This is a genomic window from Nonomuraea sp. NPDC003707 (assembly GCF_053587055.1).
Genome location: NZ_JBSFNK010000005.1, coordinates 54,780 through 111,262, shown reverse-complemented (window position 1 = coordinate 111,262; position 56,483 = coordinate 54,780). Strand labels below are relative to the sequence as shown.

Sequence of the window (56,483 nt, the reverse complement as noted above, 5' to 3'; positions counted from 1 at the left end):
GGCGCAGGTCAGGCGTGGTCACCTGCTGAGCACGCTGGCCGAGCACGACTGGAGCCTGCCCGCCGCCGCGGAGAGCCTGCGGGTGAGCGCCGCCGAGCTGGGGCTGCGGCTGGAGCGGGCCGGGTTCGGGCACCTGCTGCGGCAGGACGTCCTGGACGGCTACCGCAAGGCGCTCAGTGAGCGCAGCCGGCGTACTCGTCGAGGCGGCGCAGCATCGCCGCCAGCATGAGCGGGAACATCGCCACGTGCGCCGCCGTCATCATCGTCCCGGCGTCGATGGCGCCCAGCCAGAGCAAGGGGAACAACGGCACCACCGGGACGAACATCGCGGCGCACATCTCCAGCGTCGAGGCCCAGCCGTGCCCGCGGATCCGCATCCACGCGGCCATGCCGATCGACATGTCGACCGCCATGACCAGGTACGCGAGCTCGGGCTGCTGCTCGTGGGAGAAGCCGATCCCCACGGCGGACTGCAGCATGCCGAGCGCGAACATCCCGACGAACATGGCGACGATCATCTCGACATAGTGAAGGGCGAACCTGCCCCAGCGGCGGCCGGTGCCGGTGTTTGTCGTTGTCATGCCTCGACTGTTCCGGGAGGGTCGCCGCGTGCCAAGGGAGGTGGGCCGGGGAGGTCCGGAAACTTGGGCTCTCTGTCCTTCGGCCCTACAGTCATGGCCATGGAGGTACGACGGGTCGTCGTCGTGGCGTACGAGGCGGTGGGGTTACTCGACGTCGCCTGCGTCACCTCGACGCTGGAGGAGGCCAACTGGCACGGCGCGGCGCCCTGCTACGAGGTGCGCGTGGCCACGCCGGGCGGGCACCCCGTCACCTGCGGCACCGGGCTGACCGTCCAGGCCCAGCTGGCGCTGGAGCGGATCCACGGGCCGCTCGACACGCTGGTGGTGTCCGGCGGGGTCGGCCACGACGACGCCGCCGCCAGCCCGCTGATCGTCGGACACGTCCGCAGGCTGGCCCGCGAGAGCCGCCGCGTCGCCTCCGTCTGCACGGGCGCGTACGTGCTCGCCGCCGCGGGGCTGCTCGACGGGCGGCGCGCCACCACGCACTGGCAGTTGGCGCACGACCTGGCGGCCCGGCATCCCGCGGTGGCCGTGGACGCCGACCCGATCTTCATCCGCGACGGCAACGTCGCCACGTCCGCCGGCGTCACCGCCGCCCTCGACCTCACGCTCGCCTTCGTGGCGGAGGACAACGGCCCCGAGCTGGCCCGCACGGTGGCCCGCAACCTGGTCACCTACCTGCAGCGGCCCGGCGACCAGGCGCAGATGAGCATGTTCGTCAGTGCGCCCGTCCCCGCGAACAACCTGGTCAGGCGGACCATCGAGTACATCGCCGCGCACCTGCGCGACGACCTCACCACGGCCGCGCTGGCGAACGAGGCGGGGGTGAGCGAGCGGCACCTCACCCGGCTCTTCCTCCAGCACCTGCAGCTGACGCCCGGGCGATATGTCCGGCAGGCCCGCACCGAGGCCGCCGCGCACCTGCTGGCGTCCACGTCCCTGCCGATGGCGTCTGTGGCCGTGCGGTGCGGGTTCGGGACGGCGGAGACACTGCGGCAGGCGTTCGTCGACCGGTACGGGATCCCGCCGTCGCGCTACCGGCTGACCCAGGCGGCCGGGTGACCCGATCCAGGGAAATGTCGGGAGCTGGCTAGTCTGTCTGCGATGAACGAGGTCATTGGCGGGTACACGCTGCGGCGCCTGCTCGGGCGCGGCGGCATGGGCGAGGTGCATCTCGCCTCGACACCCACCGGCGGCCTGGCAGCGCTCAAGGTCATCCATCCGGCGCTGGCCCGCGATCCGGCGTTCAGGCGGCGCTTCGAGCGGGAGGTCGCGGCGGCCCGCCGGGTGGCCAGGTTCTGCACCGCGCCCGTGCTGGACGCGGGGATCGACGGCGACGTCGCCTACCTCGTCACCGAATACGTCAAGGGGCCCGACCTGGCGCAGGCCGTGAACGAGCAGGGGCCGCTGTCGGGCGGGAACCTGGAGGCGCTCGCGGTGGGCATCGCCACCGCGCTGAGCGCCATCCACGGGGCCGGGGTGATCCACCGCGACCTCAAGCCGTCGAACGTGCTCCTCTCGCCGCTCGGGCCCCGGGTGATCGACTTCGGCATCGCCCAGCTCGTGGAGCACGACAGCCTGGTCAGCCAGGCGATACTCGGGACGCCCGCGTTCATGGCGCCCGAGCAGGTGCGCGGGGAGCCGCTGACGCCCGCGGCCGACGTGTTCGCGTGGGGCGGGGTGATCGCGTTCGCGGGGACGGGGCGGCTGCCGTTCGGGGGCGGGGCGCCCGCGGAGGTGCTGTACCGGATCACGCAGGACGGGCCCAGGCTGGACGGGCTCGACGAGGGGATCAGGCAGGTCGTGGAGCGGGCGCTGGCCAAGGATCCGCGCCTGCGGCCGACGGCCCAGCGGCTGCTGGCGGACCTGGTCGGCGGCACCCGCCTGGCCACGGCCACGGAAAGGGTGGAGCGCACCTGGACGGGCACCACGACGACCGACGTGCGGCCCGGACCCGACCTGCGGCCCGCGTCCGGTATGTCACCCCCGCCCGCGTCTGTGTCTGTGTCTGTGTCTGCGGCGAAGCCGAAGCGGAGGCGGTGGCCGTGGGTCGCGGGGGCCGCCGGGCTCGTGCTCGCCGTCGTCGCCGCCGCCGTGACCGTGCCCGCGCTGTCACAGGAGAGCTGGCCGTACGAGGCCGATTTCGGCGACTCCTGGGCGATCGGCGCGTCGGAGGGCGGGAGCGCGCGTCAGGCGGGCTCCGGCTACGAGCTGACCGTCAAGCCGGGCTGGCGGCTGTGGAAGTCGGCCCCCAGGCAGGAGCCGGAGGGCGGCGTGGTCGTCAGCGCGAAGGCCACCCTTGAGGAGGGGAGCGGGGAGTACGGTGTGTGGTGCCACGGCTCGGCGCGCTCCGGCGATCGTTACGAGTTCGGGGTGAGCGGCTCGGGCAAGGTCACGATCGTCAAGCGCCGTACGGGCACTCGGGGCACGACCCTGTACGGCCCGGCGGACGCGCAGGGCGCGGCCGTCAACCGCGTCGTTGCGGAGTGCGGCGAGAGCGGGGGCAAGGTGACGCTGCGCATGTGGCTGAACGAACGCCTGGTCGCGCAGGCGACCGACTCCGACGCGCCCTACGGCCCCGGCGAGTCCGGCGTCCATGCCGCCTCCGGCGCCACCGGGTCCGCACGCGTCCGCTTCGACTCCTTCGCGCTCAGGCCGGCGGGCACGTGATGCTGAGAGGTGCGTGAGCGTGCGCTTCGGCGTGCTCGGTCCGTTGCGGATCGAGTCCGGTCAGGTGCCGGGACCGGCCAAGCACCGCACGTTGCTGGCCGCGCTGCTGCTGTCGGCCCGTGAGACGGTGCCGGTCGAGCGGCTGATGTCCGTGGTGTGGGACGACCGGCCGCCGGCCTCGGCGGGGTCGGTGCTCCGGGTGTACGTCAGCGCGCTGCGCAAGCTCGTGGACGGCATCCGTACGGTGCCGGGCGGCTACCTGATCGACGTCGAGCGGGACGACGTCGACTGCCATCGGTTCGAGCGGCTGGTCGGCGGGGCGCGGCAGGCCCGGGCGGCGGGCCGGGTGGCGGAGGCGGCCGACGGTTTCAGGGCGGCCTTGGCGCTGTGGCGGGGGCAGGCGCTGGCCGACGTCGAGTCGTCCCTGTTGCGCCGGACGCACGCCGTACCGCTGGAGGAGCTGCGCCTGACAGCGCTGGAGGAGCGGGTGGAGCTGGACCTGCGGCTGGGGCGGGGCGCGGAGGTGATCGGGGAGCTGCGGGCGCTGGTCGGGGCGCATCCGCTGCGCGAACGCGCCTGGGTGCGTCTCATCGAAGCCCTCCACCAGGCGGGACGCCGGTCGGAGGCGCTCGGGGCCTACCAGGACGCGCGCCGGACGCTGGTGGACGAGCTGGGTCTGGAACCGGGCACGGAGCTGGCCGACGCTCACCGGCGGGTCCTGGCCGGCGAGGACCGCCCCGCGGCACCGGCCGGTGGCGACCGCGGCCCGGTCGACGAGCTGCCACCCGACATTTCCGATTTTGTCGGCCGATCGCCCGTACTCGATTGGATCGTCCGGACGGCTCGCGAGCACGCGTCGGCCCCCGTGCACCTCGTCCTGCACGGCCCGCCCGGCTGCGGGAAGTCGGCCGTCGCGGTGCACGCCGCCACCGGCCTCGAACGCCCGGACGGCCGGCTCTACGCCTCGCTGGGCGCCCGGCCGCCCGGCGCCGTGCTGGAGGACCTGCTGCGTTCGCTGGGCTGCCCGGACGGCGCGGTCCCGCCGGCGCCGGACGAGCGGGTGCGGCTCTACCGGAGCATGACGGCCCGCAAGCGGCTGCTCGTCGTGCTGGACGACGCCGCCGACGAGGCCCAGGTGCGCCCGTTGCTGCCGACCGGGCCCGGCAGTCTCACCCTGGTGACGAGCCGGTCGCCGCTGGCCGGGCTGGAGGCGGCGCGGGCGTACGAGATGGGGGTCCTCGACGGGGACGAGGCGGTGGCGATGCTCGGCGAGGTGGCCGGGCACGAGCGGGTGCGGGCCGAGCCCGAGGCCGCACTGCGCATCGTACGGCTCTGCGGCCACCTGCCCCTGGCCCTGCGCATCGCCGGCTCCCGGCTGGCCAGGAAGCCGGGCTGGACGCTCGACCACCTGGCGGGCCGCCTGGGAGACGAGCGGCGCAGGCTCGACGAGCTCAGCGCGGGAGACCTCGCCGTGCGGGGCAGCCTCGCGCTCGGCTACCGGGGCCTGGCCGACCCGGAACGGCGGCTGCTGCGCGGGCTCGGCGCGCTGTCGGCGCCCGACTTCGCGTCGTGGGTGTTCGGCACGGACCTGGAGCCGCTGGCGGAGGCCGGGCTGCTGCAGTCGCGCGGCCTGGACGAGGCCGGTCAGGAGCGGTACGGCTGGCACGACCTGACCAGGCTCTACGCCGCCGAACGCCTTGCCGGGGAGGAAGGCGGCCCGGAACGCGTGCTGGCCGTCATCGCGGGCGCGATCCTCGAACGGACCCGGCAGGCCAGAGCCTCCCTCCTGCCCGCCGAGCCCGGCACCGGCCGCACCGAGGTCCACCTGCCCGGCGCGGAGCGGCTGGAGACCGGGTGGCTGCGGCACGAGGCGCGCTGGCTGAGCGCCGAGCGCCGCTTCCTGGTGGCGACCGTCGGGGACTTCTCCCGGGTGGGCCTGTACGAGGCCGCCTGGCGGCTGGCCTTCTACCTCACCCCGCTGTTCGAGCTGGGCGCGCACCACGACGACTGGCACGCCACCACGGCGACCGGGCTGGACGCGGCCAGGGCGGCGGGCCACCGGCACGGCGAGGCGCTCCTGCTGCGCGGCCTGGCCGACCTGCACCGGGCCGAAGGACGCACGGAGTCGGCGGCCGCGGCGCTGCGGGCGGCCCAGCCGCTGGTGGAAGGGCTGGAGCTGGCCAGGGTCACGCTCCGGCTCGGGCTGGTCCAGGCCCGTCCGGCGGAGGCCGAGCAGGCGTTCGTACGGGCCCTGCGGGTCTTCGAGGAGGCGGAGGACCGGCGCGGGCGGGCCGATGCCTTACGGGCGCTGGGCGCGTTGCGCCAGGACGAGGGCCGGCTCAACGAGAGCCTGAGCGCGTACCAGGACCTCGGCGACCCGCGTGGCGAGGCGGAGGCGCTGCTGGACCTGGGCAGGCTGCACCTGGGCGGGGGCAGGCTCGCCGAGGCCCGCGGGTGCGTGGAACGGCGGCTGCGGATCAACCGCCGCCTGGGCGACCGGCTGCCCGAGGCGGGGGCGCTGCTCGTACTGGCCGAGATCGCCAGGGCGGAAGGCACGCCAGGGGCCGCGGCCGGCTCCGCGAGGGAAGGGCTGGAGACGTTCGTCGCGTACGGGGACCGGCGGGGCGCCGCGCAGGCCCTGATGGCGCTCGCCCGGGCCGCGCTGGACCTCGACGACATTGACGGAGCGGTTGAGGCGCTTACGCGTGCTATGGGAGAGTTTGACCGCCTCAGTGACGAGCAGGGCAGAGCCGAGGCCGACCGGCTCGCGCAGGAGGCCCGTAGACGGCGTGGCCCGCGAATATAGCGGACTATGCGGATCCTGAACGCCGCCTCCCTACGGTGAGGGCCACATCCCCGACAACGAAGGTGATCTCAGAATGCGAAAGACGATCGCGCTGGCTGTCGCGGCTGTCGCGCTGGCCGGTTGCGGCGCGCTCCCGGGGCGGCAGGCCGGCGGCGGCGGCGAGGAGAAGCAGCCCCAGACCGTCGCGGAAACCACCACCGAACCCCCGGCCCCAGCGGAACAGGCGCCTCCGCAGGAGACGAGGGTGATCGCCAGCCATGAGGCCGAGGTGTACGGGGCCGGGAACCGCGGCAAGGCCCGCGTCGACATCACCGCGCTCAAGCGCCAGGGCAGGACCCTCAGCCTCAACTGGACGATCACCGCGCTCGACGGCAAGGTCAACGTCCACAACGGCCTTGGCACGGCCACCCTCGACTACACGGTCTCGGGCGTCTCCCTGATCGACCCGGTGAACGCCAAGCGCTACCGCGTGGCCCGCAACGGCACCGATGAGAACGCGAAGTGCGTCTGCTCCGGCACCCAGGGCCAGTTCCTGGACAAGGGGGACGCGTCCACGCTGTACGCGGTCTTCGCGGCGCCTCCGGCGGACGTCACGAAGATCAACATCGAGATGCCCATGATCGGCGTGCTCACCGATGTTCCGATCTCTTAGCGTCGCCCTGGCCCTCGTCCTGTCGCCCACCCCCGCGCCCAGCGCGCCGTCCGACGCCGTGGGGGCGGTGGAGGACCTGGTGCTGCCCGTCGAGGACATCATCGGCGAGGTCGAGTCGCTGGACGGCACCGAGACCGAGACCAAGCAGGGGCGCCAGGTGACGGTCTCGCTCACCAGCGACGTGCTGTTCGCGCTGGACAAGTGGCAGCTGACCGCGAAGGCGAGGCAGCGGCTGCAGGAGGTGGCCGCGAAGGTTAACGCCGACGGCGCGGGCGGGGCGGTCAGGATCGAGGGGCACACGGACGATCAGGGGAGCGACTCGTACAACCTCGCGCTGTCGCGGCGGCGGGCGCAGGCCGTGGAGACGGCCATGCGCGGGCTGCTCACGGGGGCGGGGGTGAATCTGGAGGCGCGGGGGTACGGCGAGAGCCGGCCGCGGCGGCCCAACGTGGTGGGCGGGAAGCCGGTCGAGAAGAACCGGGCGCAGAATCGGCGGGTCGAGATCGTCTTCACCGCCAAGCAGTGACCCCCGCCGGTGCCGTGAGCGGGGGGTCAGTCGGTTCGGAGTTGGCTCAGGGTGACGGTGACCGTGCTCGTGGTGCCGTCGGAGTGTTGCACCCCGACCTTGGCCTGGTCGCCGGGCCTGAGGGTGGCGAGGGCCTCCGCGAGGGACGCCATCGTCGGCGTGTTCCTGCCGTTGATCGAGACGATCACGTCACCGGCCGCGATCCCCGCCTTGTCCGCCCCGCTGCCCGGCTCGACCCGGATGACGCCCACGCCGATCTCCTGCCCGTCCGTGCTGATCACCGTGCTGCCCTGGATGCCGAGCGCGGCCCGGTGGCTGTTGGTGACCTTGCCGTACCTGACGATCTGGGTGGCGATGTCCCTGGCGGTGTTGCTCGGGATCGCGAACCCGATGCCCGGCGCCGCGCCCCCGCCCAGCTCGGGGTCGGTGGCCGCGAGCGTGGGGATGCCGATCACGCTGCCCGACAGGTCCACGAGCGCTCCGCCGCTGTTGCCCGGGTTGATGGCGGCCGAGGTCTGGATGGCGCCGGCGATCGTGGCCCCGGGGGAGCCCGCCTCCTGAGGCTCGGAGACGGTACGGCCGAGAGCCGAGACGATCCCGTTCGTCACGCTGCCCGACAGGCCCAGCGGGTTGCCCATGGCGAGCACGATCTGCCCGACCCGCAGCTTGGACGAGTCCCCGAACCGCGCGGGCCGCAGCCCGTTCGGGTTGTCCACCTTGATCACCGCCAGGTCCCCCGCGTTGAAGGACCTGACCAGTTTGGCCGAGCGCGGCGGGCCGCCGGTGGCGATCGTGACCTCCATCTTGCCGGCCTGGCCGACGACGTGAGCGTTGGTGATGATGTGTCCCGCGGTGTCGAGCACGATGCCGGACCCGAGCCCGACCTTGGTGGTGATCTGGACGATGGACGGCAGGACGTCGGCGATGACGTCCTCGTACGCCGACTCCAGCGAGTGCAGCGACGGCGGTGAGGGAGAGGCCGTCGGCGAGCTGTGCGGGGTCGCGGTCGACGGCGTCGCGCTGGACGTGGGGGGAGGAGCGCAGCCCGCGAGCAGCAGCACGAAAGCGGTGGCCAGTCCCGCGGCGATCCTCCTCATGGGAGGACTGTTCCCAGCTCAGCCCGAAAGATACGCTTCCCGCACGTTGTGCCTGCTCAGCTTGCCGGTCGGCGTGCGCGGCAGCGACTCCCGGTACTCGATCAGCCGGGGATGCTTGAGCCTGGCCAGCCGGGGCGCGCAGTGCCGCAGCAGCTCCGCCGTGAGCTCGTCCCCGGCCACCGCGCCGGCCGCCGGCTGCACGAGCGCGACGACCTTGTGCCCCCACTCCGGGTCCGGTACGCCGATCACGGCCACGTCCGCCACGGCGGGGTGTTCGAGCAGCGCCGCCTCGATCTCGGCCGGGTAGATGTTGACCCCGCCGGAGATGATCAGGTCGGTCCGCCGGTCCAGCAGGAACAGATAGCCGTCGTCGTCGAGGTAGCCGATGTCCCCGGGCGTGTACGCCTGGCCGCGCATCGCCGCCGCCGTCTTGTCCGGGTCGCGGTGGTACTCGAACCGGTTGATCCCGCCGATGTAGACCAGCCCCGGCGAGCCCGGCCTCACCTCCCGGCCGTCCTCCCCGACGATCGTGAACGACATCCCGTCCAGCGCCCTGCCGACCGTGCCCGGCCTGGCCAGCCACTCCTGCGAGGACACCATGGTCGCCACGGCCGCCTCGGTGGACCCGTAGTACTCCCACAGCACGGGCCCTAGCCAGTCGATCATCGCCTGCTTGGTGGCCGGCGGGCACGGGGCCGCCCCGTGGTAGAGGTGGGTGAGGGACGACAGGTCGTACGACTCCCGATCCGGCACCCCCAGCAGCCGGTGGAACATCGTGGGCACCATGAACGCGTTCGTCACCCGATGCCGCTCGATCAGCCGCAGCGCCTCGACGGCCTCGAACCGCTCCGGCGCCACGATCGCGTGCCCGAACTGCAGCGCCATCATGGCCTGCCCGTACGGCGCCGAGTGGTAGAGCTGCGAGCACACCAGGTGCACCCCGCCGAACGGCAGCCCGAAGTGGCGCCAGCTCTTGCGGACGAGGATCGGGTACAGCTCCTCCGGCGTCAGGTCCAGCAGCCGCCGACGCACCCCTTTGGGTCGTCCCGTCGTCCCGGAAGTGTAGAGCATCATGGACCCGGCCCGCCGGTGCGGCGGCGCGGTGGCGGGCTGCCCGTCGGCGAGCTCGGCGACCGAGCGGGCGTCCGGCGAGACCACCAGCCCGGCCCCGCAGTCGGCCACGATGTAGTCGATCTCCTCGGCGGTGAAATGCCAGTTGACGGGCACGAGGTAGGCGCCGGTCTGGTACGTCGCGAGCATCATGGTGAGGGCGTCGAGCCCGTTCTTCAGCACGGTGACGACGCGGTCGCCGGGGGCGACTCCACGTGCCGTCAGGCCGTTGGAGACCTGGTTCACCCGGGCGAGAAGTTCACCGTAGGTGGCGCCGGTGTCACCGAGGAGCGCGGGACGTTCAGGGTCATGGGCTGCGATCTCGTAAAAACCCCTCATGTTCGCAGACCTTACAGAATTAGATTCTGCAGGGGTATTGGAGGAATTATCCAGCTCTCTTGTGACGTAACCTCATGGCCATGGCGGACGTCGGCGACAAGAGACCTTCATACGATTCACCCACCACTCCGTTCCGCAAGGTCGTCCTGCCTGCCGAGGAGACGGTCCAGATCCCCCGCCCGCCGGCGGCGGGTCCATCCGTCCCTCTCAGGCCCCCGGCGGGCGGCCCGCCGGTGCAGCAGACCCCTCCCCAGCAGGCGCCTCTTCCGCAGCCTCCTGCCCAGCGAGGCGGTCCCGGCCCGCTTCCCGGCCCGCTGCCGCAGCCTCCGGTGCAGCAGCAGCCGCTGTATCCGCCCCCGTCCCCGCCCCTGCCCATCCCCAAGCCGCCGAGGCGCGGCATCGGCGACATTCCGATCAAGGTCGTCTATCTCCTCGGTGCGATCCTTGTCACCGTCCTCGCCGTGTTCCTGATCTTCGTGGTCTTCTCCGGCGACGTGCCCACCAACAAGTCGGCCGAGCAGGTGGCCTCCGTCGCCCCCGTGCCGAGCTCCGGCGCTCCTTCGGCGTCGGCCGCCCCGACCCCCACCGAGAGCCCGATCGTGCTGCCGCCGGTGCCGAAGAGCAAGGCGTACCCGACCCTGGCGGGCACCGCGGCCGTGGTCACCGGCATCATCAGCGACAAGAACGCCGGGATCAGCTACCCCAGGCTGGCCACACCGTGGAAGGCCAAGTCGTTCCCGCCGTTCTCCATCGCGCAGCGCATCGGCAAGGTGGCCGTCCCGCACACGGTGGTCGCCTCGGCCATGTTCCCGGGTGACTCGCCCACGACGAAGCCCTCCAAGGACGCCGACTACCGCGAGCTGGCCACCCAGGCCGCCCGCTGGTCGCTCCGCACGCAGTACCCCGCGGGCGCCACGCTCGCCTGGACCGCCTCCCAGAAGGTCCCGGTCGGCAAGGGCTGGACGCTCGGCTACCAGGTCACCTACACCTTCAACGGCAAGCAGCAGGTCGCCCAGGCCATGGTGACGATCGTCGAGGTGGGCAAGACCAAGCCCGCGATGCTCCTGGCCTCCATCCCCGAGCCGAACAAGAAGCGCTGGGCGGACATCAACACCCTCGTCCAACGGGTTCGACCGCTCTAGGCCAGAAGCATCCTCTAGAATATGGTTCTAGGTATGGGTCGGACCTGGCATGGAGGATGAGCATGGCGATCGGGTTGAGCGAGGAGCACGAGGCGCTCCGTGAGTCGGTGAGCGGCTGGGCCGAGCGGAACATCCCGTCCGAGCTGCTGCGCGCCGGGACGGAGGGGCGTCCGCCGTTCTGGGCGGGCCTCGCCGAGCAGGGGCTGCTCGGCCTGCACGTGCCCGAGGAGTACGGCGGCTCCGGCTACGGGCTGCTGGAGACGGCCGTGGCCGTCGAGGCGCTGGCCGAGCGCATGGCCCCGGGTCCCTACCTGCCGACCGTGCTGGCCAGTGCCGTGATCAACGCCTCCAAGCGCCCCGAGCACCTCGAGTCGTTCGCCGACGGCACCCTCACCGGCGCCGTCGCCCTGACCGGCTCGCTGACCGGCACCCGCACCGAGGACGGCTCCCTGGTCGTCTCCGGCACGGCCGACCCCGTGCTCGGCGGCTCGCTGGCCGATGCGCTCGTGCTGCCGGTCGCCACGGACGACGGCGAGGAGTGGATCCTCGTCGACGCCTCCGCCGTCACCGTCACCGAGGTCAAGTCGCTGGACCTGACCAGGCCGGTGGCCAAGGTGGAGCTGTCGGAGCTGGTGGTCCCCGCCGAGGGCATCCTGGGCGGCGTCCAGCGCCCCGACGTGCTGAACCTCGCCGCGATCCTGCTCGGCGCCGAGGCCGCGGGCCTGGCCTCGTGGTGCGTCACCGCCGCCGCCGAATACGCCAAGGTGCGCGTGCAGTTCGGCCGCCCGATCGGCCAGTTCCAGGGCATCAAGCACAAGCTCTCCCGCATGCTGGTCGCGCTGGAGCAGGCGCGCGCAACCGTTTGGGACGCCACCAGGGCGGACGGCAAGGAGCTGGAGTACGCCGCCGCCATCGCGGGCGTGATGGCCCCCGACGCCGCCGTCCAGTGCGCCAAGGACGCCATCCAGACCTTCGGCGGCATCGGCTACACCTTCGAGCACGACGCCCACCTCTACTACCGCCGCGCGCTCACCCTGCGCGCCCTGCTCGGCTCCTCGTCGGAGTGGGCGGCCAAGGTGACCGGGCTGGCCCTGGAGGGCGTCGCCCGCGAGATGCAGATCGACCTGCCCGAGGACGCCGAGGAGCTGCGCGAGTCGATCCGGGCCGAGATCGCGGAGATCGCCCGGCTGGAGGGCAAGGAGCAGAAGCGGGCCCTGGCCGACCGCGGCTTCGTCATGCCGCACCTGGCCCGGCCGTGGGGCCGCGACGCCAAGCCGCTGGAGCAGGTGCTGATCGCCCAGGAGCTCAAGGCCGCCAAGGTCAAGCTGCCCGCGATGATCATCGGCGCGTGGGTGGTGCCGTCCGTCGCCGCGTACGGGACCCGGGAGCAGCAGGAGCGCTTCCTGCCCAGGACGCTCAGCGGCGAGACGATCTGGTGCCAGCTGTTCTCCGAGCCCGGCGCCGGGTCCGACCTGGCCTCGCTGCAGATGAAGGCGGAGCAGGTCGAGGGCGGCTGGAAGCTGACCGGGCAGAAGATCTGGACCTCCGTCGCCCACGTGGCCGAGTGGGGCATCTGCATCGCCCGCAACTCCAGCGAGGGCTCCAAGCACCAGGGCATCACGTACTTCCTGGTGGACATGAAGGCCCCGGGCGTCACGGTCCGGCCGCTGACCGAGATGACCGGCGAGAACCTGTTCAACGAGGTCTTCCTCGACGACGTCTTCGTCCCCGACGACCTGGTCGTGGGCGAGGTCGGCGACGGCTGGAAGGTCGCCCGCAACACGCTCTCGAACGAGCGCGTCTCGCTGTCGTCCGGCTCCGGCGGCACCGGCGCGTCCGTACCCGACCTGCTGGGCCTGATCGGCCGCCTCGGCCGCGAGCTGACGCCGGCCGAGGCGCAGCAGGTGGCCGCGGTGGTCTGCGAGGGCCACTCGATCAACGCGCTGTCGCTGCGGGTCACGCTCAAGCAGCTCGCCGGGGCCGAGCCGGGCGCGGACGCGTCCGTACGCAAGCTGCTGTCCACCTCCCACGCCCAGCACGTCTCCGAGACGGCGGTGGACCTGCTGGGTGCGGCGGCGGTCGTGGGGGCCGACATGAAGCTCGGCGACGCGGGCTACTGGAACCGCGCGGTGCTCGCCACCAGGGCGATGACCATCTACGGCGGCACCACGGAGGTGCAGCTCAACATCATCGGCGAGCGCATGCTGGGCCTGCCCAGGGACCCCGAGCCCGGCAAGTGAGCGTCATCCCCCCACTGGCTGCGGGGGGACGGCGGTGGCGTTCACGGCCGGTCTGGGGATGCCGACCCTGATCTCGCCGACGCAGGCGGACCGGCCGTCCAGGGTGCGCAGGACCAGGTCGGTCCCGCCGCCCTCGACGGCCGCGTACGTCGAGCCCAGGTCCCTGCCCGCGGGCACCCGCGTCTCGGACCCGCCGAGCCGCACGGACAGCGTGGTCTCCACCGGGTTCAGGTAGCCGATCTGGGCCGTCCACGTGCCCTTGGGCAGGGACAGGGGAAGGCGGAAGCGGACCCCCGCGGGGCCCACCCGCGTGCAGGGGGACCGCCCGGGGACGACGGCGCCCTCGATGGACACCGGGCGCAGGCGGCCCTGGTCGTCGAACATGAGCGGGCCGCTGACCGGCCCGTTCAGCCGGCCGGTCCAGGTGACCGGGTGCGCGGCGATGGGGCCGAGCACCTTGGACGTCAGCGCGTACCGGTAGAAGAACGTGGCCACGACCACCTTCGGCGGCACGTACGCGTCCACGATGACGGAGCCGGGCGGCGTGCGCTTGAGCGCCACCCGTGCCGTCTCCACGTAGCTCTTGACGTGCTGCCCGAGGGGCAGGCGGCCGTAGGCCGTCACCGACCAGATCGAGCCCGCCGCGACGACGGCGGCCAGCGGCACCCACACCAGCCTCAGCCGGGGCGCGGGGCGCAGCCAGGGCCGCTCCTCGTCCCGCAGCGGGATGAACGCCATGCCGATCACCAGGGCCAGCACCATGGATGTTGAGGAGACGTAGCGCAGCTCGTAGCCGCCCAGGTCGGGGCCGAGCTGCTCGATGCGCCCGATCAGCACCGGCACCACGTCGGCGAGCAGCACGTAGCCGAGCAGGATCAGCCAGGCCAGCCAGGCGCGCCTGCGGTAGCGGATCGACACCGCCACGGCCACGACCGCCAGCCCGAGCGCGGCCCAGGCCAGAGCGGGCGGCGTGGCGGCGATGGCGTAGTCGTCCCCGATGGGCAGCCACTTCCACGGCCCGCCGAACGTGCCGGGCACCAGCGAGCCCCACAGCAGCGTCCAGGCGAACCTGGCCGCGACCGACAGGCTCGGCAGGCTCGGCTGCACGGTGTCGTCCGTGAGCTGCACGGAGGTGAAGAGCTGCCGGAAGAAGATCACCGCGTAGACCGCGACCACCCCGGCGTACAGCACCCAGGCCGGCCACTGCCGGGGCCGGCGCAGCCACCCCACGCTCAGCGCGAGCGCGAGCACCAGGATGAACGGCGCCTTCACGAAGAAGGCCATGCCGGCCGCCGTCCACGCCGCGGCGGCCAGCGCGTGCCTGAAGCGGCCGGTCCGCGCATAGTGCACGTGCGAGCTCAGCGCCATCGGCAGCGCGATCTGGAACGGCAGCGTCTCGATCAGCACCGCCCACCACGACAGCGACGAGATCGTCATCGGGGTCAGCAGGTAGAACGCGAGCGGCACCAGGATGGCCGGGCGCGGCCCGAACAGCAGCCGCAGCAGCCGCAGCAGCGCCAGCCCCGCGGCGCCGAGCAACGTCATCGCCACGGCGTGGGCCAGCACGTCGTTGTAGACCCCCAGCCGGCCCAGCGCCCACTGGATCGCGAACGGCCCCGGCACGAGGTGACCGTAGTCCACCCGCATGAGGTAGTCCCAGGTCAAGCCGTGCTCCAGGCCGCGGGCGATGAAGGTGAAGTCGTCCTGCCTGAAGTAGGAGCGCCGTACCAGGTCGAACTTCCAGACCAGCTGGACGGCCACCATGACCAGCCCGGCGGCCAGCACGGCGTCGCCGCGCGTCCACGGGCGACCCTCGGCGCCGCGCGTCCGCGGGCGGCTCTCGGCCGTCGTCTCGCTCGTCGTCACCGGTCCCTCTGGCCCCGTCGCTCGCGTGGATCGGTCCCGCGCCGCTCCCCTGCGCGGCGTCGTGTCACCGAGAGAGCACCTGGATCTGCGGAAAGACTAACAATCGAGGGACATGCCGGGAATGTCTGTAGCTGGGTTGTGATGTCATAGCGGGATGCCGCAGACCAGGAGGGCCGGAGCAGCCTGCGCGCTGCTCGGACTCGTCCTGGGAGCTCTCGCACTGGGGCCAGGGCTGGGGTGGGGGTTCGTCCTCGTCCAGGACATGGTGTTCGTGCCGGAGCCGCGTTTCTCGCGCTTCACCTTCGGGCTGGCCGGCGGGGCGCCGCGGGTCGTGCCGAGCGACGCCGTCGTGACCGCGGTGGCCTCGGTGGTTCCCGCGGAGCTGGTGCAGAAGGCGGTCCTGCTGGGGGTGTTCGCGCTGGGCTGCGCGGGGGCGGGGCTGCTGGTCCCGTCGGTCGTGCTGGGGCCCCGGCTGGTCGCGGGAGCGTTCTACGTCTGGAACCCGTACGTCGCCGAGCGGCTGCTGATGGGGCAGTGGGCGCTGCTCCTGGGGTACGCCGGCCTGCCGTGGGTGGTGCGGGCGGCGTGCGCGCGCCGCCGCGTGGCCGTGGCGATGGTGCCGGCCGCGGTGGGCGGGTTCGCCGCGATGGCCGTCACCGCGATCACCGTCATCCCCTCGGCCTGGTACGCCCGGAGCGCGACCGTCGAGCACAGACGCCGGGTGGCGGACACCGTGCTGGCGGCGAGCCTCGTCCTGGCGTTCAGCCTGCCCTGGCTGGTGCCCGCGCTGGCCCGGCCGGAGGCGCTGAACGGGGACGGCGTGGGCGTGGACGCGTTCGCCGCCCGGGCGGACGGCCCCTTCGGCTCGGTGGTGAGCCTGCTGTCGCTCGGCGGGATCTGGAACGCCGGCGCGGTGCCCGCCGGGTACGACGCACCGGTCGCCGCCCTGGCCAGGCTCGTGCTGGTGCTCGCCGGGATCGCGGCGGTGGCGCGCGCCCGGGACCTGTCCGGCCGGGCGGGGCTCGCCGTGGCGGCGGCCGCCGGGTTCGCGATCGCCTGCCTCGGCGTCACCGCCGCCGGCCGGGCGGCGCTCAGGTGGCTGGTGGAGCTGTGGGGCGGGTTCGGGGTGCTGCGTGACGCGCAGCAGTTCCTGGCGCCGCTCGCGCTGCTGGCCGCCGTGGGGCTCGGCCTGCTCGCCGCGCGGGCCGCCGCCGAGGGCGGGCGCCTGGTGCCGTACGGGGTGTCGCTCCTGGTGCTGGCGCCGGTGGCGGTGCTGCCGACGCTGGCTTGGGGGGCGTTCGGCCGGCTGGAGGCGGTGGAGTATCCGCGCGGCTGGTACGAGGCCAGGGCGGCGATCCTGGCGGACGGGGCACGGGGGGACGTCCTGGTGCTACCGTTCGAGTCTTATCGCCGGTTCCCCTGGAACGGCGGGCGGGCGGTGCTCGACCCGGCCCAGCGCTTCTTCGCCGCGCCGGGGCGCGACGTGGTGGCAAACGACTCCGTGCGGGTCGGCAGCATGGTCGTCGCGGCCGAGGACCGCCGGGTGCGCGAGGTGGAACGCGTACTAGATGGATCTTCACCAGACCTGGCCGCAGCGGGCTTCCGGTACGTCGTGGTGGACGCGGGGACGGTCGAGGAGCGTGCCGGGTTCGCCCGGTGGACCGAGGGGGCCACCCTGGTCGTCGATCGGCCTGAGCTGCGGTTGTACAGAATTCAAGCGCCTGCCGGGAACGATCACCCTACTTGATCGGCGACTTTGTGAAAATTCAGTCTAGCTACTAGCGAGTAAGGAGAATTGGTTCTAAGTTGGGTGCGCCCGGGTCATTGCCGCCTCAAAGGAGGAATTCCCGGTGATAAAGATCCTCTTAGCAGCGATCATTGGCGTCGCCCTGGCTGCGCTGGTGGCGACCGTCACGACCGTGTCACTCACCGGTGCCACGGCGACACCGGTCAACCGGCCGCTCTACAACTACGGCGACCGGTAACACGGGCCATGCCGCCCTCCCGTCGAGGGAACGAGAGGACGAGCCGACCGACACTGCTTGAGATCATCGTTCCCGCGTACAACGAGGAACGGCGACTTCCTGGGGGGCTCCTGCAGCTGTGCGCGAAGCTTGCCCGCCTTCCGTTCCCGACAGCCGTCATCGTCGTGGACAACGCCAGCACCGACCGCACCGCGGAGATCGTCAGTACCTGGCCGCAGGAGCCGGTCCCGGTACGCCTCGCGCAGTGCCCCACGCCCGGCAAGGGCGCGGCGGTGCGCGCCGGGCTGCTGGAGACCACCGCGCCCTTCGTCGGCTTCTGTGACGCCGACATGGCCACCGACCTGCGGGCCGTCGAGCGCGCCTTCGGGCTGCTGCTCTCCGGCGAGCGCATCGTCATCGGCTCGCGCGCGCATCCCCTGGCCGAGGTGGAGCACCGGCACAGCCCGATCCGGGAGCTGGGCGCGTTCGGATTCCGAGCGCTGGCCAGAGTGCTGGTGCCCGGGGTGAGCGACACGCAGTGCGGGTTCAAGTTCTTCGACGGGCTGCTCGCCCGCGAGATGGCGGCCCGGCTGCGGACCGACGGCTTCGCCTTCGACGTCGAGCTGCTCGCGCGCTGCGTCGCGGACGGCGCCTCCGTCCTGGAGATCCCCGTGACGTGGCATGACATGCCGGGCTCGCGGTTCTCCCCGGCCCGGCACAGCCTGGGCATAGTGCTGGAGCTCTGCCGGATCTGGGCGCGGCTGCGCGCGGAGTCGCGCGGCGCGCTCAGGGTGAAGCAACCGCTGGACTCCCTCGGATATCCGTGAACATCGCCATCGTCAACTGGCGCGACCCGTGGCATCCGGCCGCGGGGGGCGCCGAGGTCTACGCCTGGGAGCTGGCCCGGCGCTTCGCGGCCGACGGGGACCGGGTGTGGTTCGTCACGGCCCGCGCCCCCGGGCAGGCCCGCGAGGAGACCGTCGAAGGGGTGCGGCTGGTCCGCATGGGCGGGCCGTTCACGGTCTACCCCCTGGTGCTGCTCTGGATGTCGGTCCGGCGCAACCGCTTCGACGTGGTCCTCGACTGCCAGAACGGCATCCCGTTCTTCACGCCGCTGGTCGTGGGGCGGCGTACCCGGGTGTTGTGCGTCGTGCATCACGTGCACGACCGGCAGTTCGACGTGCACCTGCCGTGGTGGCTGGCCGCGCTCGGCCGGTTCCTGGAGGGGCCGGTGTCGCGGTGGGCGTACCGGGGGCGCGAGTGCGTGGCCGTCTCGCCGTCGACCGTGCGCGCCATGCGGGAGCGGCTCGGCTGGCGCGGGCCCATCCACCTCGTCCCGAACGGGGTGCCCGGCCGGCTGAGCGCGTCGCGCGCGAGCGCCGCGCGGAGTCGGCGGCCGCGGCTCGTGTGCGTCGGCAGGCTCGTCGCGCACAAGCGGGTGGAGCTGCTGCTGGAGGCCGTGCCCGAGCTCAGGAAGCGCTGGCCGGACCTGGTCGTGGACGTCGTCGGCAGGGGGCCGGAGGAGGCGCGGCTGCGCGCCGCGGCGCCCGAGGGCGTCGTCCTGCACGGCTATCTGACCGAGGAGGAGAAGGAGCGGCTGGTGTCCGCAGCCTGGCTGCAGGTCAACACCTCTCAAGGCGAGGGATGGGGGCTGTGCGTGCTGGAGGCGGCCGCGTCGGGGGTGCCGACGGTGGCGTACGACGTGGACGGGCTGCGGGACGCGGTGCGGCCCGGCGAGACCGGCTGGCTGCTGCCCGAGGGCGGGGACCTGGCCAAGGGCATCACCGCGGCCCTCGACGAGCTCACGGTGGCCTCCGACACCTATAGCGCGAAATGTCGGAAATGGGCGGCTCAGTTCTCCTGGGACCGCAGCGCCGAGCGGCTCTCCGCCCTCGTCCGCCGTCCCCCCGGCGCTCCCGCCACCCCTGTCGTCCTTGAGTGGGAGGAACGGTGACCGAGCGGGCCAGGCATCGGCTCTGGCTGGCGATCTGCTGCCTCGGCTTCGCCGTGCTGTCGTTCACCACCAAGCCCGGCAGCATCATCTCCGACACCAAGCTCGACCTCGCGCTCAACCCGATCGGCTGGCTGGAGCGCGTCGCCCACCTGTGGGACCTCCAGCACTTCGGGCAGCTCCAGAACCAGGCCGCCGGCTACGTGTTCCCGATGGGGCCGTTCTTCGCGCTCGGCGAGCTGGCCGGGCTGGACGCCTGGGTGACCCAGCGGCTCTGGCTGACGGCGCTGCTCTGCCTGGCGTTCCTGGGCGTGGAGCGGCTGGCCAGGCAGCTCGGCGTCGGCGGGCCCGGCGCCGCGATCGCCGCCGCGCTGGCGTACGCGCTGGCACCGCGCACCCTGTCGATCCTCGGCGAGATCTCCATCGAGTGGCTGCCCGCGGCGATGCTGCCGTGGATCCTGATCCCGCTGCTCACCGCCGCGGAGACGGGCCAGCGCGCCCGCGGCGCGATCAGGTCCGGGCTGGCCGTGGCGCTGTGCGGCGGCGTGAACGCGGTGGCGGTGCTGGCCGTGCTGGTCGCCCCCGTCGTCTACATCCTCACCCGGCCGCGCCCGGTGCCCCGCTGGCGGCTGCTCGCCTGGTGGACCGGCACCGTGTCGGTGGCCACGCTGTTCTGGTGGCTGCCGCTGCTCCTGGTGGGCCGCTACGCGTTCTCCTTCCTGCCGTACACCGAGACCGCCTCCACCACCACGCAGGTCACCTCGCTGACGAACGTGCTGCGCGGCGCCTCCGACTGGGTGCGCTACCTGACCGTCAACGGCGTCGCCACGCAGCCGCCCGGGTACGAGATCGCCACCGCGGCCGCCATGGTCCTGGTCACCGGCCTGCTCGCCGCGCTCGGCCTGGCCGGGCTGGCCCGGCGCGACCTGCCCGCCAAGGGGTTCGTCGTCACCCTGTTCCTGATCGGCACGGCGGCGCTGGTCGCCGGGCACATGAGCGCGCTGGAGCCGGTCGTCGCCGAGCCCGTGCGCTGGCTGCTCGACGGGCCGCTCGCGCCGCTGCGCAACCTGCGCAAGTTCGACCCCCTCGTCCGGCTGCCGCTGGCGCTCGGCCTGGCCCACCTGCTGGCCCACGTGACGGCCCGGGCGCGGCTGCCGATCCGGTCGGTGGCCGTGGCGACGCTCGCCGCGCTGGTGCTGCCGGTCTTCAACCAGGGCCTGGCCCCGCCCGGCGAGTTCAAGGAGGTGCCGCTCTACTGGCGGCAGGCCGCGACGTGGCTCAACCAGAACGCCGGTGACGACGGGGTGCTCGTCGTGCCCGGCTCCAAGTTCGGCGAGTACCTGTGGGGCCGGCCCATGGACGACCCCCTGCAGCCGCTGTCCGCCGTCCGCTGGACCGCCCGGCAGGTCACGGCGGCCGGCTCCGTGGGCATGACCAGGCTGCTCGACGTCATCGACCAGCGGCTCACCGCGGGCCACGGCTCGGCGGGGCTGACCGAGGTGCTGCGCAGGATGGGCGTGCACTACCTGCTCGTCAGGAACGACCTGATGCGGGCCAACCTGCAGGGAGCCTGGCCGTCACGCGTCTACGAGGCGCTGCGCGAGTCGCCCGGCATCACCAAGGTCACCTCGTTCGGCGGCGAGGTGGGCGACACCGGCACCGACGACGCCATCGAGTCGGTGGACTGGCCCTTCCCGGCGCTGGAGCTGTACAAGGTGTCGGAGAGCACCGACATGGTCAGCGTGGAGCCCGCCGCGGACGCGCTGGAGGTGCGCGGCGGCCCGGACTCGCTGCTGACGATGGGTGACCTCGGCCTGCTCGGCGAGGGCCCGGCGCTGGTGAACGGCGACGGGGCCGACTCCGGCCTGCCCACCGTGGTCAGCGACGGGCTGCGGCTGCGCGAGCGGCAGTTCGGCGAGATCAGGTCCAACTGGTCGCCCACCCTGACCGCGGACCGGCGCGACGACTTCACCGGCGTCAAGGAGCTCGACCTGCTGGAGGACGGCTGGCTGGAAGAGGCGGCCACCGCCGAGTACGACGGCATCGCCGACGTCACGGCCTCCTCCTCGGTCGCCGACGCCGACGCCGTGCCCGGCCTCAGCACCCCCGGCCGCGGCCCCTGGGCCGCGCTGGACGGCGACCTGGACACCGGCTGGGAGAGCGGCGGCTGGAAGCGGCCGGAGAACGAATGGCTCCGGATCGACCTCCGCCAGCCCCGGGAGATCCCCCGGCTGCGGGTGACCTTCACCAACAACCTGCTGATCAGCCAGTCGGTCAGGAAGGTGGCCGTGGAGACCGAGAGCGGCCGGCTGGTGCAGGACGTGGCCAAGACCAACGACGCTCAAACGCTCCGCGTCCCCGCCGGGCCGACGGGCTGGGTGCGGATCAGGGTGCTGGGCACGTACAACGCGGAGTGGAGCTTCGTGCAGCGGGTCGGCATCACCGAGGTCGCGATCCCCGGGGTCCTGCCCGGCCGCACCATCAGGATGCCGGGCCGGGACGGGGACGTCTTCGTCATGGACCGCGGGCTGGACGAGCGGCCGCGCTGCATGCGCAACTGGGCCCGCTGGGTGTGCAACCCGCTGCTGGTCAGGACGGGGGAGGAGGGTGCCGGGTTCGACCGGACGTTCACCTCGGACTCCGGCCGGAAGACCACCCTGCGGGGCTCGGCGGTGCTGCGGGACGTCGCGCTCGTCGACCGGTTCACCCGGCTGAGCGGCGACCTGACCACGGTGACCGGTTCGTCGGCGATGAGCAAGGACGCGGTGGTCGCGCCGAGGTCGGCGTTCGACGCCGACTCCGCCACCACGTGGGTGCCCTCGCCGGAGGACGCCGAGCCGACGCTCACGCTGGGCTGGAAGGGCCGGCGGACCGTCTCGCAGATCCAGGTCGCCCGCCCCGGCGGCGACCGGCAGGCGCTCGACGTGGTCGTGACCGGTGCCAAGGGCGAGGTCCGCGGCGGCCGGGTGGACGCCGGCGGGACGCTGCGGTTCAAGCCGCTCACCACGACGCGGCTGAAGCTGCGCTTCTACCCGGCCTCGCGCCGGCTCCAGGTCACCGAGCTGGTGATCCCCGGCCTCAGCCCGGCGAGCCGGCCGGCCGGGCCGGAGTTCCGGCTGGCCTGCGGGCTGGGCCCGACCCTCCAGGTGAACGGCGCGGCCGTGCAGACCAAGGTCACCGGCGTCTATGCCGACCTGCTGGAAGGGCGGCCCGTGCAGATCACCGCGTGCGGCCAGGTCACGCTGCGGGCGGGGGACAACCGGGTGCGGGCGGCCGGCTGGGAGCCGTTCGCGGTGGAGAACCTCGCGATCGGCGCGTTCCCGCCCCGGCGCAAGGCCGTGGAGAGCTCCGCCGCCCGCGGCGCCTGGTCCTCCGTCGAGCGCGAGGTACGGGTGAGCGCGCCGGAGGACTCCTTCCTCGTGGTCAACGAGAACTTCAACGCCGGCTGGCGGGCCGAACTGGACGGCCGGCAACTGCGCCCGATCCGGATCGACGGGTGGAAGCAGGGCTGGCAGCTGCCCGCGGGCACCGCGGGGACGGTGCGGCTGACGTACGAGCCCGACCAGCCCTATCGGCTCGCGCTCGGGCTGGGCCTGGCCGGGATCGCGCTGCTCGCGCTCCTCTCCCTGGTGATGCACGGACCCCGCCCCGAACACGTCAAGGAGACCGCCGCCGCGGCGGAGTCGCGGCTGTCGCGCTGGCGCGTGCCCTACGTCGTGGTGCTGGGCCTGGCGTTCGGCGGCTGGGTGGCGAACTGGCCCGGCATGCTCGTGGCGCTCGCCGCCGTCGTGGCCACCCTCTGGCTGCGGGTACACCGGCCGCACACACACTGGGCGACGGCGGGCCTGTTCGGCGCGGCGACGGTGGCGCTGGCCGCCGGGGTGTTCCTGCGCAACCGGGGCGTCGACGTCGATCCGCTGCTCGACCAGGTACCGCAGCTCCTGTCGTGCGCGGCGGTGGGGTCGCTGTTCGGCCAGCTCGTCACGGCGCCGGAGCCGACACCGGAGCCTGAGGTTCCGGCCGAGCAGGAGGTGCTGACCGCCACCGGCGGCTGAGCCGCAGCGCGTTCTCCTCGACGAGGTGGTAGCTCACGGCGCTCACCAGCAGCGAGCCGACGAGCGTGGGCACCGCCACGCCCACGAAGTCGCCGCTGAACACCGGGCGGCCGGTGAGCTTGTAGAAGAGCGTGATCACCGGCGCGTGCCACAGGAAGAAGCTGTACGAGATGCGCCCCAGATAGGCGGTCACCGGGTTGCCCAGCACCCGGTGCGGCAGCGTGTCGCGCCGGGAGGCCAGCGCGAACGGGGCCACCAGCAGCACCGCCACCGCCGTCTCCAGGACCATCCGCCACAGCGACTGCGACAGGCTGGGCAGCGTGAGGGTGCGCGGCCCGGCCAGTTCCGTGCTCAGCACCGCGAACGCCAGCAGCGCCAGCACCAGGAGCTGCGGCGCCAGCGCGTCCACCACCTCGCGCCGCTTGATCCACACCGACAGCACGGCCATCGCCATGCCGGCGGCGAAGAAGATCAGGTGGTTCGGCAGCCACAGCGCCAGCTCCGGCTGGTCGAGCACGTGCGAGACGACCACGCCGGCCAGCGAGATCACCGGGAGCACCGCGATGCCGCCGAGCAGCCGGAGAGGCCGGTTGCCGCCGCGCGCCCACCGGTGCAGGAGCCAGGCGAGCACCGGCAGGACCAGGTAGAAGGCCATCTCGATGGGCATCGTCCACATCTGGTAGAGCCCGTCGGGCGCCCGCCCCTGCTCGAAGGAGTTCTGCAGCAGGAACAGCCACTTGAGCCAGCCCGTCCAGTCGAGCTGCCCCCAGGCCCAGAGCGCCACCGCGGTGACCAGCCAGTAGGCGGGCAGCACGCGCATCGCCCGCCGCCACAGGTAGCGGCCCACCCGCGGCGACGGCGCGTCCTCCAGCACGGCACGGGCCCACGGCCGGTAGAGCAGCAGCCCGGACAGCAGGAAGAAGATCGGCACGGCGATGCCGAGCCGGGACGTCATCCAGGCGAACATGCCCTCCTGGTAGATCATCCCGGTGTTGCCGCCCACGTGCAGGACCCAGACGCCGAGCGCGGCCAGGGCCCGGATGCCGTCGAGCGCGGCGTCCCGCCCGGTGGCGGGGCCCTCTGCGGCGGCCATCACCCGAGTTTCCTGAGCACCAGGACGAGGTTCCACGTGACGAACTCCCGGACGACGGGGACCTTGACCAGCGGACGGCACCACCACGGCAGGTAGCGCGGGAAGGCGTCGACCAGCTCGACGTCCCGCGCGGACCGCGCCCAGCGCAGGCCGTGCGCGACGGAGACAGGGAAGAGCGAGCGCCCGTAGCGGTTCTTGGGCTGCCTGCCGTGCACCCGCGCGTACCGGCGGGCGGCGTGCTCGCCGCCCAGATAGTGCCAGGGCGAGGTCTCGTGCCCGCCCCACGGGGAGAGCCAGTTCGTGTACGCGAGGAAGATCACCCCGCCCTCGCGGGTGACCCGGGCCATCTCGGCCGCCATCCGCCACGGGTCCGGAACGTGCTCCAGCACGTTGGACGAGAAGCACACGTCGACCGACCCGTCGGCGAGCGGCAGCTCCAGGGCGCTGCCCAGCACGCCGGAGCCCGGTGCGCCCTGGCCGGTCAGCTCTCCCGCGTCGACGTCCACGCACGCGCACCGGGCGCCGGCCCGCCTGAAGGCGTCGGCGAAGTATCCGGGGCCGCCGCCCACGTCGAGCACGGTGGCGCCGGCCAGGGACACGCGGTCCGCGAGCTGGGCGGCGGTGTCGGTGGCGAGGGTGGTGTAGTACGCGTCCGGCTTGGCCTGCTCCGTCCTGAACGCGCGGAACAGCCGGATGGACCTGGCCAGATCGGCACGCATGCCCACGACTCCGTCCCGTCGAGAAGACACCCACAATAGAACGCGTTCCGATGCCTGGGTACAGGCAATCGCCGGGGGCGTCAAGAGAGCGGTCGGCGGACAGGGTATGTTCGGTGCACCGACGGCCATTCGTAGAACATGTTCCGATTTGTTACTCGGATGTGGCTGTGAAGACGTCTCGCCGGATGCTACTTTCCAGTAACGATCATGTTACGTACATCACACGCGCGACTTGAAGTCCGGGGGGCGGGGCGCTGAGTATGTAACCGGTTCTCGCACCTTCGACGCCCCAGGAGGATCTTGAATGCAGCGCACACCTGTACTCGTTCTCGTCGCCGTTGGTGCGTTTCTGGTGGTCCTCGCAGGAATGGTGAAATTCTGGGCGGCGGACCGGGTCATCTCCGCGCCGGCGGGCCAGTACAGCACCGTCGAGCTCGAGGCCCCGTCGTCCCAGTACTTCTCCGTCGCCGACGGGAAGGTGCTGACCGCGAACCTCAAGATGCTGGTCACCACCCGCGGCGACGTCTCGCAGGCCACCGACTCGCGCGTCGTCTGGGACGAGTTCACCGTGGTGGACGACGTCACCAACAACAAGCCGCAGATCAACATCTCCGAGCGGCGCAGCGCCTTCGACCGGCACACCGGCGTGGGCGTCAACTGCTGCGGGGTGAGCGTCAACAAGGAGCCCGTGACCCTGGAGGGGCAGATCTACCTGTTCCCCTTCGGCGTGGAGAAGAAGACGTACAAGTACTTCAACCAGACGGCCAAGCACGCCTTCGACGCGACGTTCGTCAGCGAGGACACCGTGGACGGGCTGCCCGTCTACAAGTTCCAGCTGAAGGTGCCGCCGACCAAGATCGCGACGTTGAGCGCCCCCGCCTCGATGATGGGGATGACGGGGACCGGTGACGTCCAGGTCGACCGCTGGTACGAAGGCGTGGACACGTACTGGGTGGAGCCCACCAGCGGCGCGCCGGTCAAGCAGGAAGTGAGCAGGAACGAGACGCTCAAGAGCCAGGACGGCGTCGAGCGGGCCAAGGCCCTGGTCGCCACCGCCTCCTTCACTCCGAAGACCATCTCCAACCTGGTGGCCACGGCCAGGGACGCCAAGAACCAGATCACCCTGGTGAAGACCACGATCCCCATCGCGCTGCTGGCGTCGGGCCTGCTCGCGTTCGGCGCCGCGCTGGTGGTCGCCCGCCGCCGCACGCCGCGCGCCGTCGTCAAGGAGCCGGTCGACGCCTAACTGCTGGAACAGGTTGCAGTTCGGCCCGGCTTGCGCGAGCAGCCGGGCCGAACTCGTGACTAGAGCAAAGGTTCTAGGGTAGAACGCGTTGCAGTTCGCTGGTTTCGCGGCTTATGGTCGGCTCATGCGGACACGTGTCACGGACATGTTCGGAATCGAGCTCCCGATCTTCGCCTTCAGCCACTGCAGGGACGTGGTCGCGGCCGTGAGCCGCGCCGGCGGCATGGGTGTGCTCGGTGCGCTCTACTTCACCCCCGAGGAGCTCGAGACCGAGCTCAAGTGGATCGACGACCACGTGGACGGCAAGCCGTACGGCGTGGACGTCGTCATGCCCGCCTCCTACGAGGGCGCCGACTTCGCGCCCGAGGAACTGGTGGGCCGCCTGCAGTCGATGATCCCCGACGGCCACCGGGGGTTCGTCGAGAACCTCCTGGCCAAGCACGGGGTCCCGCCGCTGTCGTCGGACGCCGACCCCGGCAAGGTGCTGCTCGGCTGGACGGACGCCACCGCGCGCCCCCAGGTCGAGGTCGCCCTGCGGCACCCCATCGCGCTGCTGGCCAACGCGCTCGGCCCGCCCCCCGCCGACGTGGTGGACCTCGCCCACGAGCACGGGGTCAAGGTCGCCGCCCTGGCCTCCACGCCCCGGCACGCGCTCAAGCAGGTGGAGGTCGGCGTGGACGTCGTGGTCGCCCAGGGCACCGAGGCCGGCGGCCACACGGGCGAGATCTCCACCATGGTGCTGATCCCGCAGGTGGTGGACGCGGTGGACGTGCCCGTCCTGGCCGCCGGCGGCATCGGCAACGGCCGCCAGATGGCGGCGGGGATGGCGCTGGGCGCCGAGGGCGTCTGGACCGGCTCGCTCTGGCTCACGGTCGAGGAGGCCGACACCCCGGAGATGGCCAAGCGCCGCATCCTGGAGGCCACCTCCCGCGACACGGTCCGCTCGCGCAGCTGGACCGGCAAGCCCGCGCGGCTGCTCAAGAACGCCTGGACGGAGGCTTGGGAGTCGGAGGAGTCGCCCGGCACGCTGCCGATGCCCCTGCAGTTCATGCTGGTGTCGGACGCCCTGCGGCGCATCGGCCGCTCCGACGTGTCGGACCTGGCCACCTTCCCGGCCGGCCAGGTCATCGGCATCACCAACCAGGTCCGCTCGACCAAGGACGTCATGTTCGGCCTGGTGGAGGAGTACGGTGAGGCGCTCGAACGCCTGGAGCGCCTCACCGGCGACTAGCGCGCGTGGTAGGTCGGGGGGCGCTTCTCGCGGAAGGCCCTGGTGCCTTCCTTGGCGTCCTCCGACCCGATCACCGGCCAGCCGATCTCGTCCGACACCTTCAGCGCCTCCGGTTCCGGCATGCCCAGGGTGTCCCGGTACGTACGCAGGATCGCCTGCACGGAGAGCGGCCCCGAGGAGGCGACGTCCTCGGCCAGTTCCCGGGCCGAGGCCAGCGCCTGGCCGTCGGGCACCACGCGGTTGACCAGCCCCATGGACAGCGCCTCCGCCGCCGTGATCGGTCGGCCGGTCAGGAGGAGGTCCATGGCGTGGCAGTACGGGATCTGCCGGGGCAGGCGTACGGCGCTGCCGCCCATGGGGAAGAGCGCCCGCTTGGCCTCGAACAGCCCCAGCGTGGACGACTCCGCCACCACCCGCAGGTCCGTCCCCACCAGCAGCTCCGTGCCGCCCGCCACCGCGTAGCCCTCGACCGCGCTGATGATCGGCTTGGTGGGCAGTTCCTCCCTGAGCAGGCCCTTCCAGTGGAAGTTGGGGATCTGCGCGGCCCTGGCCTGGACCTCCGGGTCCGTGGACGGCTGCCCCATGGCCTTGAGGTCGGCCCCCGCGCAGAACGTGCCCTCCGCGCCCGTCAGGATCGCCACCCTGATCCCGGCCTCGGCCGACGCGTACGCCCATGCCGAGGCCAGGCCGATCAGCATGTCCGAGGAGAGCGCGTTGCGCGCCTCCGGCCGGTTCATGGTGACGATCAGGACATGGCCGTCTCGTTCGATCCGGCAGTGGGGAGTGCTGATCGGCAGGAGCTCCACGTACGCCTCCGAAGTGTCTAATCAAGCGCTTGCTACGAACTTCGGCCCCAGGATACGCTCCCAGCAGCAAACGAGAACAGGTTCCTGTTTTTGCTCGCGCCACGAGGGAGTGCAGATGGGCACGCTCGGTTTCTGGAGGCTCGCGCAGGCGGATCCCGAGTGGATCGCGGCCGTGGACCCCGACGGCACGGAGCATCGCGCGGGCGATCTGCTCGCCCGGGCCAACCGCCTCGTCCACGGCTTACGCGGGCTCGGGCTCCAGCCCGGCGACGGCATCTGCGGCCTGGTGCCGAACGGTGCCGACGGGCTCGTGCTCTATCTCGCCGCCATGCAGGCCGGCTGGTACTACACCCCGGTCAACTGGCATCTGACCGGCCCCGAGATCGCGTACATCGTCTCCGACAGCGAGGCCAAGGCGTTCTTCGTGCACCCCCGCTACATCGAGGAGGGCGCCAGGGCGGCCGAGGCCATCGAGCCGCACCGCCGCTTCCTCGTCGGGGAGGGCAAGACGGATGGCTTCCGCCAGGTGAGCGAGCTGATCGACGGCCAGCCGGACACCGCGCCCGAGGACCGCACCGCGGGCGCCACCATGCACTACACCTCGGGCACGACCGGCAAGCCCAAAGGGGTCAAGCGCCGGCTGAACGGCCTCGATCCGGACGACTCCGCTGAGCTCATGACGTTCCTGCTCGGACTGTTCGGCATCACCCCGGGTCGCCCCAACGCCCACCTGGTCACCTCCCCGAATTACCACACCGCGGTCACCCAGTTCGGCGGCACCGCGCTGCACATGGGACACACCCTCGTCTACATGGACAAGTGGGACGCCGAAGAGCTGCTCCGGCTCTGCGAGCGCCACGGCGTCACGAACTCCCACCTCGTCCCGACCCACTTCAAGCGGCTGCTCGCGCTGCCGGAGGAGACCCGGACCAGGTACGACCTGTCCTCGCTCAAGTGGATGATCCACGCCGCCGCCCCCTGTCCGGTCCCGGTCAAGTGGGCGATGCTCGAGTGGTGGGGCGACTGCGTGTACGAGTACTACGCGGCCACCGAGGGCGGCGGCACCCTGGCCACGCCCGAGGACTGGAAGGCGCATCCGGGCACGGTCGGCAACGCCTGGCCCATCAGCGAGCTGCTGATCGCCGACGATCAGGGCGAGCCCGTGCCGACCGGCACCGCCGGGACGATCTACATGAAGATGATGGGCGTCCCGTTCGAGTACAAGGGCGACCCCGCCAAGACCGCCGCGAACCGGCTCAAGGAGTACTTCACCGTCGGGGACATCGGATACCTGGACGAGGACGGCTTCCTCTTCCTCTGCGACCGCAAGGCCGACATGATCATCTCCGGCGGGGCGAACATCTACCCCGCCGAGATCGAGAACGAGCTCATGATCCACCCGAAGGTGGCGGACGTGGCCGTGTTCGGCATCCCGGACGAGGAGTGGGGCGAGCAGATCAAGGCCGTGGTCGAGCCCGCGCCGGGCGTCGAGCCCGGCCCCGAGCTGGCCCGCGAGCTGCTGGCCTCGCTGGAGGGCCGCCTGTCCAGGATGAAGTGGCCCAAGAGCGTCGACTTCATCGCCGAGATGCCCCGAGAGCCCAACGGCAAACTGCTCAAACGCAAGCTCCGCGCCCCGTACTGGGAGGGACGAGACCGTGCCATCTGATCCGCTGGTCGCCCAGCACGTCCTGGAGTTCCCGGGCGGCTACACGAGAACCACAGGCCCCGTGATCGGCCGGTTCCTGAGCGAGTTGCGCGGCCGGCGCATCGTCGGGGTGCGGACGAACGAGGGCAAGGTGCTCGTGCCGCCCCTGGAGTACGACCCCGCGACCGGCGAGCCGGTGACCGCCGAGTACGTCGAGGTCGGTCCGGCCGGCACGGTCACCACCTGGGCGTGGGTGGACGAGCCGCTCGAAGGCCACCCGCTCGACCGCCCCTTCGCCTGGGCGCTGATCAAGCTGGACGGCGCCGACACCGCGCTGCTCCACGCCGTGGACGCGGGCAACGCCAAGGCGCTGGCCGTGGGCGCGCGCGTCTGGCCGGTCTGGAGCGACCGGCCCACCGGCCACATCCGCGACATCTCCCATTTCGCCCCCGAGGTCACGAAGATCGTCTCCAACGTGCGGGCCGAATACCGCCTCCAGGCGGGCGGCGCGCTCCGCGTCTTCCTGGAGGGCGTCCGGCGCGGCGTCTTCCTCGGCGGGCGGTGCGAGACCTGCGACAAGGTGTACGTGCCCTACCGCCAGTCCTGCCCCGAATGCGGAAGCGGCATCGCGGAGACGCTCGAAGTGCCCGACACCGGCACGATCACCACGTTCGCCATCAACAACCTGCCCGATCCCCGGGCCCCGCAGGTGCCGTTCGTGTCGGCGTACATCCTGCTCGACAACGCCGACATCCCCATGATCGCGCTCATCGGGGACGTACCCGCTCACGAGGTGCGCCAGGGCATGCGGGTCAGGGCGGTCTGGGTGCCGGAGAGCGAGCGTACGGCGTCAATGTCGAACATCCGCTGGTTCGCCCCCACCGGCGAGCCCGACGTGGAGCTGTCATGAGAGATGTCGCGATCGTCGCGTTCGCCCAGACTCGGCATACCGACCACGACGCCGGTCAGACCGAGCCCGAGCTGATCCTGCCCGTGATCGACGAGGTCAAGGAGCGCACCGGGCTCAAGAGGTTCGGCTTCACCTGCTCCGGCAGCTGCGACTACCTCGCGGGCGCCCCGTTCTCGTTCGTGTCGGCCCTCGACGCGCTGGGCGCCTGGCCGCCCATCTCGGAGAGCCACGTGGAGATGGACGGCGCCTGGGCCCTGTACGAGGCGTGGGTCCGGCTCCAGCACGGCGACATCGACTCGGCCCTGGTCTACGGGTTCGGCAAGTCGTCGCTCGGCGACCTGAACACGATCATGACGATCCAGCTCGACCCCTACTACCTGGCGCCGCTCGGCCTCGACCTGCTCTCCTACGCCGCGCTCCAGGCCGGCGCGGTCGGCGCGGACCGCAAGGAGCTCGACGAGATCGTCCGCAGGAGCCGGGCGGACGGGCGGGCCAACCCGTACGCGCTGGACCTGCCCGATCCGGACGGCGAGGACTTCGCGGTGCAACCGCTCAAGAAGACGGACGTGCCGCCCATCACGGACGGTGCGGCGGCGATCGTGCTCGCGGCCGGTGACCTGGCCGGGGAGCTGTGCCCGAACCCGGCCTACATCAGGGGCATCGCCCACCGCATCGAGCCCCACTACCTGGGCATGCGCGATCTCTCCGCGTCGGCCTCCGCGGCCGACGCCGCACGGGCGGCCGGGGTCGGCAAGGGACCCGTCGAGGTGGCCGAGCTGCACGCCCAGTTCCCGCACGAGGAGATCATCCTGCGCCGCGCGCTGGAGCTGCCCGGCGAAACGGTGATCAACCCGTCCGGCGGCCCGCTGGCCGCCAACCCCGTCATGGCGACGGGCCTCATCCGCATCGGCGAGGCCGCGCGGCGCATCCTCGACGGCGACGCGAGCCGCACCGTCGGGCACGCCGCGGGCGGGCCCTGCCTGCAGCACAACCTCGTCACCGTATTGGAGGCGTGACATGGGCAACCGCTGTGCGGTCATCGGTGTCGGGCAGACGCACTACACGACCAAGCGCAGGGACGTGTCGATCGCCGGGCTGGTGCGCGAGGCGGCGCTGCGGGCGCTGGAGGACGCCGGGCTGTCGTTCAAGGACATCGACGCCGTGGTCATCGGCAAGGCGCCGGACCTGTTCGAGGGCGTGATGATGCCGGAGTCGTACCTGGCGGACGCCCTCGGCGCGGCGGGCAAGCCGATGATGCGGGTGCACACGGCGGGCAGCGTGGGCGGCTCCACGGCGCTGGTCGGCGCCAGCCTCATCCAGGGCGGCGTGCACGACCGGGTGCTGGTGGTGGCGTTCGAGAAGCAGTCGGAGTCGAACGCCACCTGGGCGCTGTCCACGCACCTGCCGTTCAGCGCGTCGCTGGTCGTGGGGGCGGGCGGCTACTTCGCGCCGCACATCCGCGAGTACATGCGCAGATCGGGCGCGCCCGATCACATCGGGACGCTGGTGGCGGTCAAGGACCGGCTCAACGCGCTCAAGAACCCGTACGCGCACCTCAAGATCCCCGGCATCGACCAGAAGATGGTCGAGTCCACGCCGATGTTGTGGGAGCCGATCCGCTACCTGGAGACCTGCCCGTCCAGCGACGGCGCCTGCGCGATGGTGCTGTCGTCCGAGTCGAAGGTCACCGGCACCCCGGCCTGGGTGCACGGCACCGCCATGCGCTCCGAGCCGATCTTCCGCGCCGGGCGCGACACGGTCAGCCCGCAGGCGGGCAAGGACTGCGCGGCCGACGTCTACCGCCAGGCCGGCATCACCGACCCGCGGCGGCAGATCGACGTGGCCGAGACGTACGTGCCGTTCTCCTGGTACGAGCCGATGTGGCTGGAGAACCTGGGGTTCGCGGCGGACGGGGAGGGGTGGAAGCTCACCGAGTCGGGCGCGACGGCGCTCGACGGTGACACCCCGTGGAACGCCTCGGGCGGGGTGCTGTCGAGCAACCCGATCGGGGCGTCGGGACTGATCAGGTTCGCCGAGGCCGCGCTGCAGGTGCGCGGGATGGCGGGCGAGCACCAGGTGGACGGCGCCCGCACGGCGCTCGGCCACGCCTATGGCGGGGGAGCCCAGTTCTTCGCGATGTGGATCGTCGGACGGGAGAGACCCTGATGGAGTTCAACCACGCTGACCTGTTCGAAGGGCTCGCGGACGCGATCGGGGACAGGACCGCCGTCGTCTGCGGCCTGGACCGGCGCACCTACGCCGAGCTGGAGGCCGAGTCGAACCGGCTCGCCCACTACCTCATGGACCTGGGCGTCCAGCCCGGCGAGCACGTCGGCCTCCACCTCTACAACGGCATCGAGTACGTGGCGGGCCTGCTGGCCGCGCTGAAGATCCGGGCCGTGCCGATCAACGTCAACTACCGCTACGTCGAGGCCGAGCTGCTCTACCTCTATCGCGACGCCGACATCCGGGCGCTGGTCTACGACGTGGAGTTCGACGCGCGGGTGGCCGCCGTGGCGGACCGGGCGCCGCTGCTGGAGCACCTGATCTCGGTGGGCGGGCCGTCGGCGATCGGCGCGGCGGTGCCGTACGAGACCGCTCTGGAGCGCGGCCGGCCGGAGCGCGGTTTCCCGGCGCGCTCGGGCAACGACGTCTACATCATCTACACCGGCGGCACCACGGGCATGCCCAAGGGGGCGATGTGGCGCGTCGAGGACCTGTTCATGGCCTTCGGCGGCGGCAACCCGTACGGCGAGCCGCGCGCCACCCCGCGCGAGGTGATCGACGAGGCCGTCAAGGCCGGGCCGATGGTCATGATGGCCGCGCCGCCGCTGATGCACGGGGCCGCGCAGATGGCCACGTTCATCGCCTGGTGGATGGGCGCGACCATGGTGTATGTGCGCAAGTTCGACGCCGAGGACGTGTGGCGGGCGGTCGAGCGCGAGCGCGTGCTCACCATGAACATCACCGGCGACGCCATGGCCAGGCCCCTGGCCGAGGCGCTGGAGAAGGGCGGTTACGACGTCTCGTCGCTGTTCGTGGTCAGCTCGACCGGGGCGATCCTGTCGGGCGCGGTACGCGACCGGCTCCAGAAGGCACTCCCGAACATCGGAATCCTGGACAACTTCGGCTCCACCGAGTCCGGCTTCACCGCGTCCGGCGTGGCCGGGTCCTCGCCGGAGAAGGGCCTGCGCTACCAGCCGAACTCCGTGGTCAAGCTGGCCGTACTCGACGAGCGGCACCGGCCCGTCGAGCCCGGCTCCGGGCAGCTCGGGACCGTCGCCAGGGCGGGGCGGGTGGCGTTCGGCTACTACAACGACCCCGACAAGACGGCCCGCACGTTCGTCACCGACGCGGACGGCACCCGCTGGCTGCTGACCGGCGACCTGGCGACCGTGGACACCGACGGGACCGTGAACGTGTTCGGTCGCGGCTCGCAGTGCATCAACACCGGCGGGGAGAAGGTCTTCCCCGAGGAGGTCGAGGCGGTGCTCAAGGGGCATCCGTCGGTGTTCGACGCGGTGGTGACCGGGGTGCCGGACGAGCGGTGGGGGAACAGGGTCGCGGCCGTGGTGGAGCCGCGGCCGGGCGTCGAGGTCACGGCCGAGGAGCTGGACGCGCACTGCAGGACGCTGCTGTCGGGGTACAAGGTGCCTCGTACGTACGCGTTCGTGGAGGAGATGGTGCGCTCGCCGGCCGGCAAGGCCGACTACCGGTGGGCCCGCGAGACGGTCCAGGCCAACGACGCCTAGAGCCGCTGCAGTTCCTCCTCGATCGCCGCCGACTCGTCGCGCCTGCCCGTCTTCTCCAGCAGCGTCAGCCTGCCCCGCAGCACGTCGCGGAGCAGGTCGGGGACGCCGTCGTGGGCCGTCAGGTCCCGCAGCAGCCCCGCGGAGACGCGCAGCGCGGCGTCGGCGGCGTCGTCCCTGCCCAGCTCCTGCTGGCACAGGCCGAGCCGGGCGTGTGCCACGGCCCTGGACAGCTCGTCCCGGGTCACCTGCGTGGCGCGGTGGAAGACGAGCCCCGCCTCCAGCGCCCGGCCCGCCTCCATGAGGGCGTCGCCCAGCATGAGCATCGCCCTGGACAGCAGCTCGCGCTGCGTCGGGTTCCCCTGGCCGGAGCGCTGCTCCACGATGCTTCCCGGGCCGAACCGCTCCAGCGCCGCCACCGCCTCCCGCAGCGGCTGGATCGCCTCGGCGGCCAGGCCCCGCATCCTGAGCGCGGACGCCATCGTGAGGCAGGCGCCCGCCCGGCTGGTGTGCAGGGCCTGCGCGTTCACGCCGGTGGTCAGCAGCTCGTCGTAGATGCCGATGGCCTCGCGGGCCCTGGCCTCGGCCTCGATCCCCACGTCCAGCCCCAGCAGGGGCAGCAGCTCGGAGCTCTGAGCCAGGGAGTCGGCGAGGACGGCCCGGTACGTGAGATCGTCCGGCGACCGCCGGGCCCGCGGGATCAGCTCCTCGACGAGCGCGTTGGCCTCGGCGAGCTCGCCGCGCATCATGTGGCACCGTACGAGCCGCTGGGTAGCCAGGGTGTGCTTGAGCGTGCCCGGCGGCTGTCCGGCGGCGGCGATCCCGGCATACTCGGCGGCCTCCTCCGGCCGCCCGGCGGCCAACAGGTCGTCGGCGATCACCGCGGCGGTCTCGGCGGCCTCCCGCTGCTCCGACAGGTCCGTGTAGAGCCGCAACGCCTCCATGAGGTGCTCCAGCGCCTCCTGCTCCCTGCCGGCGGCCCGCAGCGCCCGCCCGCGCACCTGGATCGCCTGAGCCCGGACGCGGCGCAGCTCCGGCCCGGCTTCCGGGGCCCGGTCCAGCTCGGCCAGGGACCAGGTGATCGCCTCCAGGGCGGCCTGGGGGCGTTCGAGCATGGCCAGGGCGGCGCCGAGCCGGGCGTACGTCACGGCGGCCAGGGCCGGGTCGTCCAGCTCGTCGCAGAGGTCGGCGGCCCGCTCGCAGTGCGCCAGCGCCTCCACGGGGCGGCCCTGTTCGAGCAGCAGGACGGCGTAGCGGTTGAGGACGTCCGCCGGCACGTCGCCCGGCTGCCCGGCGAGGAGGTGGACGGCCTGCTCCAGGACGGCGGGATCGGCCCGGCCGTGCCGGGCGAGCGCGGCCAGCGCCAGGCCGAGCCGTCCGCAGTGGTCGCCGGAGAAGGCGGCCAGCCCTCGGTAGACCCGGACGGCCAGCTCCGCGCACAGCACCGCCGCGTCTTCCTGCGCCGTGCCTTCCTGCGCCGTGCCTTTCTTCGCGGCTGCGCCGAGCCGCGTCAGGCAGCGCCCGTACCGGTCGTGCACCTCGGCGCCGCCACCGCCGCTCAGCGGCACCTCCCGCTCCAGCGCGTCCGTGAAGGACGCGAGGGACGGAAGCAGCTCGGAGGGGTCGCCCGGATAGCCGGAGACCTCCTCGATGAGCGTTCCGAGCACATCTGTCCCGGGAAGCGGCCGCGTGTCGAGCATCCGGCGGTAGAGGGCGATGCCCGCGGCCGGTCCTTCCTCCTCGATCCGCATCCTGGCCAGCCGCGCGAGGGCCGGCAGGTGCACGCCGGCGAGCTCCGGCGGCGGGTCGGCCATCAGCTCGACGCCCTCGGCCAGCTTCGGCCCGGCCGCGCCGGGATCGTGCAGCTCGGCCAGGCACAGGCCGGCGAGCTCCAGGCAGGCGGCGGCGAGCACCCGGTCGTCCGCCGGCGTCATGACATCGAGGGCCCGGGTGGCCAACCGGAGTGCGCCTTCGACGTCCTGCCCGGCGAAGCGGGCGCCGCCCTGCAGGCACAGCGCCCCGGCGAGGGCGGAGGCGGTCGCGAGCCCTTCCGAGACGAGCCCGTCGTACAGCTCGACGAGCCGGTCGGCGGCAGCCTCCGCGCCGGCCCGGGGTAGCGCGGCCGTCTCCAGGATCAGCAGCTCGGCCAGCTCCGTGCGGAACACGACGCTCGTCTCGGCCATCGGCTCGTAGGACTCGACGGCGGTGCGCAGGTGCGGCCTGGCCTCCTCGGCCCGCCCCAGGCTCACGAGCGCCCTGCCGAGCGCCGCCGCCACCATCCCCACGGCGATCGCGTGCGGCCGCTCCGGGCCGGGCTCGCGCTGCGGCGCGTCCGGTACGGGGTGGCGGCGCAGCAGCTCGGCGGCCTGCGTCGCGAGCACGAGTCCGTCCCCGGCCCGCCCCACGTCCGTCCAGGCCCGGGCGAGCACGGCCTGCGCGGAGATGTAGGCATGGATCTCCGGCGTGCCGCCCGCCTCGGCGGCCTGCCGGCAGTCCACCAGCCGCCGCTCCGCGCTGACCACGGCCTCCTCCGGCCGCGAGGTGACCAACTCCAGCAGCCACGGCCGCCCACCCACGCGACCGGCGGCCGGTTCCGGCAGCCGCGGCCGGCCACCCATATGGCCGCCCGCCGGCTCCGGCCGTCGGGCTCGCGCCCGTGCCTCGGACGCATGCCGCGCGGGGGAGCCGTTCTCGGCCGCCAAGTCCTCGGGGCTCAGCCCGTCGTACAGCTCGGCGGCGAGCTCCAGCTGCGCCCGGCCGTCGGCGGGCCGCCCGAGCTCGTCCAGGCACAGGCCGAGCAGCCGCCTGGCCCGCGCCTCCGTGGCCGGGCGCCGGTCGGCCGCCACGCTCATGGCCTCCTGCAACGGCCCCAGCGCCGCCTCGGGCCGGTCGTCGACCAGCAGCAGCTCGCCCAGCTCCAGCAGCTGCCCGGTTAAGGCATGACCGTGCTCGTCGGGCTCCAGGGCGACCAGGGCACGCAGGTTGCGTACGGCTTCGGCGGCGGACCGCACGGCGGCGTCCAGGTCGTCCAGCCGGGCATGGAGCGCGGCCAGCAGCCCGGCGGCGTCGGCGAGCATGGACCGCAGGCCGGGCTCCTGGGCGGCGAGGCCGCGCAGCCGTACGACGGCCTCCGAAGCGGGGACGACCGCGTCGGCCGGCCTGCCCTGCCCTTCGAGCCAGGCGGCCAGGAGGCGGAGGTGGTGGGCCAGATCCGTGTTCGTGGGGGCCACGCCCTTGACGGCCGCGGTGATGGCGACGGCGAGGCAGGCGGCCAGCTCGGGCAGCGCGCCGCCGTCCGCCTCCTCGAACGGCACCAGCGGCCCGGGCACCGGCACCGGCTCGGCTGTCCCCTTAGGCGGCCCCACGGCCGCGACAGGGAGCGCGCCGGTCGGGATGGGGAGCGCTCCGGGAGGTGGCGCGAGGGCCGGGGCGGCGAGCAACCTCATCGGCGGCGTGTCGTCCGGCCGGAACCCGGCCCCAGGATCCGGCGGAGGCGAAAAGGCCGAGCGGGGGCGCACGCCTGGTTGCGTGGTCGGTTCGGGCCCCGGCCATGAGGTGACGGACGGCCCCGACCGCAGAGGCGCGGAGGCGAGCGCCGCCAGGTGGGCCGCGGTGCCGGCGTCGCCGCCCGCCGCCTCGAACGCCGCCACGGCCTCGTCCAGCCGCCCGAGCTCCAGCAGCGCGCACGCGACATTGTGGTGCGCCCGCGCCGCCTCCGCCGCGTACCCAGGGTCCTCCTCGGCCAGGATGCGGAACCTGGCCGCAGCCTCCTGCGCGGGCTTGAGCGCCGAACCGGCCTCACCCGCCAGCAGCAGGCACGCCCCCAGGCTGAACAGCGCCTCCGCCCGCCCGGCCGCCGCCTCGTACGGGGGAGCGGCCGCGTGGATCTCGACGGCCTCCGCCGCCGCCACGACCGCCTCGCCGACCCGCCCGACGGCCACCAGCCGCCCGGACAGCCAGGTCAACCCCGCGGCCTGCGCGATCCGCTCGCCACTCGCCCGGCGGTGCCGTACGGCCAGCTCGCCGAGGGTGACGTGCAACACCCGCAGCCCCAGCGCCGCGCCCCGCCCGCTCTCCAGCAGGCCGGACGCGGCCTCGGCGAGCTCCCGGTCGGCGGGGAACAGCGTGAGGGCGGTGTTGAGCAGGTCCCCGAGCCGGGTGGCGGGGTTCGCGGCGGCCTCGGTGACCATCGCGCCGATCCTGGCCCCGACCAGGGAGCGCAGCGCCGACCCGACCCGCGCCCGGTCGGCGGACAGGCGCAGGACGTGCAGCAGGTGGACGAGGTGGTGGACCGTGCGGCCCTCATGATCGTGGAGGGCGAGCACGAGCTCGTCCAGGCCCTCCGTCTCGGCCAGGAGCTCCTCGGCGACCAGGTCGGGGCCCAGCTCGCCGCTCGGGAAGACGGTGCCCAGCCAGCGGGCCGCGTTCGTGGTGTGCCCGTGGAGCCCGGTCCCGCCACGCAGTCCGGGTACGGCCGTCAGCAGGCCCGGCAGCTCGGCAGGCGTCGGCGCGGTGAGCGTGAGCACCGCCACGGCCTGGCGTGTCGTCACGTCGTCCACGCGTTCGTGCTCGGCGGGCCACACCCGCGCCCACTGGTCGCTCTCCCGCGCCAGGAACCGGTGGAGCAGGCCGTCTCCGTGCGGCCGCATCGGTTGCGTGCGCAGGTCGGCGTCGCGGTCGCGTGCGTGCGCGGGCGGTTCGCCGTCGCGGGAGGGTGCGGGGTGCTCGTCGTCGCACAGCCGGAGCAGGGCCGCCAGGTGGACGTGGAGCGGGAGGCCGTACTCCGGGTCGTCGAGGCGCGGCGGGGCGGGCAGTGCGGCCCGGCTGGGGGCGAAGGCCTTCATGGCGGCGAGCGCGTGGTCCGTGCGCTCCGCCAGGGTGAGCGGGTGGGCGTTGAGCTGGACCGTCGTGGAGGTGAGCCGTCTCAGCCAGCCGCCCGCCGCCGTGTCGAGCCGCCGCCACCAGTCCGCCTCGCCGAGCTCGCGGGCCAGCAGCAGGAGCCGTACGCGGGGGTTGCGCCCGTGCTTGGCCAGGCGCCGTACCAGCTCGCCCACCAGGGGCGGGGACGGGTCAGGATGGTCCACCACGAGCAGGGTCGGCCGTAACGCCTCCAGGGCCCGGCCAATCAGCGGGCCGCCTGCGGAGTCCAGCGGCAGGAATCCGGTGTCCCACCCTGCCTCGGCCAGCTCCGCGCAGAGCTCGCCCGCCAGCCTCGTCTTGCCCGTGCCGCTCCGGCCGGTCAGCACCGCGATCGACAGGGCGGCCGGTTCGGCGGCCCACGCGCGCAGGTCCGCCAGCTGCTCGTCCCTCCCCAGGAACGGCACCACCGCGTGCCGCGCCATCAGCAGCGTCCAGTCCGAGCAGTCCTGGGGCAGCCTCTCGCGGGCGGGGGCCAGGAGGTCGGCGAGGATCACCGAGGGGTCGTCCTCCGCCACGGTCTCCATCCGGCCGGGCGCCACGCCCGCCAGCTCGCAGAACCGTTCGTCGCCCAGCAGCGCGGTCGCGGGCACCGCGTCCAGCTCGTGCGGCGCGGTCCCGGACGGGCCGGCGGCGACCACGCCGATGATCTGCCCGGCCGGCTCGGCGAGCAGGACCGCGCCCGACAGGCCCCGCGTGAGCGCGCCCGGCGGCGACTCGGGCCCGGGGCTCAGCACGCTGACCGCCAGAACCTTCGGCACCGCGCCGGTGGGGGCGTCGACCAGGCCCGTCATGGTCTCCGCGTCCCGGATCCCGGCCCGCCGCCCCAGCCACGGGAACCCTCTGGCCACGCAGCGCACCCTGAAGCCCGCTGCCGCGCCGGAGGAGGTGGCGACCCTGGCCCAGCGGACGTGTTCGATGCCGGGGACGCCGGCCCACGGGGCTCCGGCGACCCGCAGGAGCACCGCGCCCGCCCCGCCGCGCCATACCTGCTCGGCCTCGGCCCAGTGGCCCGAATCGGCCGCGCGTACCTGGCACGGCAGGCCGTGGGCCACCACCAGGCCGGAGGCCAGCACCAGATCGGCGCCGATCGCATAGCCGGAGCCGGTCACGCCGACAAGGTCGTCGTGACCCGAGTAGACCTCGACGACCCGTTCGAGCCCGAGGCGGTGCGGTGGCGTGTCCATGAGGTCCGCCTCTTAGCTACGTCCCGACGTGCCGTCCCCCTGATCTGATCTCACTATCGCACTATGAGCCAGAAATTTCCTGGCTTGTCAGGCCTTCTCGGTTGTGAGCCAGGCCGCCAGCCCGAGGTAGACCAGCCCGCTGCTCACGTTCAGGCGGCGGCGCGCACGGGCGGACCCGCGCAGCCGGCCCGCCAGTGCCGATGAGAGCATCGCGTACGCGCCGTCGGACGCCATCCCCAGCACCAGCCAGAGCGCCCCGAACAGCAGGATCTGCGGGCCGACGGGCCCCACGTCCGGGTGGGTGAACAGCGGCAGGAACGTCACGAAGAAGATGGCCGTCTTGGGGTTGAGGACGTTCACCACGAAGCCCTCCCAGAACAGCCGCCGCTTCGACTGCACCTGCAGCTCCAGCACCTGCTCGCCCTCTTCGCGCTGCATCAGTTTGCGTACGCCGAGGTAGAGCAGGTAGGCCACGCCCACGTACTTCACAATGGTGAACGCCGTGGCCGAGGCCGCCAGCAGCGCGCTGAGGCCCAGCGCCGCGGCCGCGATGTGGACGAGCGAGCCCGTGTGCACGCCGAGCACCGAGATGACGCCCGCGGCACGGCCCTGGGAGACGCTCCGGGTGACGATGTAGAGGACCGCCGGTCCGGGGACCACGAGCAGGGTGAGAGTGGCCACGCAGAAGAGCGCGAGAGTCGAAATTTCCGGCATGGGGTCATCGTAGAGGCGGCGTCAAAAGACTTTCCCGCAGCGCCGCCAGCAGCGCCTCCGTGGCCGGTGGGTGGGGCGGCTCGCCGTAGACGGCGGCGTACACGTGCCGGGTCGAGCCGGGCACCTCGGCCACCTGCACGTCCGGGTTGCGGTGGGCCCGCAGCGCCAGCCCCGGCAGCATGGTCAGGCCCAGCCCGGCCGCCACCAGGGCCTGCACGGCCACGATGTCGTCGCTGGTGAACGAGATCTGCGGGGTGAATCCCGCCTTCTCGCAGATGTCCAGCAAGTGGCTCCTGCACCGGTCGCATCCCGCGATCCAGGCCGAGTCCGCGTGGTCGGCCAGTCCGCCCGCCGGACCCCTGGCCACCAGGTAGCTGGGGTCGTCGAGGAGGTGGATCATGCGGATGTCGTCGTCCTCGGGCGCGGTGTCGTCGTACCGGAAGATCACGGCCACGTCCACCCGCCCGGACCGCAGCAGCCTGAGCGCCTCCGGCGGCTCGATCTCGGTGAGCTGCAGGCGCAGCCCTGGATGAGCGGCCGACAGCAGTCCCGCGGCCTTCGGGATGAACGTGCCCAGCGCCGAGGGGAACGCGGCCAGCCGTACACGGCCCGAACGCAGCCCCACGTGCGCGGCGAGCTCCTCGGCGGTGGCGTCGAGACGGCCGATGATCTCGGCGGCCCGCTCGGCGAGCAGCCGGCCCGCCTCCGTGAGCCTGACGCCGCGCCCGACGCGCTGGACGAGCCGGGCCCCGGTCTCCGCCTCCAGCCGGGCCAGGTGGTGGCTGACCGAGGGCTGCGAGTAGTGGAGCTCCTTGGCGGCGGCGGTCAGCGAGCCCTTACGGGCGACCGCGACGAGAACGCGAAGGCGCACGACATCCAGCATTCATCGATCGTATCTATGAATGGGCCAGATAACTTCTGTTGGACCTATCGGTTGCGGTGTAGCACCGTAGAAGGGGAAGGAAGATTGTCTGCTTTCCCTAGGGGGACACCATGAATATGGCCGCCACCACCGCCGCGCGGCCCGGCCTGGACGCGCTCGTGACCGGGGTCTCCGAGATCGTGGCGCGGCGGCTCGGGCGCGCCGAGACCGCGTTCGCCGTCGCGGACCTGTTGCGCGGCCGGCTTCCCGGGCTCGACATCCTCACACCGCGCGAACGCGAGGGCTCGCCCGACGGCTACGTGTCCCGCCCGCTCCACTGCGAGGAGGACTTCTCCATCGTGAGCGTCGTGTGGCGTCCCGGCCAGGAGACGCAGATCCACGACCACGTGTCGTGGTGCGCGTTCGGCATCGTCAGCGGGATCGAGCACGAGACCCTCTACCGCGACATGGGCGATCATCTGGTCGAGATCGGGCGGGTCGACAACCGGCCCGGCGAGGTGAGCGGGTTCGCGCCGCCCGGCGACATCCACGAGGTCCGCAACACCAGCGACGAGGTGGGGCTGTCGATCCACGTGTACGGGGCGAACGTGGCCCGGCTCGGCAGCAGCGTGCGCCGCGTCTATGACCTGCCGGTGAGGTAACTCTCCAGGCGGTCGGCCAGCTCCTTCGGCCGGGCCAGCATGGGGGCGTGGCTGCCGTCGATCTCGTCGGGCGTGATGCCGAGCCGGTCGCGTACGACCCCGCGCATGAAATCGGGCGTGAAGAACCGGTCGTCCCGGCACAGCAGGAATCTCGTCGGCACGTCGGGCCACGCGTCGAGCGGCCACGGCTCTCCCATGGCCTTGTCCGCGTGGTCCCGTGACCTGGTCAGCAGCTCCTCGGCCACGTCTTCGGGCACGTCGTGCAGGAACAGGCCGATCGGGTCGGACATGTCCTTCGAGCCGAACCCCGTGTTGCCCCACCAGTCGGACGGCGGCTCGCCGGGGGCCGGGATCATGGCCGTGACCAGCACCAGAAGGTCGGCCGGCGTGCGGGCGCAGACGAGCGGCCCGACGAAGCCGCCCCACGAGTGCGCCACGACGACCAGGTCGCGCCGGCACCCGACCGCCTCCACCACCGCGTCGGCGTGGTCGAGCAGGCCGGCGGACTCGTCCTCGACCGGCAGGCTCACCGCCACGGTGTCGTGCCCGCGCTCGCGCAGCTCGGGCTCCAGCAGATGCCAGTCCCACGCGGACCCGCCGCCCCCGTGGATCAGTGCGAACGTCGCCATGCCCGTCACCCTAACCCCTCGATACGAAAATTTATTTGCGCAAATTTTCTTTCGCTTCTATGGTGGTTCCATGGCCACCGAGGAGAGTCGTCGGATCAAGGACCTCGACACGCTCAAGGCGTTGGGGCATCCACTGCGCATGAAGCTCTACCGCGCGCTCAGGGTGACGGGCGCCGCGACCGCCTCCCAGCTCGCCGACCAGGTCGACGAGGCCGTCTCGCTGGTCAGCTACCACCTGCGCAAGCTGGCCACGCACGGCCTCATCGAGGAGGCGCAGGCCCGCGGCGGCGACGCGCGCGAGCGCTGGTGGCAGTCGGCCGACGCCGGCATCAGCACCCGGGACGAGGACTTCCGCGACGCGCCGGAGCGCGCCGCCGTCCACGCTGCGGTGTCGCGGATGCACGCCCGCCAGCAGAACGAGATGTACGAGAGCTTCCTCGACACCCAGTCGGCCTGGCCCGGCGAGTGGCGCAACGCGGCCTACAGCTCCGAGTTCCTGCTCCCGCTGACCGCCGAGGAACTGCGCCGGTTGGGCGACGAGATCAACGAGGTTGTCAGGAAGTGGCGGGCGCACGGGAAGGACGCTCGCGAGGCGGGCGACGTCGAGGGTCGCGAGAACGTGGCCGTGCACACGTACGGCTTCCCGTTCCGGACCTGACCGAGGAGGGTGTGATGTATCCGGAAGTGTATCTGTTCGTGGAGCGGGCGCGAGCCCGTGAGCTGCGGTCCGACGCGCGGCGGCACGCCCGCGCGGGCGAACTGAGGGCCGCCATGCGACGGCGAGCCCGGGTGGGTGAGCTGGGGGCCGACATGCGGCGGCGAGCTCAGGTGGGTGAGCTGCGGCCCGGCGTGGAGCGCCGTCGCCCGGGCGGTTCGGTGGTCCGCGCCGTGGAGGTGCGCCTGGGCTGGGTGCTGGTGGAGGCGGGCCTGCGGCTGGTGCACCGGTATCACTGATCCGGGCCGAGTTGGTGGCGCATGGCCACGGAGTCCCTGATGGCCCAGTGCTCGACGATCCTGCCGTCACGGACGCGGATCATGTCCATTCCTCGCACTTCGTAGCGACGCCCCGAGGCGGTGTGCGTGCCGCGGCTGAGGTAGACGTTGGTCGACAGGTCATCGGTGGAGATGTTCTGCTCCACCGTGACGGACATGTCATGAAAGCCCGTCCCGCCGGACAGGGCCCGTTCCCACTTCTCCCTCCACGCCGCCAGCCCGTGGTGGTCGCCGTCCGAGCCGCCTCGGTGGTCGATCACGCCGGGGTCGACGAGCGCCAGCCCCTCGTCGATCCGCCCGGCCCCGTAGAGCTCGACGATGCGCTGATGCACCTCACCGGCCGTCGCTCCCATGCCTGCCTCCCGCATTAAGTGGGGAACTCCCCGTTTAGTTGGCGTGACTAGACTAGATGGGGAGTTCCCCACTTAGCAAGGAGACGGATGGAATCGCGTCCTCGCCGGGCGGATGCGCAGCGCAACTACGACCGGCTGCTGGCCGCGGCCGCGCAGGTCTTCGCCGAACGCGGCACCGACGCGCCGCTCGACGACGTGGCCCGCCGGGCCGGGGTCGGCAACGCCACCATGTACCGACATTTCCCCACCCGTACGGATCTGCTGGTCGCCGTCTACGCGGACGAGGTCGCCCAGCTGTGCGCCCGCGGCCAGACCCTGTCGGCCGCCGGGTCGCCGGCGCAGGCGCTGCACGAATGGCTGCGGCTCTTCATGGACCACATCGCCTCCAAGCGCGACCTGGCCCTGGCGGTCACCGGCGACAGCGGCGCCACCGCGCTGGTGGCGCAGTGGCACGCGTCCATGCTCGCCACGGCCTCGGGCCTGCTGGACGCGGCCAAGCGGGCCGGCGCCGTACGGGCGGATCTCGACGTACGCGACCTGCTGACCCTGGTCAGAGGCATCGCCCTGACCGCCGCGGACCGCGCCCAGTCCGACCGCCTCCTGGCGCTGATCGACTGGTCACGCTGATCGGCCGGCTACGGTGATCGGCTGAACCCGGCGCCCCCGACACGCCGGAACCATCCTTCTTCACTTGGCGGCGGTCGCCTGGGCGTCCTGCAGCTTCCGCATGGCCGCCTTCGCCGCCCGCTTGCTCAGGCCCGGATCGAACGTCCCGAAGAAGCCGTCGCTCACCAGCAGCATGACGCTGTTCCCGGTCCCGATGAGCACGACGTCCGCCGCGAAACTCGGCTTGGAGTTCAGGGCGGGGATCGTCTTGCGGTGCCTGATCCCGTAGGTCCAGGTGCCGAACTTGCCGATGGAGAGCTTGGTGATGCCGGCCTTGGAGGAGCCGGAGTTCGCCTTGACCCCGGCGCAGTCGCGGACCATGACCTTGCCCACGGGCTCCCAGCGGGCCAGCCGCGCGGGAGTCCCGCTGATCAGGAACTGCTTGACGCCGGACGGCTTGCCCTCCTCGTCGATGAAGGCCGCCGCCTTGCTCGTGAGAATGGGCTTCAGCGCCTTGATGGCGCTCCGGCACTTCTTCGTGTGCGCCGACTCGGAGTCCAGCGCCTCACGGATGTGCTTCGGGTTCTCCGTGTACTGCTCGCCCAGATCGCCGGGCGTGATCAGGGCCTCGCTCAACTGATCCGAGGTCAGCGGCTTGGCGGGGGCGGCGGCCACGGCGGGAGCCGTGGCGACCAGCAGGAAAGAGGCGGCGAGGCCGCCTAAGATCGCGGAACGCATGGAACGGATCTTAGGGGTCGCGCGGGCTCCCCATCCGAGGCGAGCCCGCACGACCTGTCGTCACACCCCGAGCGCGGTGGGGAGGCTGAGCTCGTGGAGGAACAGGGCCTCCGTCGTCGCCACCCGCCGTAGCTCCTCAAGGTCCACCCGCTCGTTGGGCGCGTGGATGGCCGCGTCCTCGTCCTCCGCCCCGAACAGCAGGATCTCCGCTGCGGGGAACTGCTTCAGGAGCGTGTTGACCAGGGGGATCGAGCCTCCGGCGCCCACGTCCCTGGGCGGGCGGCCGAAGGCGCGCTCCATGGCCCGGTTGAGGGCGGCGCGGGCCTTGCCACCCGAGTCCGCCTGGAAGCCCGAGCCCACCGTCAGGTCCGTGAACGACACCTGGACGCCCCACGGCGCCACCTTGCGCAGGAACTCGACCACGGCGTTCACCGTCGCCTTCGGGTCGCCCGCCGGAGGGACCCGGACGGTCACGCGGGCCCGCGCGGCGGGCTGGACCGCGTTCACCGCGCCCGAGACCGTCGGCACGTCCAGGCCCGTCACCGTGATCGCGTACGACGCCCAGAGCCGGTCGGCCAGCGAGCCCGAGCCCACCAGCGAGACGCCGTCGAGGACGCCGGCCGTCTTCCTGAACTCCTCCTCCGACGGCCCCTGCCCGAGGAAGGTGCCGCGCGGCAGGCCGGGCACGCGGATGTCGCCGTTGTCGTCGTGCAACGAGGTCAGCATGCGCATGAGGGCGGCCAGCGCGTCGGGGGCCGCGCCGCCGAACGAGCCGCTGTGCACCGGCTCCCGCAGCGTGCGCGCCTCGATGGTGAACGCCGCCATGCCGCGCAGCGAGGTCGTGACCGCCGGGTCGCCGACCCGCGGGTTGCCGGTGTCGGCCACCACGATGGCGTCGGCCCGCAGCAGGTCGGGGTTGCGCTCGACGAACGCCTCCAGGCGCTCGCCCGCGTACTCCTCCTGGCCCTCGATGATGACCTTGATGCCCACGGGGAAGCGGCCCTGGAAGGCGCGCAGGGCGGTGATGTGGGAGAGGATGCCGGACTTGTCGTCCGCGCAGCCCCGCCCGTACAGCTTGCCGTCGATCAAGGTCGGCTCGAACGGCGGAGTGCGCCACGCGGCCGGGTCGCCCGCGGGCTGCACGTCGTAGTGCGCGTACAGCAGGACCGTGGGCGCGCCGGGCGGCGCGGGGGCCTCGCCGAAGATCGCCGGGAAGCTGCCCTCGACCGGCACCTGCTGGACACGCGGCAGGCCCACGGAGCGCAGCAGCTCCTCCGTCATCGCGGCGGCGGCGAAGACCGGCTCCTCCGGATGTCCGGGGAAGGCCACGGAGGGTATGGCGGCCAGCCGCCTCAGCTCCTCGACGGCCTGGGGCATCGCGGCGGCGACGGCGCTCTCAATCTGGTCAGGAGTCACGGAAGGGTCCCCCGGGGGTCGTTATCAGAAGGTTCTGGCTGGTCTCAACATGTTGGTCTCATTGGATCACACAACGTTCCACGTGCGAGAACGCCAAAGCGGCGCTGGTGACCCGCGCGCCAATCTACATGCGGATTTCGTCGCCGTTACATAGTCGATCTGCGGATACCGATTTTCTTGCATATTGCTACGACCGATTCGCTTGGCAAATCCCCAGGTGAGCATGCAGACTGTGGGGAGTTGAGACACGAGGGAAGATAACCATGACGCAGCCGGAAAACGACGTCCTGAAGGCCGCGCAGGACAACCTGTGGTTGCACTTCACCAGGCACAGCGCCTATCAGCAGTCCGAGATCCCGACCATCGTGCGCGGTGAGGGGTCCTACGTCTACGACATCCACGGCAAGCGCTACCTCGACGGGCTGGCCGGACTCTTCGTGGTCCAGGTCGGCCACGGACGCCAGGAGCTGGCCGAGGCCGCCGCCAAGCAGGCTCAGGAGCTGGCGTTCTTCCCGCTGTGGTCCTACGCCCACCCGAAGGCCGCCGAGCTGGCCCAGCGGCTGGCCTCGTACACGCCCGGCGAGCTCAACCGCGTCTTCTTCACCACCGGCGGCGGTGAGGCGGTCGAGACCGCCTGGAAGCTGGCCAAGCAGTACTACAAGCTCATCGGCAAGCCGCTCAAGCACAAGGTCATCAGCCGCCAGATCGCCTACCACGGCACCCCGCAGGGCGCGCTGTCGATCACCGGCATCCCCGCGTTCAAGCAGATGTTCGAGCCGCTGGTGCCCGGCTCGGTCCGGGTCCCCAACACCAACCACTACCGCGCCGACGAGATCACCGGCGTCAAGGGCATGACGCCCGAGGAGTACGGCATCTGGGCGGCCGAGCGCGTGGCCCGCGCCATCGAGATGGAGGGCCCCGACACCGTCGCCGCCGTCTTCGCCGAGCCCGTCCAGAACGCCGGCGGCTGCTTCCCGCCCCCTCCCGGCTACTGGCAGCGCCTGCGCGAGATCTGCGACGAGTACGACGTGCTGCTCGTCTCCGACGAGGTCATCTGCGCCTTCGGCCGGCTCGGCACGATGTTCGGCGGCCAGAAGTTCGACTACGTGCCGGACGTCATCACCTGCGCCAAGGGCATGACCAGCGGCTACTCGCCCATCGGCGCCATGATCGCGCACGAGCGGCTGTTCGAGCCGTTCAAGGGCGGCGACGCCATGTTCGCCCACGGCTACACCTTCGGCGGCCACCCGGTCTCGTCGGCCGTGGCGCTGGCCAACCTCGACATCTTCGAGCGCGAGGACCTGCTCGGCCACGTCTCCAGGAACGAGCCGCTGTTCAAGGAGACCCTCGACGGCCTGCGCGACCTGCCGATCGTCGGCGACGTGCGCGGCTCGGGCTACTTCTGGGGCATCGAGCTGGTCAAGGACAAGGCCACCAAGGAGACGTTCTCCGCCGACGAGTCGGAGCGGCTGCTGCGCGGCTTCCTGTCCAAGGCGCTGTTCGACGCGGGCCTCTACTGCCGCGCCGACGACCGCGGCGATCCGGTCATCCAGCTGGCGCCCCCGCTGATCGCGGGGCCCGAGGAGTTCGCCGAGATCGGGTCGATACTCCGTGGCGTGCTCACCGAAGCGTGGACGCGTCTGTAGAGGCCCGACAGAACCACCCCTCAGTCCGGTACGACGGCGTGCCGGTTTCGCGAAAGGATCAACCATGAAGATCGGCGTCCCTGCCGAGGTCAAGAACCACGAATATCGCGTCGCCGCCACGCCCGCCGGAGTTCACGAGCTGGTGCGCCACGGCCACGACGTCCTGGTCCAGCGGGGTGCGGGCCTGGGCTCGCACATCCCGGACGAGGAATATCTCTCGGCGGGGGCGAAGATCCTCGACGGTGCCGACGCCGTATGGGGCGAGGCGGACATGGTGCTCAAGGTCAAGGAGCCCATCGCCGAGGAGTACCACCGGCTGCGTGAGGGCCTCGTGCTCTTCACGTACCTGCACCTGGCCGCCTCGCGTCCCTGCACGGACGCGCTGCTGAAGGCCAGGACGACCGGCATCGCGTACGAGACCGTCCAGGTGGGCAACGCGCTGCCGCTGCTCGCCCCGATGTCCGAGGTCGCCGGCCGCCTCGCGCCGCAGGTGGGCGCCTACAACCTGATGCGCTTCAACGGCGGCCGCGGCGTCCTGCCGGGCGGCGTGCCCGGCGTGGCCCCGGCCAAGGTGGTCGTGATCGGCGGCGGGGTCTCCGGCCTCAACGCCGCGCAGATCGCCGTCGGCATGGGCGCCGACGTCACCGTGCTCGACACGAACATCGACCGCCTGCGCTTCATCGACGCCATCTACCAGGGCCGGCTCAAGACGCTGGTCTCGACGGCGTACGCGATCGAGCAGGAGGTCCTGCAGGCCGACCTGGTCATCGGCGCGGTGCTGATCCCCGGCGCCAAGGCCCCGACGCTGGTCTCCAACGACCTGGTCTCGCGCATGAAGCCGGGCTCCGTGCTCGTCGACATCGCCATCGACCAGGGCGGCTGCTTCGAGGACTCGCGCCCGACCACGCACGCCGAGCCGACGTACAAGGTGCACGAGTCGGTCTTCTACTGCGTGGCCAACATGCCGGGCTCCGTGGCCAACACCTCCACGTACGCCCTGACGAACGCGACCCTCCCGTACGCGGTCAAGCTGGCCGACCTCGGCTGGCGCGAGGCGCTCAGGACGGACGCCGGCCTCGCGGGCGGGCTCAACACGCATGACGGCCTGCTCACCAACGGGCCGGTGGCCGAGGCGCTCGGCCTGCCGTTCACCCCGGTGACCGAACTGGTGTGACGAGGAGCGCCCGGGCGTGCGCCGATCAGCGCACGCCCAGGCGCTTGCGCAGGTCACGGGCCGTGGCCAGCACGTACTCGATCTCGCCGCAGCTCGGCCACGGCGCGGTCCCGGGACGCAGCAGCGTGCCGCGCACCGACGCCAGGTGCTCGATCGCGCTCGGGTGCAGCCCGCTGCGCCCCACCAGCCACCCGATCACGTCGGAGTGGTCGTGCAGCGGCCGGGTCACCAGATCCCACGTGCCGAGCACCTCGGTCAGGTCGCCCACGTCCAGCGCGGCGCCGCCCCTGCGGCCGGTGGCCGCCGCGGCCAGCTCGGCCCTGGCGGCCAGCTCCGGCTCGGCGTGCCGCCCCCACGTGGGCGGCGGCGGATCGGACAGCCATTCCTGGGCCTCGCCCAGCTCCCCGGCCACCGACAGCAGCCCGCCCAGCTCGACGGCGGCCCCGCGGTGCCCGGCCCGCGCCGCCTGCCGGAACCAGTGCTGCCCGCCCGCCAGGTCGCCGAACTCGGCGATCAGCAGCAGGCCGTAGTTGAAGGCCGCCTCGGCGTCCCCGCCGGCCGCCGCCCGGCCGAACCAGTGGCTGGCCGCCGCGCAGTCCCTCAGCTCGACGCAGACGAACCCGGCCATCCGCTGGTCGTAGCCGCGCCCGGCGCCGGCGGCCTGCTCGAACCAGGCGCGGGCGATCCGCAGGTCGCCCATGGACAGCGCGATCTCGCCGAGCTGGGAGGCGGCGCCCGGGTGCTCGCTCTTGGCGGCCAGCCGGTAGTAGGCCTCCGCGCCCTCGGGGTCGCGGCTGGCGTGCAGGTAGAGGCCCATGCAGTACGCCGAGTCCGGGTGTCCGCCCCTGGCCGCGTACTCCCACCAGCGCACGGTCTCCTCGTCGTCGCCCGTCGCGTAGGCCAGGAAGCCCAGGTCGTGCGCCGAGGCCATGTCGCCTTCCGCGGCCGCCGTGCGGTGCCACTCGCGGGCCGCCGCCAGCTCGCCGGCGTCCTCGCACATCAGCGCCAGCCTGCGGGCCGCGGTGCTGGAGCCGCCGTGGGCGGCGACCTCGTACCAGCGCCGGGCCCTGTCGGGGTCTCCGCGCTGCTCCAGCAGGAGCGTCGCCAGGTTGCTCGCCGCCTCGGCGTCGCCGGCGCCGGCCGCGAGCTCGTACCAGCTGACGGCATCCACCAGGCTGCCGTGCATCTCGTGCCAGACGCCCAGGTTGTACGCGCTGTCCAGGTTGCCGCCCTCGGCCGCCCGCTCCCACCAGTGCTTGGCGGCCGAGCGGTCGCCGTGCTGGGCATAGAGCTTGCCGAGCCGGTGCGCGGCCTGCGCGTCGCCGGCTCCCGCGGCGGCCAGCAGCTCGGGCTCGTCTCCCACGCGCGGCGCCGGTACGGACGGCGCCGCGACCTCTCCTTGCCAGGCCATGGCGACCAGCGTGGCACGTGATCGCGTGATCACGAACGGTAATCGCCGACATGGCGTCACGAGAAGTCGATGAAGCCCGTGTACATGCCCATCCCGCACACGTACCGCAGTGCGCCCTTCGGCTGCGGCGGCAGGCGTACGGTGGCCGGCAGCGCGACGTCGCGCCCGCCGATCGTGACCGTGCCGGTGCACCCCCGGTCGACCAGCTTGAACACCACCTCGACCGGCGCTCCGGCGCGGGCCGCCACGACGGCCGGCCGGTAGCCCTCGCGGGTCGCCCAGACCGTCACGATCTGCTCGCCGGGGCCCGGCGCGGCGGGCAGGGGCCTGGACGCGGCCGGCGGCGTGCCGCCGATCCAGCCGCCCAGGGTGAGCCCGGCGCCGACGGTCCAGAGCCCGGCGGCGACGGCCACGACCGCGGCGAGCCGGGCCAGCCGGGTGCGCGAGACGCGCCGCAGCACGTACCCGAGCAGCGCGAACGCCGGAGCAGTGCCGAGCACGAACCCCGCCATGGCCGCCGCCCCCGCCACCGGGGAGCCGCTGGAGATCGCGATCATCTCCATGCCGAGGGTCACGCCGCAGGGCACCAGGATGGTGGCCGCGCCCAGCAGCGGCGCCTTGTAGCGCGAGGGGGCGCCGGCCTCGGGCTTGGCCGCGCAGTGACCGCGCCGCATCAGCCGGACGGCGAAGACGATCACGGTGAGCCCGGCCGCGACGAGCAGCACCGCGCGGGCCGCGGGCGGGAGGCTGACGGCCGAGCCGAGCAGCCCGAGCAGCGCTCCGGCCGTGGTGTACGAGGCCAGCCGCCCCGCCAGGAACCAGCCGACCAGCGCGGGATCGCGCCCGTGGCAGTGATCGACCAGGCCCATGAGCAGGCTGCCCTGCGCCGCGGTGCACGAGGCCGTCCCCGCCACCAGCCCGGCGGCGACTCCGCCGGCCAGCAGGGTGACGGCGCTCAGCGGGCGAGCGCCAGACTGTCCAGAGACCCGCTCTTGGCGGCCTCGACGATCGAGCCGAACTGGTCGAGGCTCATCTCCACGCGCTGCCCGAAGTCGTCGGTGATGACCACCTGGCGCTCGACGGGCGCCGTTTCGTCCACGAACAGCTCGGGGCACCCGCAGCTGCACTGGCCGCAGAACTTGGCGACGGATCGCATACCTGTCCCCGCTCTCGATGTATCCGGTACACGAACCGTAACGCCGGTCCCTGAATGCGGCCAGTGACAGTAATTGCACCCTTAGTGATGTTTAGGATGTCCAGCCCTTGAGAACGGACACCTTCTCGAAGTACTCGTCCTCGCTCATCTCGCCGCGGGCGTACCGCTCGGCGAGGATCCGCTCCGCCGCGGCGGTGGGCGATGCGGCAGCCGCGACGTGCGCGTGGCGCGGCCCCCACCAGCCCTTGTGCCGGGCCGTGATGGCCAGCGCGACGACGGCGACCCAGAACAGGCCCCAGAAGAACGGGATGATCGGCCAGAAGCTGTGCATGTCTCCTCCTTGACGTGATGCCTTTCAGCGTGCCGGTCGGAGGGGCGGGCCGAATCGCACGTCAGGCCCTGTTCGGAGTCAACCCGGGGGAGTGTTCACGCGGGTCGCCCGTACGCCTGTGGGGGTAGTGCGCCGGTGCGTTTGACCGTCCGGAGGACGGGGGCGGTCTCCAGCGTCTGGACGGCGTCCAGGGCGCTCACCCGTTCGGTGAGGTAGCGGTACAGGTCGGCGTTGTCGCGGCAGATGGCGGTGGCGAGGAGGTTGGTCGGGCCGGTGGTGACGCTGGCGAAGGAGATCTCGGGGTGGCCCGCGAGGGCCCCGGCCACGTGGAGCAGCTCGGAGGGGCGCACGGCCATCCACAGCCGGGCCTCGGCGCGGTAGCCGAGCAGCCTGGGGGAGTAGTCGAGCTGGATGGTGAGCGCGCCGGACCCGCGCAGCCGGCGCAGCCGGCGCTTGGCCGCGGCCTCCGACCAGCCGGTGGCCCTGGCCAGCTCCGTGTACCCGGCCCGGCCGTCCCTGGCCAGCACGTCCAGGAGGCGGTGGTCCTCCTCTTGGAGGACGATGCCGTCCGATCCGGTACGCGGCTCGGGGCGCAGCAGGTCGGCCTGCTCCGCGGTGAGCCAGGCCAGGCCCTGCCAGCCGTCGGGCAGGGCGAAGCCGCGCAGGAGCGAATGCGCGGTCATGGACAGGACGCGGCTGGTCCGGGGCAGCTTCTCCAGCAGGACCGTGTCGGGCGACTGGGCGAAGCACGAGATCTCGGTGCCGCCGGACAGCAGGTGCACCCAGTACGTGTCGGGCCTCCTGGCCAGGGCCTCGGCGATGGCGGTGCCCGCGTCGGGCGTGCAGCGTACGCGGATGGTCCACGGCGTGTAGCCGAGGAGCGCGCCGTCGAGGCCGCCCACCACCCTGATCACGCCGGCCGCCGTGAGCCTGCGGTAGCGGCGGGCGACGGTCTGCTCGGAGACGCCGAGCACGTCGGCGATCCTGGCGAAGGGGGCGCGGCCGTCGAGCTGGAGCGCGTGCACCAGACCGCGGTCCACGCCGTCGAGTTCGGCGGATTCCACCCGTTCAGGCTAATGCTCTGGAGGAAAGCCACCGAAATATCGTGAAAAATTGGGGCAGCTTCGGCCCGCGGGCCAACCTTGGACCCATGATTCTCGTCACAGGAGCCACCGGAAACGTCGGCCGCCAGGTCGTCCACCAGCTCGTCGAGGCGGGCCACCCCGTACGCGCCATGACCCGTGACCCCTCCTGGGCGGCCCTGCCGGCGGCCGTCGAGGTGGTCAAGGGCGACCACGAAACCATCGACCGGTGCCTGGACGGCGTCGAGTCGGTCTTCCTCATCTGGCCCTTCCACACCGCGGACCTCGCCCCCGCCGTGGTCGGCGCGATCAGGCGGCACGCCCGCCGCGTCGTCCTGCTCTCCTCGGGCGCGGTACGCGACCAGCCCGACTCGTCCGTCGGCCTTTCGCACAACGAGCTCGAACAGCGCGTCGAGCAGTCGGGCCTGGCCTGGACCATGCTCTGGCCCAGCACGTTCGCCGCGAACGCGTTGTGGTGGCGCGACCAGATCCGCTCGGGAGACGTGGTGCGCGGCGCGTTCGGCGCGCTGCCGATGGCGATGCTGCACGAGCGCGACATCGCCGCCGTGGCCGTACGGGCGCTGACCAGGGACGGCCACGACGGGGCCCGCTGCGCGCTGACGGGGCCGCAGGTGCTGACCCAGGTCGAGCAGGTGCGGATCCTCGGCGACGCGCTCGGGCGCCCGCTGCGCTGGCAGGAGCTCAGCCGGGAGGAGGAGCGGCAGCGGCTGCTGGCCGACGACTCCTTCCCCGACTCGTTCGTGGACGCGCTGCTCGACGGCTACGCCCAGATGCTCGACGGCCCGCCACCTGTCCTGACGAACACGGTCGAGGAGGTGACGGGCCGGCCCGCGCGGTCCTTCGCCGAATGGGCGAAGGACCACGTGGGCGACTTCTAGGGAGCCACCACCAGCGCGCTGCCGCCGCCGCGGCGGACAGGCTCGGCGGCGGCCTGGATCCGGCCCCGGCCGACGAACTCCAGCGCCGTCGCCGCCCCGATCTCCGGGTTGAGCGCGAAGCTGTGCCCCTTGGCCTCCAGCTCGGTCCGGTACTTGTCCAGGAACGCCTGCTCGGCCTGGGTCTGCGCGGTGTTGCGCTGCGTGGCGCGCGGCGCGGCGAGCGCGTCCGGCAGGCTCATTCCGAACTCGTACCGGTTGACCAGGATCTGCAGCACGGTCGTGATGATGGTCGAGCCGCCCGGCGACCCGACCGCCAGGACCGGCCTGCCGTGCTCGAACACCAGCGTCGGCGACATCGACGAGCGGGGGCGCTTGCCGGGGCCGGGCAGGTTGGGGTCGCCGGGCGCCGGGCCGAACGTGAAGTCGGTCAGCTCGTTGTTGAGCAGCACGCCGCGTCCGGGCACCACGATGCCGTTGCCGCCGGTGGACTCGATGGTCAGGTTGTAGGCGATCACGTTGCCCCAGCGGTCGGCGATGACGAGATGGGTGGTCTCGGGGCCTTCGTCCGCGATCGGGGTGGCGGTGCCGGTGGGCTGGGCGCAGGGCTCGTACGAGCCGTCCGGGTTGCCGGGGGCGGCCGGGTGGGCCGTGGCCCGGTCGCCGATCAGGCAGGCCCGCTCCTTGGCGAAGCCGTCGGACAGCAGCTCCTTGAGCGGCACGCCGGGAATGTCGCCGACGTACTTGCCGCGGTCGGCGAAGGCCAGCCGGGACGCCTCCAGGTATTCGTGCAGGCCCACCTGAGGAAGGGCCTCAAGGATGTTGAGCGCCTCGCCGACCGTCGAGCCGCCGGAGGACGGGGGCGCCATGCCGTACACGTCCTTGCCCTTGTAGGAGATCTTGGTGGGCTCGCGCAGGAGCGCGCGGTAGGCCCGCAGGTCGGACAGCTCCATCAGGCCCGGCCGGACGTTGCGGGTGCTGCCGGGGGTGACCGGCGGTTGCTTGACGGTGGCCACGATCTCCTGGCCGAGCCGGCCGCCGTAGAGCCAGCCGGGGCCGCGCTTTCCGAGCTCGCGGTACGTGGCCGCCAGCTCGGGGTTCCTGAACACCGAGCCGACGGGCGGTGGGGCGCCGTTGGGGAGGTAGAGCTTGGCCGTGGAGGTGATGTCCTTGAACCGGGCCGCGTTGTCGGCGGTCTGCTGGTGGAAGGTCTGGTCGACGACGAAGCCCTTGGAAGCCACGTCGATGGCGGGCTGGAGGGCCTCTTTGAGGGAGATCGTGCCGAACTTGCGGAGGGCCAGGTCCCAGTTCG

47 protein-coding genes (2 of these 47 cut by a window edge) are annotated in these 56,483 nt (G+C 72.4%); 27 read left to right on the top strand and 20 right to left on the bottom strand.

The window, feature by feature from the left end; translation table 11 throughout:
* Positions 1-229, top strand: the final stretch of a protein-coding gene (locus ACWDRB_RS14470) for an ARPP-2 domain-containing protein (RefSeq protein WP_449893918.1). It extends 935 nt beyond the left edge of the window; 229 of the gene's 1,164 nt are visible here — the last part of the coding sequence; its start codon lies off the left edge, out of view; the stop codon is at positions 227-229.
* Here the strand turns inward: ACWDRB_RS14470 and ACWDRB_RS14465 are convergent.
* On the bottom strand, positions 174-581 hold the full coding sequence (locus ACWDRB_RS14465) for a hypothetical protein (protein WP_449893916.1): 408 nt from the start codon (positions 579-581) through the stop codon (positions 174-176). The genes ACWDRB_RS14470 and ACWDRB_RS14465 overlap by 56 nt on opposite strands.
* Before the next feature lie 99 nt (positions 582-680).
* Between ACWDRB_RS14465 and ACWDRB_RS14460 the strand changes: the two genes are divergently transcribed.
* The 5 genes from ACWDRB_RS14460 (at position 681) to ACWDRB_RS14440 (ending at position 7,235) form a co-directional block, all read left to right on the top strand.
* A complete protein-coding gene (locus ACWDRB_RS14460) occupies positions 681-1,643 on the top strand; it encodes a GlxA family transcriptional regulator (protein ID WP_355190880.1) in 963 nt (320 codons plus the stop codon).
* Positions 1,644-1,685: 42 nt separating this feature from the next.
* On the top strand, positions 1,686-3,251 hold the full coding sequence (locus tag ACWDRB_RS14455) for a serine/threonine-protein kinase (RefSeq protein ID WP_449893913.1): 1,566 nt from the start codon (positions 1,686-1,688) through the stop codon (positions 3,249-3,251).
* Between the two features lie 13 nt (positions 3,252-3,264).
* On the top strand, positions 3,265-6,057 hold the full coding sequence (locus tag ACWDRB_RS14450) for a BTAD domain-containing putative transcriptional regulator (protein WP_449893911.1): 2,793 nt from the start codon (positions 3,265-3,267) through the stop codon (positions 6,055-6,057).
* Positions 6,058-6,130: 73 nt separating this feature from the next.
* On the top strand, positions 6,131-6,709 hold the full coding sequence (locus ACWDRB_RS14445; protein WP_449893908.1) for a hypothetical protein: 579 nt from the start codon (positions 6,131-6,133) through the stop codon (positions 6,707-6,709).
* A complete protein-coding gene (locus tag ACWDRB_RS14440) occupies positions 6,693-7,235 on the top strand; it encodes an OmpA family protein (RefSeq protein WP_449893906.1) in 543 nt (180 codons plus the stop codon). Before ACWDRB_RS14445 ends, ACWDRB_RS14440 begins: the two co-directional genes overlap by 17 nt.
* A gap of 26 nt (positions 7,236-7,261) precedes the next feature.
* On the opposite strand, the gene ACWDRB_RS14435 is transcribed toward ACWDRB_RS14440, so the two are convergent.
* Positions 7,262-8,332 carry a S1C family serine protease gene (locus tag ACWDRB_RS14435; RefSeq protein WP_449893904.1) on the bottom strand — a complete coding sequence of 357 codons (1,071 nt, stop codon included), beginning with the start codon at positions 8,330-8,332 and terminating at the stop codon, positions 7,262-7,264.
* Positions 8,333-8,350: 18 nt separating this feature from the next.
* Positions 8,351-9,781, bottom strand: a complete 1,431-nt coding sequence (locus ACWDRB_RS14430; RefSeq protein WP_449893902.1) for an AMP-binding protein — start codon at positions 9,779-9,781, stop codon at positions 8,351-8,353.
* 80 nt (positions 9,782-9,861) lie between these two features.
* On the opposite strand from ACWDRB_RS14430, the gene ACWDRB_RS14425 reads away from it, so the two are divergent.
* Both ACWDRB_RS14425 and ACWDRB_RS14420 read left to right on the top strand, forming a co-directional pair.
* A complete protein-coding gene (locus tag ACWDRB_RS14425) occupies positions 9,862-10,923 on the top strand; it encodes a hypothetical protein (protein ID WP_449893900.1) in 1,062 nt (353 codons plus the stop codon).
* A 62-nt stretch (positions 10,924-10,985) separates the two neighbouring features.
* Positions 10,986-13,163, top strand: coding sequence for an acyl-CoA dehydrogenase (locus tag ACWDRB_RS14420; RefSeq protein WP_350728472.1), 2,178 nt, complete (start codon positions 10,986-10,988; stop codon positions 13,161-13,163).
* Between the two features lie 3 nt (positions 13,164-13,166).
* On the opposite strand, the gene ACWDRB_RS14415 is transcribed toward ACWDRB_RS14420, so the two are convergent.
* Positions 13,167-15,029: a hypothetical protein gene (locus ACWDRB_RS14415; protein ID WP_449893897.1), complete on the bottom strand. Its 1,863-nt coding sequence runs from the start codon at positions 15,027-15,029 to the stop codon at positions 13,167-13,169.
* 154 nt (positions 15,030-15,183) lie between these two features.
* Here ACWDRB_RS14415 and ACWDRB_RS14410 point away from each other — a divergent pair, with 154 nt between their 5' ends.
* From ACWDRB_RS14410 to ACWDRB_RS14390, 5 genes are all read left to right on the top strand, one after another.
* On the top strand, positions 15,184-16,776 hold the full coding sequence (locus ACWDRB_RS14410; RefSeq protein WP_449893895.1) for a hypothetical protein: 1,593 nt from the start codon (positions 15,184-15,186) through the stop codon (positions 16,774-16,776).
* A gap of 103 nt (positions 16,777-16,879) precedes the next feature.
* A complete protein-coding gene (locus tag ACWDRB_RS14405; protein ID WP_318787313.1) occupies positions 16,880-17,014 on the top strand; it encodes a hypothetical protein in 135 nt (44 codons plus the stop codon).
* Positions 17,015-17,022: 8 nt separating this feature from the next.
* A complete protein-coding gene (locus tag ACWDRB_RS14400) occupies positions 17,023-17,820 on the top strand; it encodes a glycosyltransferase (protein WP_350728475.1) in 798 nt (265 codons plus the stop codon).
* Entirely contained in the window at positions 17,817-18,947 is a 1,131-nt protein-coding gene (locus ACWDRB_RS14395) for a glycosyltransferase family 4 protein (RefSeq protein WP_449893891.1), read from the top strand. Before ACWDRB_RS14400 ends, ACWDRB_RS14395 begins: the two co-directional genes overlap by 4 nt.
* Positions 18,944-22,999: an alpha-(1->3)-arabinofuranosyltransferase domain-containing protein gene (locus tag ACWDRB_RS14390; protein WP_449893889.1), complete on the top strand. Its 4,056-nt coding sequence runs from the start codon at positions 18,944-18,946 to the stop codon at positions 22,997-22,999. The genes ACWDRB_RS14395 and ACWDRB_RS14390 overlap by 4 nt, the downstream gene beginning before the upstream one ends.
* Here ACWDRB_RS14390 and ACWDRB_RS14385 read toward each other — a convergent pair.
* Together ACWDRB_RS14385 and ACWDRB_RS14380 are read right to left on the bottom strand one after the other, a co-directional pair.
* A complete protein-coding gene (locus ACWDRB_RS14385; RefSeq protein WP_449893887.1) occupies positions 22,926-24,092 on the bottom strand; it encodes an acyltransferase family protein in 1,167 nt (388 codons plus the stop codon). The two genes, ACWDRB_RS14390 and ACWDRB_RS14385, sit on opposite strands and share 74 nt — an antisense overlap.
* A complete protein-coding gene (locus tag ACWDRB_RS14380) occupies positions 24,092-24,811 on the bottom strand; it encodes a methyltransferase domain-containing protein (RefSeq protein ID WP_449893885.1) in 720 nt (239 codons plus the stop codon). The genes ACWDRB_RS14385 and ACWDRB_RS14380 overlap by 1 nt, the downstream gene beginning before the upstream one ends.
* A 304-nt stretch (positions 24,812-25,115) precedes the next feature.
* On the opposite strand from ACWDRB_RS14380, the gene ACWDRB_RS14375 reads away from it, so the two are divergent.
* Both ACWDRB_RS14375 and ACWDRB_RS14370 read left to right on the top strand, forming a co-directional pair.
* On the top strand, positions 25,116-26,057 hold the full coding sequence (locus tag ACWDRB_RS14375; RefSeq protein WP_397368216.1) for a DUF3068 domain-containing protein: 942 nt from the start codon (positions 25,116-25,118) through the stop codon (positions 26,055-26,057).
* A gap of 124 nt (positions 26,058-26,181) precedes the next feature.
* Positions 26,182-27,288 carry an NAD(P)H-dependent flavin oxidoreductase gene (locus tag ACWDRB_RS14370; protein WP_350728481.1) on the top strand — a complete coding sequence of 369 codons (1,107 nt, stop codon included), beginning with the start codon at positions 26,182-26,184 and terminating at the stop codon, positions 27,286-27,288.
* Here ACWDRB_RS14370 and ACWDRB_RS14365 read toward each other — a convergent pair.
* Positions 27,285-28,094 (bottom strand): crotonase/enoyl-CoA hydratase family protein, encoded by an 810-nt coding sequence (locus ACWDRB_RS14365; protein WP_350728482.1) that lies wholly within the window; start codon positions 28,092-28,094, stop codon positions 27,285-27,287. The two genes, ACWDRB_RS14370 and ACWDRB_RS14365, sit on opposite strands and share 4 nt — an antisense overlap.
* Positions 28,095-28,209: 115 nt before the next feature.
* Here ACWDRB_RS14365 and ACWDRB_RS14360 point away from each other — a divergent pair, with 115 nt between their 5' ends.
* Genes ACWDRB_RS14360 through ACWDRB_RS14340 form a run of 5 tightly spaced genes read left to right on the top strand, consistent with a single transcriptional unit; the run spans position 28,210 to position 34,401 of the window.
* Positions 28,210-29,760: an acyl-CoA synthetase gene (locus ACWDRB_RS14360; RefSeq protein ID WP_449893882.1), complete on the top strand. Its 1,551-nt coding sequence runs from the start codon at positions 28,210-28,212 to the stop codon at positions 29,758-29,760.
* Positions 29,750-30,649, top strand: coding sequence for a Zn-ribbon domain-containing OB-fold protein (locus ACWDRB_RS14355; protein ID WP_397368214.1), 900 nt, complete (start codon positions 29,750-29,752; stop codon positions 30,647-30,649). Before ACWDRB_RS14360 ends, ACWDRB_RS14355 begins: the two co-directional genes overlap by 11 nt.
* Entirely contained in the window at positions 30,646-31,665 is a 1,020-nt protein-coding gene (locus ACWDRB_RS14350; protein WP_350728485.1) for a thiolase domain-containing protein, read from the top strand. The genes ACWDRB_RS14355 and ACWDRB_RS14350 overlap by 4 nt, the downstream gene beginning before the upstream one ends.
* Position 31,666: 1 nt before the next feature.
* Positions 31,667-32,815 (top strand): thiolase domain-containing protein, encoded by a 1,149-nt coding sequence (locus ACWDRB_RS14345; protein ID WP_357726686.1) that lies wholly within the window; start codon positions 31,667-31,669, stop codon positions 32,813-32,815.
* Entirely contained in the window at positions 32,815-34,401 is a 1,587-nt protein-coding gene (locus tag ACWDRB_RS14340; protein WP_449893879.1) for an acyl-CoA synthetase, read from the top strand. The genes ACWDRB_RS14345 and ACWDRB_RS14340 overlap by 1 nt, the downstream gene beginning before the upstream one ends.
* On the opposite strand, the gene ACWDRB_RS14335 is transcribed toward ACWDRB_RS14340, so the two are convergent.
* From ACWDRB_RS14335 to ACWDRB_RS14325, 3 genes are all read right to left on the bottom strand, one after another.
* A complete protein-coding gene (locus ACWDRB_RS14335) occupies positions 34,398-40,502 on the bottom strand; it encodes a tetratricopeptide repeat protein (protein WP_449893876.1) in 6,105 nt (2,034 codons plus the stop codon). The genes ACWDRB_RS14340 and ACWDRB_RS14335 overlap by 4 nt on opposite strands.
* Positions 40,503-40,589: 87 nt before the next feature.
* Positions 40,590-41,216 carry a LysE family translocator gene (locus tag ACWDRB_RS14330; RefSeq protein ID WP_397368210.1) on the bottom strand — a complete coding sequence of 209 codons (627 nt, stop codon included), beginning with the start codon at positions 41,214-41,216 and terminating at the stop codon, positions 40,590-40,592.
* Between the two features lie 4 nt (positions 41,217-41,220).
* The gene (locus ACWDRB_RS14325) at positions 41,221-42,099 is read right to left on the bottom strand and encodes a LysR family transcriptional regulator (RefSeq protein ID WP_449893873.1); all 879 of its coding nucleotides are present in this window, start codon (positions 42,097-42,099) and stop codon (positions 41,221-41,223) included.
* 110 nt (positions 42,100-42,209) lie between these two features.
* Between ACWDRB_RS14325 and ACWDRB_RS14320 the strand changes: the two genes are divergently transcribed.
* A complete protein-coding gene (locus ACWDRB_RS14320) occupies positions 42,210-42,740 on the top strand; it encodes a cysteine dioxygenase (RefSeq protein WP_449893871.1) in 531 nt (176 codons plus the stop codon).
* Here ACWDRB_RS14320 and ACWDRB_RS14315 read toward each other — a convergent pair.
* A complete protein-coding gene (locus ACWDRB_RS14315) occupies positions 42,719-43,369 on the bottom strand; it encodes an alpha/beta fold hydrolase (RefSeq protein WP_449893869.1) in 651 nt (216 codons plus the stop codon). The two genes, ACWDRB_RS14320 and ACWDRB_RS14315, sit on opposite strands and share 22 nt — an antisense overlap.
* Before the next feature lie 70 nt (positions 43,370-43,439).
* On the opposite strand from ACWDRB_RS14315, the gene ACWDRB_RS14310 reads away from it, so the two are divergent.
* Positions 43,440-44,027 carry an ArsR/SmtB family transcription factor gene (locus ACWDRB_RS14310; RefSeq protein WP_449893867.1) on the top strand — a complete coding sequence of 196 codons (588 nt, stop codon included), beginning with the start codon at positions 43,440-43,442 and terminating at the stop codon, positions 44,025-44,027.
* A 14-nt stretch (positions 44,028-44,041) separates the two neighbouring features.
* Complete coding sequence (locus ACWDRB_RS14305) at positions 44,042-44,323, top strand: hypothetical protein (protein WP_449893864.1); 282 nt, start codon at positions 44,042-44,044, stop codon at positions 44,321-44,323.
* Here the strand turns inward: ACWDRB_RS14305 and ACWDRB_RS14300 are convergent.
* Positions 44,317-44,715, bottom strand: a complete 399-nt coding sequence (locus ACWDRB_RS14300) for an ester cyclase (protein WP_449893862.1) — start codon at positions 44,713-44,715, stop codon at positions 44,317-44,319. The two genes, ACWDRB_RS14305 and ACWDRB_RS14300, sit on opposite strands and share 7 nt — an antisense overlap.
* Before the next feature lie 87 nt (positions 44,716-44,802).
* On the opposite strand from ACWDRB_RS14300, the gene ACWDRB_RS14295 reads away from it, so the two are divergent.
* Positions 44,803-45,342: a TetR/AcrR family transcriptional regulator gene (locus ACWDRB_RS14295; RefSeq protein WP_449893860.1), complete on the top strand. Its 540-nt coding sequence runs from the start codon at positions 44,803-44,805 to the stop codon at positions 45,340-45,342.
* Between the two features lie 60 nt (positions 45,343-45,402).
* Here ACWDRB_RS14295 and ACWDRB_RS14290 read toward each other — a convergent pair whose 3' ends face one another.
* On the bottom strand, positions 45,403-46,059 hold the full coding sequence (locus ACWDRB_RS14290) for a hypothetical protein (protein WP_449893858.1): 657 nt from the start codon (positions 46,057-46,059) through the stop codon (positions 45,403-45,405).
* Positions 46,060-46,119: 60 nt separating this feature from the next.
* A complete protein-coding gene (locus ACWDRB_RS14285) occupies positions 46,120-47,475 on the bottom strand; it encodes a dipeptidase (protein WP_397368198.1) in 1,356 nt (451 codons plus the stop codon).
* 263 nt (positions 47,476-47,738) lie between these two features.
* Here ACWDRB_RS14285 and ACWDRB_RS14280 point away from each other — a divergent pair, with 263 nt between their 5' ends.
* Together ACWDRB_RS14280 and ald are read left to right on the top strand one after the other, a co-directional pair.
* Positions 47,739-49,121, top strand: coding sequence for an aspartate aminotransferase family protein (locus ACWDRB_RS14280; RefSeq protein ID WP_449893855.1), 1,383 nt, complete (start codon positions 47,739-47,741; stop codon positions 49,119-49,121).
* A 64-nt stretch (positions 49,122-49,185) separates the two neighbouring features.
* Positions 49,186-50,295, top strand: coding sequence for an alanine dehydrogenase (ald, locus tag ACWDRB_RS14275; RefSeq protein ID WP_449893853.1), 1,110 nt, complete (start codon positions 49,186-49,188; stop codon positions 50,293-50,295).
* Positions 50,296-50,320: 25 nt separating this feature from the next.
* On the opposite strand, the gene ACWDRB_RS14270 is transcribed toward ald, so the two are convergent.
* From ACWDRB_RS14270 to ACWDRB_RS14250, 5 genes are all read right to left on the bottom strand, one after another.
* Positions 50,321-51,706, bottom strand: coding sequence for a tetratricopeptide repeat protein (locus ACWDRB_RS14270; RefSeq protein WP_449893851.1), 1,386 nt, complete (start codon positions 51,704-51,706; stop codon positions 50,321-50,323).
* Between the two features lie 56 nt (positions 51,707-51,762).
* On the bottom strand, positions 51,763-52,620 hold the full coding sequence (locus ACWDRB_RS14265; RefSeq protein WP_449893849.1) for an urease accessory protein UreH domain-containing protein: 858 nt from the start codon (positions 52,618-52,620) through the stop codon (positions 51,763-51,765).
* A gap of 41 nt (positions 52,621-52,661) precedes the next feature.
* The gene (locus tag ACWDRB_RS14260; protein WP_449893847.1) at positions 52,662-52,862 is read right to left on the bottom strand and encodes a hypothetical protein; all 201 of its coding nucleotides are present in this window, start codon (positions 52,860-52,862) and stop codon (positions 52,662-52,664) included.
* 91 nt (positions 52,863-52,953) lie between these two features.
* On the bottom strand, positions 52,954-53,193 hold the full coding sequence (locus tag ACWDRB_RS14255) for a hypothetical protein (protein WP_449893845.1): 240 nt from the start codon (positions 53,191-53,193) through the stop codon (positions 52,954-52,956).
* Between the two features lie 95 nt (positions 53,194-53,288).
* A complete protein-coding gene (locus ACWDRB_RS14250; RefSeq protein ID WP_449893843.1) occupies positions 53,289-54,257 on the bottom strand; it encodes an Lrp/AsnC family transcriptional regulator in 969 nt (322 codons plus the stop codon).
* 86 nt (positions 54,258-54,343) lie between these two features.
* Here ACWDRB_RS14250 and ACWDRB_RS14245 point away from each other — a divergent pair, with 86 nt between their 5' ends.
* Positions 54,344-55,174 carry an NAD(P)H-binding protein gene (locus ACWDRB_RS14245; protein ID WP_449893841.1) on the top strand — a complete coding sequence of 277 codons (831 nt, stop codon included), beginning with the start codon at positions 54,344-54,346 and terminating at the stop codon, positions 55,172-55,174.
* Here the strand turns inward: ACWDRB_RS14245 and ggt are convergent.
* Positions 55,171-56,483 carry the 3' portion of a gamma-glutamyltransferase gene (gene ggt / locus ACWDRB_RS14240; RefSeq protein ID WP_449893838.1) on the bottom strand. The gene runs 409 nt beyond the window's last position, so 1,313 of the gene's 1,722 nt are visible here — the last part of the coding sequence; the start codon falls outside the window, past its right edge; the stop codon is at positions 55,171-55,173. The two genes, ACWDRB_RS14245 and ggt, sit on opposite strands and share 4 nt — an antisense overlap.

Excerpts from the sequence above, each read along its gene's own strand:
- ACWDRB_RS14410 (WP_449893895.1), top strand. The coding sequence starts at position 15,184 with ATGCCGCAGACCAGGAGGGCCGGAGCAGCCTGCGCGCTGCTCGGACTC.
- ald (WP_449893853.1), top strand. The coding sequence starts at position 49,186 with ATGAAGATCGGCGTCCCTGCCGAGGTCAAGAACCACGAATATCGCGTC.
- ACWDRB_RS14315 (WP_449893869.1), bottom strand. The coding sequence starts at position 43,369 with ATGGCGACGTTCGCACTGATCCACGGGGGCGGCGGGTCCGCGTGGGAC.
- ACWDRB_RS14460 (WP_355190880.1), top strand. The coding sequence starts at position 681 with ATGGAGGTACGACGGGTCGTCGTCGTGGCGTACGAGGCGGTGGGGTTA.
- ACWDRB_RS14465 (WP_449893916.1), bottom strand. The coding sequence starts at position 581 with ATGACAACGACAAACACCGGCACCGGCCGCCGCTGGGGCAGGTTCGCC.
- ACWDRB_RS14425 (WP_449893900.1), top strand. The coding sequence starts at position 9,862 with ATGGCGGACGTCGGCGACAAGAGACCTTCATACGATTCACCCACCACT.
- ACWDRB_RS14455 (WP_449893913.1), top strand. The coding sequence starts at position 1,686 with ATGAACGAGGTCATTGGCGGGTACACGCTGCGGCGCCTGCTCGGGCGC.
- ACWDRB_RS14260 (WP_449893847.1), bottom strand. The coding sequence starts at position 52,862 with ATGCGATCCGTCGCCAAGTTCTGCGGCCAGTGCAGCTGCGGGTGCCCC.
- ACWDRB_RS14440 (WP_449893906.1), top strand. The coding sequence starts at position 6,693 with ATGTTCCGATCTCTTAGCGTCGCCCTGGCCCTCGTCCTGTCGCCCACC.
- ACWDRB_RS14400 (WP_350728475.1), top strand. The coding sequence starts at position 17,023 with ATGCCGCCCTCCCGTCGAGGGAACGAGAGGACGAGCCGACCGACACTG.
- ACWDRB_RS14435 (WP_449893904.1), bottom strand. The coding sequence starts at position 8,332 with ATGAGGAGGATCGCCGCGGGACTGGCCACCGCTTTCGTGCTGCTGCTC.
- ACWDRB_RS14270 (WP_449893851.1), bottom strand. The coding sequence starts at position 51,706 with ATGGCCTGGCAAGGAGAGGTCGCGGCGCCGTCCGTACCGGCGCCGCGC.
- ACWDRB_RS14255 (WP_449893845.1), bottom strand. The coding sequence starts at position 53,193 with ATGCACAGCTTCTGGCCGATCATCCCGTTCTTCTGGGGCCTGTTCTGG.
- ACWDRB_RS14280 (WP_449893855.1), top strand. The coding sequence starts at position 47,739 with ATGACGCAGCCGGAAAACGACGTCCTGAAGGCCGCGCAGGACAACCTG.
- ACWDRB_RS14290 (WP_449893858.1), bottom strand. The coding sequence starts at position 46,059 with ATGCGTTCCGCGATCTTAGGCGGCCTCGCCGCCTCTTTCCTGCTGGTC.
- ACWDRB_RS14360 (WP_449893882.1), top strand. The coding sequence starts at position 28,210 with ATGGGCACGCTCGGTTTCTGGAGGCTCGCGCAGGCGGATCCCGAGTGG.
- ACWDRB_RS14340 (WP_449893879.1), top strand. The coding sequence starts at position 32,815 with ATGGAGTTCAACCACGCTGACCTGTTCGAAGGGCTCGCGGACGCGATC.
- ACWDRB_RS14345 (WP_357726686.1), top strand. The coding sequence starts at position 31,667 with ATGGGCAACCGCTGTGCGGTCATCGGTGTCGGGCAGACGCACTACACG.
- ACWDRB_RS14335 (WP_449893876.1), bottom strand. The coding sequence starts at position 40,502 with ATGGACACGCCACCGCACCGCCTCGGGCTCGAACGGGTCGTCGAGGTC.
- ACWDRB_RS14350 (WP_350728485.1), top strand. The coding sequence starts at position 30,646 with ATGAGAGATGTCGCGATCGTCGCGTTCGCCCAGACTCGGCATACCGAC.
- ACWDRB_RS14445 (WP_449893908.1), top strand. The coding sequence starts at position 6,131 with ATGCGAAAGACGATCGCGCTGGCTGTCGCGGCTGTCGCGCTGGCCGGT.
- ACWDRB_RS14375 (WP_397368216.1), top strand. The coding sequence starts at position 25,116 with ATGCAGCGCACACCTGTACTCGTTCTCGTCGCCGTTGGTGCGTTTCTG.
- ACWDRB_RS14370 (WP_350728481.1), top strand. The coding sequence starts at position 26,182 with ATGCGGACACGTGTCACGGACATGTTCGGAATCGAGCTCCCGATCTTC.
- ACWDRB_RS14320 (WP_449893871.1), top strand. The coding sequence starts at position 42,210 with ATGAATATGGCCGCCACCACCGCCGCGCGGCCCGGCCTGGACGCGCTC.
- ACWDRB_RS14310 (WP_449893867.1), top strand. The coding sequence starts at position 43,440 with ATGGCCACCGAGGAGAGTCGTCGGATCAAGGACCTCGACACGCTCAAG.
- ACWDRB_RS14385 (WP_449893887.1), bottom strand. The coding sequence starts at position 24,092 with ATGGCCGCCGCAGAGGGCCCCGCCACCGGGCGGGACGCCGCGCTCGAC.
- ACWDRB_RS14245 (WP_449893841.1), top strand. The coding sequence starts at position 54,344 with ATGATTCTCGTCACAGGAGCCACCGGAAACGTCGGCCGCCAGGTCGTC.
- ACWDRB_RS14330 (WP_397368210.1), bottom strand. The coding sequence starts at position 41,216 with ATGCCGGAAATTTCGACTCTCGCGCTCTTCTGCGTGGCCACTCTCACC.
- ACWDRB_RS14325 (WP_449893873.1), bottom strand. The coding sequence starts at position 42,099 with ATGCTGGATGTCGTGCGCCTTCGCGTTCTCGTCGCGGTCGCCCGTAAG.
- ACWDRB_RS14305 (WP_449893864.1), top strand. The coding sequence starts at position 44,042 with ATGTATCCGGAAGTGTATCTGTTCGTGGAGCGGGCGCGAGCCCGTGAG.
- ACWDRB_RS14420 (WP_350728472.1), top strand. The coding sequence starts at position 10,986 with ATGGCGATCGGGTTGAGCGAGGAGCACGAGGCGCTCCGTGAGTCGGTG.
- ACWDRB_RS14380 (WP_449893885.1), bottom strand. The coding sequence starts at position 24,811 with ATGCGTGCCGATCTGGCCAGGTCCATCCGGCTGTTCCGCGCGTTCAGG.
- ACWDRB_RS14300 (WP_449893862.1), bottom strand. The coding sequence starts at position 44,715 with ATGGGAGCGACGGCCGGTGAGGTGCATCAGCGCATCGTCGAGCTCTAC.
- ACWDRB_RS14430 (WP_449893902.1), bottom strand. The coding sequence starts at position 9,781 with ATGAGGGGTTTTTACGAGATCGCAGCCCATGACCCTGAACGTCCCGCG.
- ACWDRB_RS14295 (WP_449893860.1), top strand. The coding sequence starts at position 44,803 with ATGGAATCGCGTCCTCGCCGGGCGGATGCGCAGCGCAACTACGACCGG.